This is a genomic window from Micromonospora sp. NPDC005220 (assembly GCF_040607895.1).
GTDB lineage: Bacteria > Actinomycetota > Actinomycetes > Mycobacteriales > Micromonosporaceae > Micromonospora.
The window spans coordinates 1-52139 of sequence record NZ_JBEXHP010000036.1 but is presented as its reverse complement, the minus strand read 5'-3'; the positions used below and the strand labels follow the sequence as shown (position 1 = coordinate 52139).

The 52139-nt window shown below is 72.1% G+C and carries 46 protein-coding genes and 1 riboswitch; of the genes, 22 read left to right on the top strand and 24 right to left on the bottom strand.

Annotation, left to right across the window (positions count from 1 at the left end):
• Positions 1-207: HNH endonuclease signature motif containing protein (locus ABZU52_RS16200; protein WP_354971835.1), on the top strand; the 207-nt coding region annotated here is incomplete at its 5' end.
• Between the two features lie 570 nt (positions 208-777).
• Here ABZU52_RS16200 and ABZU52_RS16195 read toward each other — a convergent pair.
• Complete coding sequence (locus ABZU52_RS16195; RefSeq protein ID WP_354971834.1) at positions 778-1548, bottom strand: serine/threonine protein kinase; 771 nt, start codon at positions 1546-1548, stop codon at positions 778-780.
• A 323-nt stretch (positions 1549-1871) separates the two neighbouring features.
• On the opposite strand from ABZU52_RS16195, the gene ABZU52_RS16190 reads away from it, so the two are divergent.
• A complete protein-coding gene (locus ABZU52_RS16190; protein WP_354971833.1) occupies positions 1872-2753 on the top strand; it encodes an SMP-30/gluconolactonase/LRE family protein in 882 nt (293 codons plus the stop codon).
• A gap of 178 nt (positions 2754-2931) precedes the next feature.
• On the top strand, positions 2932-4035 hold the full coding sequence (locus ABZU52_RS16185) for an L-dopachrome tautomerase-related protein (RefSeq protein WP_354971832.1): 1104 nt from the start codon (positions 2932-2934) through the stop codon (positions 4033-4035).
• A gap of 27 nt (positions 4036-4062) precedes the next feature.
• On the opposite strand, the gene ABZU52_RS16180 is transcribed toward ABZU52_RS16185, so the two are convergent.
• From ABZU52_RS16180 to ABZU52_RS16145, 8 genes are all read right to left on the bottom strand, one after another.
• Entirely contained in the window at positions 4063-4815 is a 753-nt protein-coding gene (locus tag ABZU52_RS16180; protein ID WP_354971831.1) for a dienelactone hydrolase family protein, read from the bottom strand.
• A 107-nt stretch (positions 4816-4922) separates the two neighbouring features.
• Entirely contained in the window at positions 4923-5603 is a 681-nt protein-coding gene (locus ABZU52_RS16175) for a response regulator (RefSeq protein WP_210859434.1), read from the bottom strand.
• Positions 5600-8152, bottom strand: coding sequence for a DUF4118 domain-containing protein (locus tag ABZU52_RS16170; RefSeq protein ID WP_354971830.1), 2553 nt, complete (start codon positions 8150-8152; stop codon positions 5600-5602). The genes ABZU52_RS16175 and ABZU52_RS16170 overlap by 4 nt, the downstream gene beginning before the upstream one ends.
• Positions 8153-8215: 63 nt before the next feature.
• Complete coding sequence (locus ABZU52_RS16165) at positions 8216-9097, bottom strand: potassium-transporting ATPase subunit C (RefSeq protein WP_354971829.1); 882 nt, start codon at positions 9095-9097, stop codon at positions 8216-8218.
• On the bottom strand, positions 9097-11271 hold the full coding sequence (gene kdpB, locus ABZU52_RS16160; protein WP_354971828.1) for a potassium-transporting ATPase subunit KdpB: 2175 nt from the start codon (positions 11269-11271) through the stop codon (positions 9097-9099). The genes ABZU52_RS16165 and kdpB overlap by 1 nt, the downstream gene beginning before the upstream one ends.
• Positions 11272-11291: 20 nt before the next feature.
• Complete coding sequence (gene kdpA, locus ABZU52_RS16155; protein ID WP_354971827.1) at positions 11292-12947, bottom strand: potassium-transporting ATPase subunit KdpA; 1656 nt, start codon at positions 12945-12947, stop codon at positions 11292-11294.
• Complete coding sequence (gene kdpF, locus ABZU52_RS16150; protein WP_036390805.1) at positions 12947-13036, bottom strand: K(+)-transporting ATPase subunit F; 90 nt, start codon at positions 13034-13036, stop codon at positions 12947-12949. Before kdpF ends, kdpA begins: the two co-directional genes overlap by 1 nt.
• Before the next feature lie 433 nt (positions 13037-13469).
• The gene (locus tag ABZU52_RS16145; RefSeq protein ID WP_354971826.1) at positions 13470-14510 is read right to left on the bottom strand and encodes an SAM-dependent methyltransferase; all 1041 of its coding nucleotides are present in this window, start codon (positions 14508-14510) and stop codon (positions 13470-13472) included.
• A gap of 72 nt (positions 14511-14582) precedes the next feature.
• Here ABZU52_RS16145 and ABZU52_RS16140 point away from each other — a divergent pair, with 72 nt between their 5' ends.
• Entirely contained in the window at positions 14583-15416 is an 834-nt protein-coding gene (locus tag ABZU52_RS16140) for a zf-HC2 domain-containing protein (RefSeq protein ID WP_354971825.1), read from the top strand.
• Here ABZU52_RS16140 and ABZU52_RS16135 read toward each other — a convergent pair.
• Entirely contained in the window at positions 15413-16042 is a 630-nt protein-coding gene (locus ABZU52_RS16135) for a helix-turn-helix domain-containing protein (RefSeq protein ID WP_354971824.1), read from the bottom strand. The two genes, ABZU52_RS16140 and ABZU52_RS16135, sit on opposite strands and share 4 nt — an antisense overlap.
• 51 nt (positions 16043-16093) lie before the next feature.
• The gene (locus ABZU52_RS16130) at positions 16094-16351 is read right to left on the bottom strand and encodes a hypothetical protein (protein ID WP_354971823.1); all 258 of its coding nucleotides are present in this window, start codon (positions 16349-16351) and stop codon (positions 16094-16096) included.
• Between the two features lie 156 nt (positions 16352-16507).
• Between ABZU52_RS16130 and ABZU52_RS16125 the strand changes: the two genes are divergently transcribed.
• From ABZU52_RS16125 to ABZU52_RS16085, 9 genes are all read left to right on the top strand, one after another.
• Positions 16508-16726 (top strand): hypothetical protein, encoded by a 219-nt coding sequence (locus tag ABZU52_RS16125; protein ID WP_347404248.1) that lies wholly within the window; start codon positions 16508-16510, stop codon positions 16724-16726.
• A 365-nt stretch (positions 16727-17091) separates the two neighbouring features.
• Positions 17092-18258, top strand: a complete 1167-nt coding sequence (locus ABZU52_RS16120; RefSeq protein WP_354971822.1) for an acyl-CoA dehydrogenase family protein — start codon at positions 17092-17094, stop codon at positions 18256-18258.
• Positions 18248-19462, top strand: coding sequence for an acetyl-CoA C-acetyltransferase (locus ABZU52_RS16115; RefSeq protein WP_354971821.1), 1215 nt, complete (start codon positions 18248-18250; stop codon positions 19460-19462). The genes ABZU52_RS16120 and ABZU52_RS16115 overlap by 11 nt, the downstream gene beginning before the upstream one ends.
• A gap of 18 nt (positions 19463-19480) precedes the next feature.
• A complete protein-coding gene (locus ABZU52_RS16110) occupies positions 19481-21643 on the top strand; it encodes a 3-hydroxyacyl-CoA dehydrogenase NAD-binding domain-containing protein (protein WP_354971820.1) in 2163 nt (720 codons plus the stop codon).
• The gene (locus ABZU52_RS16105) at positions 21640-22800 is read left to right on the top strand and encodes a CaiB/BaiF CoA-transferase family protein (RefSeq protein WP_354971819.1); all 1161 of its coding nucleotides are present in this window, start codon (positions 21640-21642) and stop codon (positions 22798-22800) included. The genes ABZU52_RS16110 and ABZU52_RS16105 overlap by 4 nt, the downstream gene beginning before the upstream one ends.
• Positions 22801-22877: 77 nt before the next feature.
• A complete protein-coding gene (locus ABZU52_RS16100; protein WP_354971818.1) occupies positions 22878-23603 on the top strand; it encodes a DUF3800 domain-containing protein in 726 nt (241 codons plus the stop codon).
• A gap of 419 nt (positions 23604-24022) precedes the next feature.
• On the top strand, positions 24023-25285 hold the full coding sequence (locus tag ABZU52_RS16095) for a DUF2786 domain-containing protein (protein ID WP_354971817.1): 1263 nt from the start codon (positions 24023-24025) through the stop codon (positions 25283-25285).
• Between the two features lie 147 nt (positions 25286-25432).
• Positions 25433-25789: a YciI family protein gene (locus ABZU52_RS16090; protein WP_354971837.1), complete on the top strand. Its 357-nt coding sequence runs from the start codon at positions 25433-25435 to the stop codon at positions 25787-25789.
• Positions 25786-27039: a DUF6596 domain-containing protein gene (locus ABZU52_RS16085; RefSeq protein ID WP_354971816.1), complete on the top strand. Its 1254-nt coding sequence runs from the start codon at positions 25786-25788 to the stop codon at positions 27037-27039. Before ABZU52_RS16090 ends, ABZU52_RS16085 begins: the two co-directional genes overlap by 4 nt.
• A gap of 59 nt (positions 27040-27098) precedes the next feature.
• On the opposite strand, the gene ABZU52_RS16080 is transcribed toward ABZU52_RS16085, so the two are convergent.
• The 7 genes from ABZU52_RS16080 to ABZU52_RS16050 all read right to left on the bottom strand — a co-directional run bounded on the left by ABZU52_RS16080 (position 27099) and on the right by ABZU52_RS16050 (position 33137).
• Positions 27099-28559, bottom strand: coding sequence for an alpha/beta hydrolase (locus ABZU52_RS16080; protein ID WP_354971815.1), 1461 nt, complete (start codon positions 28557-28559; stop codon positions 27099-27101).
• A gap of 126 nt (positions 28560-28685) precedes the next feature.
• A complete protein-coding gene (locus tag ABZU52_RS16075) occupies positions 28686-28955 on the bottom strand; it encodes a hypothetical protein (protein WP_354971814.1) in 270 nt (89 codons plus the stop codon).
• Entirely contained in the window at positions 28952-29299 is a 348-nt protein-coding gene (locus ABZU52_RS16070; RefSeq protein WP_354971813.1) for a helix-turn-helix domain-containing protein, read from the bottom strand. The genes ABZU52_RS16075 and ABZU52_RS16070 overlap by 4 nt, the downstream gene beginning before the upstream one ends.
• Positions 29300-29462: 163 nt before the next feature.
• Complete coding sequence (locus ABZU52_RS16065) at positions 29463-29636, bottom strand: CsbD family protein (protein ID WP_036410891.1); 174 nt, start codon at positions 29634-29636, stop codon at positions 29463-29465.
• Positions 29637-29710: 74 nt separating this feature from the next.
• Positions 29711-31957 (bottom strand): heavy metal translocating P-type ATPase, encoded by a 2247-nt coding sequence (locus ABZU52_RS16060; protein ID WP_354971812.1) that lies wholly within the window; start codon positions 31955-31957, stop codon positions 29711-29713.
• A 12-nt stretch (positions 31958-31969) separates the two neighbouring features.
• Positions 31970-32914: a hypothetical protein gene (locus ABZU52_RS16055; protein WP_354971811.1), complete on the bottom strand. Its 945-nt coding sequence runs from the start codon at positions 32912-32914 to the stop codon at positions 31970-31972.
• A gap of 13 nt (positions 32915-32927) precedes the next feature.
• Complete coding sequence (locus ABZU52_RS16050; RefSeq protein ID WP_091395144.1) at positions 32928-33137, bottom strand: copper ion binding protein; 210 nt, start codon at positions 33135-33137, stop codon at positions 32928-32930.
• A 95-nt stretch (positions 33138-33232) separates the two neighbouring features.
• Between ABZU52_RS16050 and ABZU52_RS16045 the strand changes: the two genes are divergently transcribed.
• Positions 33233-33529, top strand: coding sequence for a metal-sensitive transcriptional regulator (locus ABZU52_RS16045; protein WP_354971810.1), 297 nt, complete (start codon positions 33233-33235; stop codon positions 33527-33529).
• Between the two features lie 6 nt (positions 33530-33535).
• On the opposite strand, the gene ABZU52_RS16040 is transcribed toward ABZU52_RS16045, so the two are convergent.
• Entirely contained in the window at positions 33536-35533 is a 1998-nt protein-coding gene (locus ABZU52_RS16040) for a copper-translocating P-type ATPase (protein WP_354971836.1), read from the bottom strand.
• Positions 35534-35892: 359 nt separating this feature from the next.
• On the opposite strand from ABZU52_RS16040, the gene ABZU52_RS16035 reads away from it, so the two are divergent.
• Positions 35893-37263 carry a YibE/F family protein gene (locus tag ABZU52_RS16035; protein WP_354971809.1) on the top strand — a complete coding sequence of 457 codons (1371 nt, stop codon included), beginning with the start codon at positions 35893-35895 and terminating at the stop codon, positions 37261-37263.
• A gap of 166 nt (positions 37264-37429) precedes the next feature.
• Positions 37430-37561: riboswitch (cyclic di-AMP (ydaO/yuaA leader) on the top strand.
• A gap of 3 nt (positions 37562-37564) precedes the next feature.
• Complete coding sequence (locus ABZU52_RS16030; protein ID WP_354971808.1) at positions 37565-38584, top strand: hypothetical protein; 1020 nt, start codon at positions 37565-37567, stop codon at positions 38582-38584.
• 57 nt (positions 38585-38641) lie between these two features.
• Here ABZU52_RS16030 and ABZU52_RS16025 read toward each other — a convergent pair whose 3' ends face one another.
• On the bottom strand, positions 38642-39379 hold the full coding sequence (locus tag ABZU52_RS16025) for a carbonic anhydrase (protein ID WP_354971807.1): 738 nt from the start codon (positions 39377-39379) through the stop codon (positions 38642-38644).
• 228 nt (positions 39380-39607) lie between these two features.
• Here ABZU52_RS16025 and ABZU52_RS16020 point away from each other — a divergent pair, with 228 nt between their 5' ends.
• On the top strand, positions 39608-39943 hold the full coding sequence (locus ABZU52_RS16020) for a MarR family winged helix-turn-helix transcriptional regulator (RefSeq protein WP_354971806.1): 336 nt from the start codon (positions 39608-39610) through the stop codon (positions 39941-39943).
• A 51-nt stretch (positions 39944-39994) separates the two neighbouring features.
• Complete coding sequence (gene mycP / locus ABZU52_RS16015; protein ID WP_354971805.1) at positions 39995-41224, top strand: type VII secretion-associated serine protease mycosin; 1230 nt, start codon at positions 39995-39997, stop codon at positions 41222-41224.
• A 94-nt stretch (positions 41225-41318) separates the two neighbouring features.
• On the opposite strand, the gene ABZU52_RS16010 is transcribed toward mycP, so the two are convergent.
• From ABZU52_RS16010 to eccCa, 3 genes are all read right to left on the bottom strand, one after another.
• A complete protein-coding gene (locus ABZU52_RS16010) occupies positions 41319-41597 on the bottom strand; it encodes a WXG100 family type VII secretion target (protein ID WP_030329555.1) in 279 nt (92 codons plus the stop codon).
• A 25-nt stretch (positions 41598-41622) separates the two neighbouring features.
• Positions 41623-41931, bottom strand: a complete 309-nt coding sequence (locus tag ABZU52_RS16005) for a WXG100 family type VII secretion target (RefSeq protein ID WP_354971804.1) — start codon at positions 41929-41931, stop codon at positions 41623-41625.
• Positions 41932-42136: 205 nt separating this feature from the next.
• On the bottom strand, positions 42137-46102 hold the full coding sequence (eccCa, locus tag ABZU52_RS16000) for a type VII secretion protein EccCa (protein WP_354971803.1): 3966 nt from the start codon (positions 46100-46102) through the stop codon (positions 42137-42139).
• 166 nt (positions 46103-46268) lie between these two features.
• Between eccCa and eccD the strand changes: the two genes are divergently transcribed.
• Positions 46269-47666 (top strand): type VII secretion integral membrane protein EccD, encoded by a 1398-nt coding sequence (eccD, locus tag ABZU52_RS15995; RefSeq protein WP_354971802.1) that lies wholly within the window; start codon positions 46269-46271, stop codon positions 47664-47666.
• A 22-nt stretch (positions 47667-47688) separates the two neighbouring features.
• Here eccD and ABZU52_RS15990 read toward each other — a convergent pair whose 3' ends face one another.
• Complete coding sequence (locus ABZU52_RS15990; protein WP_354971801.1) at positions 47689-48876, bottom strand: type VII secretion protein EccE; 1188 nt, start codon at positions 48874-48876, stop codon at positions 47689-47691.
• A gap of 162 nt (positions 48877-49038) precedes the next feature.
• Here ABZU52_RS15990 and eccB point away from each other — a divergent pair, with 162 nt between their 5' ends.
• From eccB to ABZU52_RS15975, 3 genes are all read left to right on the top strand, one after another.
• Positions 49039-50634, top strand: a complete 1596-nt coding sequence (gene eccB / locus ABZU52_RS15985; protein WP_354971800.1) for a type VII secretion protein EccB — start codon at positions 49039-49041, stop codon at positions 50632-50634.
• Positions 50635-50680: 46 nt separating this feature from the next.
• Complete coding sequence (locus ABZU52_RS15980; RefSeq protein ID WP_354971799.1) at positions 50681-51091, top strand: hypothetical protein; 411 nt, start codon at positions 50681-50683, stop codon at positions 51089-51091.
• Positions 51084-52139 (top strand): WXG100 family type VII secretion target (locus tag ABZU52_RS15975; protein ID WP_354971798.1); only part of this gene is annotated, 1056 nt, incomplete at its 3' end. The genes ABZU52_RS15980 and ABZU52_RS15975, both read left to right, overlap by 8 nt.

The following is a 52139-nucleotide window of genomic DNA, read 5'->3' as shown; positions in this document are numbered from 1 at the left end:
CACGCCCACCACATCCACCACTGGGCAGACGGGGGCCCGACCAGCCTCCACAACGCCGTCCTACTCTGCGGCCACCACCACCGACACATCCACCAAACCGACTGGGCCGTCCGACTCGGCGACGACGGCCACCCGGAATTCATTCCACCCACCTGGCTCGACCCCGAACAACTCCCCCGCCGCAACCACTACCACCGACGAACGTAAGAGCAGCCAGCCAACCGGCCGGCCATGCCGGGCAACCGGTCGGCGCGTGGTCCCGTACGTGGTTCCAGGCAGGGGACTTACTCCCCGGTGGCCGGGCCCTGGGCTCTGGTGCTGCACTTCTTCCGCCCGACGGCATTCAGGCGCTGTTCCGTGATCTGCTCGACGACGCGAACGCACGCCTTCGCCCGCTCATCGAGGGACACCGCTCTGCTTGCTCGACGACGCACGCACGACCCCCGGGCGCTAGACAACGCACGCGACTCTTGCGGCGCTAGACGACGAACGCGCCGCCCTCCGCGCGCTAGACAACGCAGGCGCGACCCACCGGGCGCTGGACCACAGGCGCCGCCCTCCGCGCGCTAGACAACGCAGGCGCCACCCTCCGGGCGCTGGACCACCCGCGCGACCCACCGGGCACTCGACGACACCACGCGACGCTCCGGGTACTGAAAAGACGCACGAGACGCTCCGGGTGCTCCGCGATGCGGGTGGGTGCCCGGCCGGACGCCCGCACGACTCCGACGTAACTGCCACCTGACCCACGTCTGCGAGGACGCGCCACTGCCCGGTTCAGGGTGTCGCCAGCCGCCAGGCGCGGACCAGTGTTGGCACGTCGGGGTACCGGGCAGCCGGCGGCTGCCTCGTTGCGCGTTCCACGACCCGGCGCTGGTCGCCGTTGCCCCGCCAAGCCTGTGGTGAGTTCTGAGGACCCCGCCGGTCGGCTGGCGAGTCGAGTAGGTGATGCAGGGCGCGGCCGAGATTGTGCACGGTGGTCCGCTCGTCGATGATCGCGCCTCGGGTGAACTCCTCCGGGGCCATGTAGCGACGTGAACCTGGCAGCCGATCCGCCGCGAGCACGAACGGGCCGCGTCGGTACTCGTCGAGGTCGATCAGTCGCATCCGGGTGGCGGCGAAGTCGTACAGGAAGCAGCCGTCGTAGAGGTCGACCGCGACCAGGCCGACGGCGCTGACGGCGAGGTGGGCGTCGAGGATCGCGTCGAGCGCCACCTCGACCTGCGGGACCGGCAGGCGCTGGAATCGGGTCAGCGCGCTGCGGTCCGCGCCGTGCACGGTGGCGTGGTTCAGGACGTTGCCGTCGTACCAGGGGTAAATGAGGGTTGGACCAGCCGTGCCGTGGATCGTCCAGGTGGGACGGACGATCGCCGGATGGCGGACTGCGGCGTGCACCGCGCAGGCCCGGTCGAGGGATGTTCGGCCCTCAACCGTGGTGGCCGTCTTGACGAGCCAGCGGCGGCCCGCCTCCTCGACCCCGTAGGAGAGGCATCCGGAGTCCTGGGCGTCAAAGACCGCGAAGGCCGACTCGACCGGCGGCACGGTCATCCGACCAAACGCCATGGATCCCCCATGTCGGCGTCGCCAAATGATGCGCGCAAAGTACCCGCTGTGTTACGAGCTTGTTCAAGATGACAGCCAGGTTACGGACTGCTCGACGTCAACCACCGCAACCGGCTCTGGTCGGTCGCGGAAGCCGGTGCCGCGCTGCGCCCGCTGCTGCCGGGCCGACTGGACCGGGAGGTCACCACCGGCGCGTTCCGGTCGACAGCCGGGGCGACTGAGAGGGTCTGCCCGACCGGGCCGAGCTTGCGCTGCTCGACCACGGCCCCGGCGGTACGGTCCGCTGACGATCTCTTTGGAGGAGCACCATGGAGCTGACCGAGCCGACCGTCTGGAGCACCGACCGGCTGGAGTTGGGTGAGGGCCTGCGCTGGGTCGACGACCGGTTGGTCCTCGTCGACCTGCTGGCCGGGCGACTGTTGGAGACCGACGGCGACGCCCCGACCCCGCTGCGGGAGCTGCGTCGCCTCGACGCGCCGCTCGGCGCGGTCGCCCCGCTGCTCGACCGACCCGGCGACTGGCTGGCCGCCGCCGGGACCGGCGTCACAGTGCTGCCCGCCACCGGCGATCCCCGACCGGTCGCCGAGCTGGTCGCCGACGCGCCCGAGCCGACCCGGATGAACGACGCGGTCGCCGACCCGCACGGCCGTTTCTGGGCCGGCAGCATGGCGTACGCGATGGTGCCCGGCGGGGGCACGCTCTTCCGCCTCACCCCGGGCGCCGAGCCGGTCCCCGCGGTGACCGGGCTGACCATCCCGAACGGGCCGGCGTTCGACGCGACCGGCACCACCATGTACCTGGCCGACACGCCACGCGGCGAGATCGACCGGTTCACCGTCGACCCCGCCACCGGGGCCCTGCGCGGGCGGGAGCCGTTCCTGCGGCTGTCGCCCGCCGACGGCGGCCCGGACGGCATGACGCTCGACGCCGCCGACCACCTCTGGATCGCGCTGTGGGGCGGCTCCGCGGTACGCCGCTACCGGCCCGACGGCACCCTCGACCGGGAGATCCGGCTGCCCGCCAAGCAGCCGGCCGGAATCTGCCTCGGCGGTCCTGACCTGCGCCGGCTCTTCATCGGCACCGCCCGGGTGGGGCTCGAAGCGGCGGGCCCGCAGGACGGCGCGCTGCTCGCGGTGGACGTCCCGGTGCCCGGCCTGCCCGCCGCGCGCGCCGCCGCACCGGTGGGCTGACCGCTGCCGGGCGACCCGCTTCCGGACGGACTGCTTCCGGGCCGACCAGCGACGAACGACGCTCGCGAGGCATACCGGACGACCGGCCGGGAATAGCGGCAGGAGGGGGTCACCCACGGCCAGCGTGGGTCGGACCACCGGCAGGGGGCGGAACGATGAGCAGCACGGGGTGGGTGGCATGAACGGGCCGGTCGGCGACGAACCGGTGGGGGAACTGGAGCTGGTGCACACCTTCACCGGCCCGATGCCGACCGGGGTGAGCGTCTCGCACCGGGGCCGGATCTTCGTCAACTTCCCGAAGTGGGGCGACGACGTGCCGGCCACCGTCGTCGAGCTGCGTGACGGCCAGGAGATGCCCTACCCCGACCAGGCGTGGAACGACCCGTCCGGCGACGACGACGCGGGCGCGTTCGTCTCGGTGCAGAGCATCGTGGTGGACCCGGCCGACCGGCTCTGGGTACTGGACACCGGCAGCCCCATGTTCCAGCCCACCAAGCCGGGCGGCCCGAAGCTGGTCCGGATCGACCTGGACACCGACACGGTCGCCCAGGTGATCACCTTTCCGGCGGACGTGGCGCTGCCGACCACCTATCTCAACGACGCCCGTTTCGACCTGCGGCGGGGCGAGTCGGGAGTCGCGTACATCACCGACTCCGCGTTCGCCGGGCCGAACGGGATCATCGTGGTGGACCTGGCCAGCGGGGCCTCCTGGCGGCGGCTGCACGACCACCCGTCCACCAAGGCGGAGCCGCTGACGTCGTACCGGCCGGTGGTCGAGGGCCGCCCCTTCCTCGAACGGTCGGCGGACGGCCCCCCGAAGCCGGTGAGCATGGGCTCCGACGGCATCGCCATCTCCGCCGACGGCGAGCGGTTGTACTACTGCCCGCTGATGTCCCGGCACCTGCACAGCGTCTCCACCGAGGCGCTGGCCGACCCGTCGGCTACCCAGGAGGCGGTCGCCGCCACGGTGGTCGACGAGGGCGACAAGGGCACCGCGTCGGACGGGTTGGAGAGCGACGACGCGGGGCGGCTCTACCTCACCTCGTACGAGCACAACGCGGTGCTGCGTCGACTGCCCGACGGCGAGTACGAGACGCTGGTGCACGACCCGCGACTGCTCTGGCCGGACACCATGTCGGTGGCCGCCGACGGGTACCTCTACGTCACCGCCAACCAACTGCACCGGCAGCCGCGGTACCAGCGCGGCAAGGACCTGCGACGCAAGCCGTACGCGCTGTTCCGCACCCGCATCGACGCCGGCCCGGTGCTGCTGCGCCGCTGACCCCCCAACCCGGCGCTCCCACCGCGCTCAGACGGGCAGGGTGCGGTCCAGGAGGTCGAACAGGGCGGCCCAGTGCCGCTCGGTGGCCTGCTCGTCGTACGCCGGGGTGTCGGCCATGGTGTAGCCGTGGTGGGCGCCCGCGTACACCTCGGAGCGGTAGCGCACCCCGGCGGCGTCGAGCGCCTTCTCCAGCGTGGCGATCTGCTCGGGGGTCATCGACTGGTCGTTGTCGGCGTGCCCGAAGTACAGCTCGCCGGTGATCGAGCCGACGCCCAGGTGCGGGCTGTCCGGCGCGTCGGTGACGATCCGCCCGCCGTGGAAGCTCGCCACCGCGGCGATGCGGTCCGGGTGCGCCTCGATGGCCCGCAGCGCGTTCGTGCCGCCCATGCAGTAGCCGGTGATCACCACCGGGCCCGGCCGCACGTCGTCCCGGCCGGCCAGGAAGTCGAGGAAGGCGGCGGTGTCCCGGCTGATCACCTCGGGGGTCAACGCGCCGACCAGCGGCATGATCTTCTCGAAGATCGCGCCGCGCTGGTCCGCGTCGCCGAGTCGGGACAGGTCGAACAGCGGTGCCCGGCCGGCCCGGTAGAACAGGTGGGGCGTCAGCACCAGGTAGCCCCGGGCGGCGATCCGCTCGGCCATCTCGACCAGGCGCGGGCGCGGCCCGAACGCGTCCATGAAGAGCAGCACCGCCGGGAACGGGCCGTCGCCGTCCGGTCGGGTCAGACTCGCGTCCGCCACTCCGTCGCTGGTCGGGATGTCCACCGTCGTTGTCAGCACCGTGCCTCCTCGTACGCCGATCTTGGTCCGTTCCGAACGTTACTCGCCGTGTCAGCGCCACCCACTGGCCACCGGACTGCCGCTGGCCGCCGGCGGGTGTCAACGGTTCACGGCCGGTAGCGGTAGCCCATTCCCGGCTCGGTGATGAGGTGCCGGGGTCGGGCCGGGTCGTCCTCCAGCTTGCGCCGCAGCTGGGCCAGGTACTGCCGCAGGTAGTTGGTCTCGTTCTGGTATTCCGGCCCCCACACGTCCTGGAGGAGCTGACGCTGGCTGACCAGCTTGCCGGGGTGGCGCAGCAGCTTCTCCAGCACGCTCCACTGCGTGGGAGTCAGCTTCACCTCGGTGCCGTCGTCGCGCCGCACGCTGTGGTCGGCCAGGTCGACTGTGTGCTGACCGATCCGCAGTGCCGGCACCGCTTCGCTGGGCGCGCCGAGGCGGCGGGTCACCGCGCGGATGCGGGCCAGCAGTTCCTCCACCCCGAACGGCTTGGTGACGTAGTCGTCCGCGCCCGCGTCGAGCGCGGCGACCTTGTCCTCGCTGCCGGCCCGTCCGGAGAGCACGATGATCGGCACGGTGGTCCAGCCGCGCAGGCCCCGGATCACCTCGACGCCGTCGATGTCGGGCAGGCCGAGGTCCAGCACCACCAGGTCGGGTGGGTGGCTGGCGGCGGCCTTCAACGCGGCAGCCCCGGTGCCGGCGACGTCCACGTCGTACCGGCGGGCGCGCAGGTTGATCCGCAGGGCGCGCAGGATCTGCGGTTCGTCGTCGACGACCAGGATGCGGGTCATTCCTGCGGCCCCTCCGAGCTGGTCTGCGCGGCGGCTGGCAGCCGCAGCACCATGGTGAGCCCACCGCCGGGGGTGGTCTCCGGGGTGATGCTGCCACCCATCGCCTCGGCCAACCCCCGGGACAGGGCGAGCCCCAGGCCGACGCCGGTCTGGTTGTCCCGGTCGCCGAGGCGTTGGAACGGCAGGAAGACGTGCTCCCACTGGTCCTCCGGGATGCCCGGCCCCCGGTCGATGACCCGCAGCTCCACCTGGCCGGCGTGCGCGCTCGCGGTGATGGTGGGCGGCTGATCGGGCGGGCTGTAACGCAGCGCGTTGGCGACGATGTTGACGAGCACCCGTTCCAGCAGGCCCGGGTCGGCGGTGGCCGCGGGCAGATCGGCCGGGATGTCCGTGCCGACGGTCGCGGCCGCCGGACCAAGCTCGTCAAGGGCCAGGGGTACGGCGTCCTCCAGGCCGATAGCGGTGGCGGAGATGCCCAGCACGCCGGCCTGGAGGCGGCTCATGTCCAGCAGGTTGCCGACCAGCCGGGCCAGGCGGTCCAGTGACTCCTCGGCGGTCTCCAGCAGCTCCTCGCGGTCAGCCTCGTCGAACTCGATGTCGTGGCTGCGCAGGCTGGTCACGGCCGCCTTCGCCGAGGCCAGCGGCGTACGCAGGTCGTGGCTGACCGCGGCGAGCAGCGCCGTGCGCATCCGGTCCGCCGCGGCGAGGGGTCGCGCGGTGGCGGCCTCCTCGGCGAGCCGTTCCTGGCGTAGCGCGACGGCGGCCTGGGCGGCGAACGCCTCGACGATGCGCCGGTCGGCGGCCTCCAGGCGCCGGCCGCTGAGCACGACGGTGATCCGGTCGTCGACGGGTACCGCCGTCTCGCCGCTGTCGGGTGTGCAGGCCGGCTGTTCGCCGACGCTGGCGACGACGCACCAGGCGTGCTCCTCGCGGGCCCGGTCGGGGCGGCCGCTGGCCTCCTCGGCCAGCTCCAGCACGCTCACCGCGCGCAGCCCGAAGGTCTCCCGGAGCTGGTCCAGCAGGGCGGGCAGCGGGCGTTCGCCGCGCAGCACCCCGCCGGCGACGGCGGCGAGGGTCTGCGCGTCGGCGGCGGCCCGCGCGGCTTCCCGGGTACGCCGAGCGGCCACGTCGACGATCCAGCTCACCGCGAGGGCCACACCGACGAAGACGGCCAGGGCGAGCAGGTTGTCGGCCTCGGCGATGGTCAGCGTGCGGTACGGCGGGGTGAAGAACCAGTTGAGCAGCAGCGACCCGCCGAGCGCGGCGATCAGCGCCGGCCACACCCCGCCGACCAGCGCGACCCCGACCACCCCGGCGAGGAACAGCAGGATGTCGTTGGTAAGCGTCAGGTCGGGCAGGGCGTCAAGCAGCAGTGTGAGCAGCGGCATGCCGAGCACGGCCAGGCCGAAGCCGAGCAGCCGGCGGCGGCGGGACAGCGCCGCCGGCACGGCCGCCGCCCTGCGGCCCTTGCCGGCCTGCTTGTGGGTGACCAGGTGCACGTCGATCGAGCCGGAGAGCGCGGTGGTGGTCACCCCGACACCCCGGGCGAAGATCTGCGCGAGGCGACCCCGCCGGCTGGCCCCCAGCACCAGTTGGGTGGCGTTCACGCCCTGGGCGAAGTCGAGCAGCGCGGCCGGCACGTCGGTGCCGAGCACCTGGTGGTACGTGCCGCCCAGGCTCTCGACGAGCACCCGCTGGCGGGCCAGCTGGGCGGGATCGGCGCCGGCCAGGCCGTCGCTGCGGGCCACGTGCACGGCGAGCAGGTCGGCGCCCTTGCTGCGGGCCGCGACCCGGGCCGCCCGGCGGATCAGCGTCTCGCCCTCCGGCCCACCGGTCAGCGCGACCACGACCCGTTCCCGGGCCTCCCAGGTGGCGGCGATCCCCTGCTGGCTGCGGTAGCGGTCGAGTTGCTCATCGACCTTGTCGGCCAGCCAGAGCAGCGCCAGCTCGCGCAGCGCGGTGAGGTTGCCGACCCGGAAGTAGTTGCCCAGCGCGGCGTCGATCTTGTCGGGGCGGTAGATGTTGCCGTGCGCCATCCGGCGGCGCAGCGCCTCCGGGGTCATGTCGACCAGTTCGACCTGCTCGGCGGCGCGGACGATCTCGTCGGGCACGGTCTCCCGCTGGGTGGTGCCGGTGATCTGCGCGACGACGTCGTTCACCGATTCCAGGTGCTGCACGTTGACCGTGGACAGCACGTCGATCCCCGCGTCGAGCAGCTCCTGGACGTCCTGCCAGCGCTTGTCGTGCCGGGAGCCGGGCACGTTGGTGTGCGCCAGCTCGTCAACCACAGCGATCTCCGGCCGGCGGGCCAGCACGGCGTCCACGTCCATCTCGGTGAACTCGACGGCCCGGTAGGTCATCGTGCGGCGGGGCACCTGCTCCAGGTCGCCGAGCATCGCGGCGGTGTGCTGCCGGCCGTGGGTCTCCACGAAACCGATCACCACGTCGGTGCCGCGCGCGGCCCGCCGCTGGGCCTCCTCCAACATGGCGTACGTCTTGCCGACGCCGGGAGCCGCCCCGAGATAGATGCGTAGTTCTCCGCGTGGCACGGGAACCATCCTCCCTGGTCAAAGTGGCGGGCGGGGCCGTGCACGGCCCCGCCCGCGAGGTGCTCAGCGCGCGGCGAACTGCTTGTCGAGGGCGAGGTTGAGTTGCAGCACGTTGACGCCGGGCGCACCCATGAAGCCGAGCCCACGCCCGTCGGTGTGCTCCTGGACCAGCTTGCGGACCGCCGCCGGGTCCGCGCCGCGCTCGCGCGCGACCCGGTTCACCTGCACCTCGGCGTACGCCAGGCTGATCTGCGGGTCGAGGCCGCTGGCGCTGGCGGTGACCGCGTCGGCGGGCACGGCCGGGTCGGCGGGCGCGTCGCCCCGGATCGGGGTGACGACCCCACCGGCCGCGACGTAGTCCTCGCCGGGCTTGGCCAGCTCCACCGGCACCCCCTGGTACGAGGTGACGAACGGCGTGGCCGGGGCGGCCTGGTTGACGCTTACCACCCGGGTGACCGGGCCGGTCAGACCGTCGGCGCGGAAGACCGCGAGCACGGCCCCCACCCCGTCGGCGGTGCAGTAGGGCCGGCTGCCGTCGACGCCGTTCAGCTCCCCGACGGCCTTGCTGCGCGCGCACACCTGGGTGAGCAGGCTCTCGCTGGACTCCTCCGGGTCGGTGGCGATGGTGTCGACGACGCTCTCCGGGCCGAGGTTGCTGGCCGAGGTGGAGGTCGGGTCGTAGCCGTCGCCGGCGGCGGAGGGTCGGGACTGGAAGTAGCGGGCGACCGGGTTGCCGTCCGCGTCGGTGAAGGACTGGCCGATCAGCGAGCTGCCGACAGTCGTTCCGCCCACGGTGATCAGCGAGCCGTCGGCCTTGTGATGCAGGCCGGGTAGCTGACCAACCGCGACCAGGGCCAGCGGGTAGACCAGGCCGAGCAGCACCGTGAAGACCAGCAGAGCGCGCAGGGCGGCGAGGTGTTGGGCGAGCCAGGTGGGTAGACGCATCACGAAATCCCCGGGATGAACTGGATGAGCAGGTCGATGAGCTTGATCCCGATGAACGGCACGATGATGCCGCCCAGCCCGTACACCAGCAGGTTGCGGCTGAGCAGCTTCGACGCGGCGGCCGGCCGGTACCGCACGCCGCGCAGGGCGAGCGGGATCAGCGCGATGATCACCAGGGCGTTGAAGATGACGGCGGACAGGATCGCCGACTCCGGGCTGGTCAGCCGCATGATGTTCAGGGCGTCCAGGCTCGGGTAGAGGCCGGCGAACATGGCCGGGATGATCGCGAAGTACTTCGCGATGTCGTTGGAGATGCTGAACGTGGTCAGCGCCCCACGGGTGATCAGCAACTGCTTGCCGATCTCCACGATCTCGATCAGCTTGGTCGGGTCGGAGTCGAGGTCGACCATGTTGCCGGCCTCCTTCGCGGCCGACGTGCCGGTGTTCATGGCCACCCCGACGTCGGCCTGGGCCAGCGCCGGCGCGTCGTTGGTGCCGTCACCGGTCATCGCGACCAGCCGGCCACCCTCCTGCTCCCGCTTGATCAGCGCGAGCTTGTCCTCCGGCGTCGCCTCGGCCAGGAAATCGTCAACGCCGGCCTCGTCGGCGATGGCCTTCGCGGTACGCGGGTTGTCGCCGGTGATCATCACGGTGCGGATGCCCATCCGGCGCATCTCGTCGAACCGCTCCCGCATGCCGGACTTGACGACGTCCTTGAGGTGGATGACGCCCAGTGCGCGGGCCGGCTCGCCGTCGACGTGCTCGGCGACGACGAGCGGGGTGCCGCCGGTGCCGCTGATCGCGTCCACGATCTCGCCGACCTGCTCGGTCGGGTGGCCGCCGTTCTCCCGTACCCACTTCATGACGGCAGCGGCGGCGCCCTTGCGGACCCGGCGGGCCGTGCCCACCGCGCCGCCGTCCACGCTGGCGTCCGGGGTGAGGTCGACGCCGCTCATCCGGGTCTGCGCGGTGAACGGCACGAACGTGGCGTGCGGCATCACGCCGGGCTCGCGCTCGCGCAGCCCGAACTCGTTCTTCGCCAGGACGACGACTGAGCGCCCCTCCGGGGTCTCGTCGGCCAGGCTGGACAGTTGCGCGGCGTCGGCCACTGTCGCGGCGTCGACCCCCTCGACCGGGACGAACTCGGCGGCCTGCCGGTTGCCCAGCGTGATGGTGCCGGTCTTGTCCAGCAGCAGGGTGTTGACGTCGCCGGCCGCCTCGACGGCCCGGCCGCTCATGGCCAGGACGTTGCGCTGGACGAGGCGGTCCATGCCGGCGATGCCGATGGCGGAGAGCAGCGCGCCGATGGTGGTGGGGATGAGGCAGACCAGCAGCGAGACCAGCACGACGCCTGTCACACCGGAGCCGGTGATCGCGCCGCTGTCCGGCGCGGCGGCCTGGTACGCCTTGGAGAAGATGGCTAGGGGCTGGAGGGTGACCACGGCCAGCAGGAAGATGATCGTGAGCGCGGCGAGCAGGATGTTCAGCGCGATCTCGTTCGGCGTCTTCTGCCGGTTGGCGCCCTCGACCAGGGCGATCATGCGGTCGATGAAGCTCTCCCCCGGCTTCTGGGTGATCTTCACGATGATCTGGTCGGAGAGCACCTTGGTGCCACCGGTGACCGCGCTGCGGTCGCCGCCGGACTCCCGGATGACCGGGGCCGACTCGCCGGTGATGGCCGACTCGTCGACGCTGGCGATACCCTCCACGATGTCGCCGTCGCCGGGGATGATGCCGCCCGCCCCGACCAGCACGATGTCGCCCTGACGCAGGTCCGGCGCGGGCACCGCCTCGTCGCGGTAGGTGTTGGCTCGCGCGCCCGGCTTCCAGTCGATCAACCGGGTGGCGATGGTGTCCTTCTTCGCCTGCCGCAGGGTCGCGGCCTGGGCCTTGCCCCGACCCTCAGCGACCGCCTCGGCCAGGTTGGCGAAGACCACTGTCAGCCAGAGCCAGATGGTGATCGCCCAGGCGAACACCGACGGGTCGGTCACCGCCAGGACTGTGGTGAAGGCCGCGCCGACCTCCACGATCAGCATCACCGGGTTGCGCCACAGGGTGGCCGGGTTGAGCTTGCGTACGGCGTCCGGCAGGGACCGGATGAGCTGCTGGGGGTCGAGCAGGCCCCCGCCGATCCGGTTGCCGCCGGCGGCGAGTTGCCCGGATGTCACGGACATGTCCTCGTTCCTCATGATGGTCAGAGCCCCTCTGCCAGCGGGCCGAGCGCGAGCGCGGGCAGGAAGGTCAGCGCGACGAGGACCACAGTGACGCCGACGACCATGCCGATGAACAGCGGTCGGTGGGTCGGCAGGGTGCCCTCGGACGCGGGGGTGGGTGCCTGGCGGGCCAGCGAGCCGGCCAACGCGAGCACGAAGATGAGCGGCAGGAACCGGCCCAGCAGCATGCACAACCCGAGCGCGGTGTCCCACCAGGTGGTGTTGACCGTGATGCCGCCGAAGGCGGAGCCGTTGTTGTTGCTGGCCGAGGTGAACGCGTACAGCACCTCGGAGAGGCGGTGCGGGCCGACGTTGAGCGCGGTGGAGTTGTTGCCGGTGGCGAACGCCGCCGCCGTGCCGACGAGCACCAGGATCGGCGTGATCAGGAAGTACAGCGAGGCGAACTTGATCTCCCGCGACCCGATCTTCTTGCCCAGGTACTCCGGGGTGCGGCCGACCATCAGGCCGGCGATGAACACCGTGATCACCGCGAGGATGAGCAGGCCGTAGAGGCCCGAACCGACACCACCGGGCGCGACCTCGCCGAGCATCATGTTGACCATCGTCATCATGCCGCCGAGCGAGGTGAACGAGTCGTGAAACGAGTTCACCGCACCGGTGGAGGTGAGCGTGGTGGCGGCGGCGAAGGTGGCCGAGTTCGACACGTCGAACCGCACCTCCTTGCCCTCCATCGCCGCACCGACCGCCTGCGGGACCGTGCCGTGGCCGGCCAGCTCGAAGATGTTGGTGATGGCGACGCTGAGGAACGCGAGGATGCCCATCACCGCGGCGATGGCGTAGCCCTGCCGGTTCTGCCCGACCATCCGGCCGAACACCCGGGGCAGGCTGAACGGGATCAGCAGGAGCAGGAAGATCTGCAACCAGTTCGTCCAGGTCGTGGGGTTCTCGAACGGGTGGGCGCTGTTGACGTTGTAGAAGCCGCCACCGTTGGTGCCCAGCTCCTTGATCACTTCCTGGCTCGCGACCGGGCCGCCGGTAATGGTCTGGGTGCCGCCGGTCAGGGTGCTCACGTCGGTGCCGCCGGACAGGTTCTGCACCACCCCGCCGATCATCAGCGCGATGGCCCCGAGGACCGCGATCGGCACCAGGATGCGCACCACGATCCGGGTCAGGTCGACCCAGAAGTTGCCGAGCTGCCCGGTGCGGCTGCGGGCGAAGCCGCGTACCAACGCGACCGCCACCGCGATGCCGACCGCCGCCGAGACGAAGTTCTGCACGGCCAGGCCGGCCATCTGCACCAGGTGGCCCATCGTCGACTCACCCGAGTACGACTGCCAGTTGGTGTTGGTCACGAACGACACGGCGGTGTTCCACGCGCCGTGCGGCATCACCGGGTCGAAGCCCAGCGACAGCCAAAGGTGGTTCTGCACCCGCTGGAACAGGTACAAAAACAGGATCGAGACCGCGGAGAACGCGAGCACGCTGCGGGCGTACACGCCCCAGGTCTGCTCGGCGGCCGGGTTGACCCCGACCAGGCGGTAGATCCCCCGCTCGACGCGCGACTGCTTCGTCCCGGAGACTGCCCGGAACATGTAGTCGCCGAACGGCTTGTAGACGGCGACGAGGGCCGCCACCAGCGTCAGCACGAAGATGACGCCCGCTGTTGTCGTGGTCATCAGAAGCGCTCCGGGAACAACAGGGCGAACACCAGGAACGCGCCCAGGACGATCGCGAGCACCAGACCGACGGCGTTGACCGCGTTCACAGCTTCTCCACCGCCCGGACCACCAGGGCGAGCACTGCGAACAGCGCCACCGTCAGGATCACGAACACCACGTCAGACACGCTGACTCCTCTTACCGGAAAGGTTCGTCGCGACCGCCTTCCGGTCGCGCGGGGCAAGCAAAGCCCTAGTGCGTGCCGAATGGCAGGGGTCATAACGCGACCGTGACGGCGGCGAACCTTTTCTTGACGTGGTTTTCACACCCGCCCGATGAACAGGTGAAATGCGGCACAGCCGCGTGGTGGTCCGCGAGGTCAAGACCAGTTGTCCGCCCTTTGCTCTGCACCCGCGGGGGCACCGGCTACCGACCGTGAGCGTCGCCTCGGGGGGTGCAGAGCAAAGGACCTAAGAAACCATGCGCGGCCCGAACGGGGTGGCGCATGGCGCGGCGAAGGGGTGGAGGTGCGGTGCCCGTTCAGGCCGGGCGGCGGGCCACCAGCACGTCCCGCATGATCGACTGGTCGACGCGGTGCCGCAGCGCGCGGTAGGGCTCGGTGTCGACCACGGTCAGGCCGGCGTCGGTCAACGCCGCCGCCGCGTCGTCCCGGCTGGCGACATGGGTGTTCCAGGAGATCCCGAGCGCACCGCCGGGGCGCAACAACCGCGCCCAGACCGGCGCGGCGTCCGCGAGCAGCGCCAGCGGGTCGCGGGTCAACCCCTGCCCGGCGGTACGACTACCGTGCTGCACGCCGTACGGGGCATCCGCGACGACCAGGTCCACCGTCTCCGGGCGGAAGAACTCCGCCGAGCGGGCGGTGTCCGCGTTGACCACGTCCAGCAACTGGGTCTGGCCGGCCTTGTGCTCCTCGCGGGTCGGTGCCAGCTCGATCCGCACCCGCCGGCCGACCACCTTGCGCTCCCGGCGCACCGGCCCCGACTCCAGCACCCGGTGCTTGACCCGCTTCTGCTTCAGCCAGGTGGTGATGAACGCCCGGTACGCCTCGACGTCCTTCTGGTCGCGCTCGATTCCAGCGGCGTCGAAGCCGTACATCAGCGCCTGGTTGAGAGTGGTGCCGCGACCGCAGAGCGGGTCGAGCACCCGGAACCGGCGGCTGGTCATCTCGGTGGCCCAGTCGGAGGCGAGCAGGGTGACGTTGAGCAGCAGCTTGGTGAACTGCTCATTGGTCTTGCCCGGGTACTTCTGGATGGTGAGCAGGTCGTCGTCGTAGCGGTCCAGTCGGCTCCACTCGATCGGCCGCAGCAGCTCACCCACGATCTCGAAGAGCGCGTACCCGGCGGAGAGGTTGCCCAGGACGGCCAGGTCCCGCTCGGTCAGCCCGTCGCCACTGAAGGTGACGTAGGACGCCCCTCCGACGACCTCGGTGTCCAGCTCGCCGATCCGGCCGTCCAGCGCCGAGCGGCCGAAGATCTCCAGCTCGGCCCGGGTGAGGTCGACGGCGGAGCGGGCGTACACCCGGTTGGTGGCGGGCAGGATCAGCAGGCCGTAACGCGTCATGATCCGGCGAGTATTCCACAACCAGTCACGGTTGCCGGGAACCGGAGCGGCTGCCGGAGCGACTACCGATACATGGGGTGTGAGCAGTGGCGGGAGGTCCTGTCCGCGCAGCTGGACGGGGAGGAGACCGCCGCCGAACTGACGGCGGTGCAGGGGCACCTCGACGGGTGTGCCGAGTGCCGGGCCTGGTTCACGGCGGCGGCGGCGGTGACCCGTCGGGTTCGTACCCGATTGGTGGTTGATGTTCCCGACCGGTCGGCGGCGATCCTGGCCGCCGCCAGCGCGGCCCCGGCCCGCCCGGCGTGGTGGCGGCGCCGGCCCGAACGGGGCCCGCTGGTCGCCGGCCTGCGGTCGGTGCTCGGACGTGGCCCGCTGGTCGCCGGCCTGCGGTCGGCGCTCGGACTGCTCGGCGCGGTGCAACTGGTGCTCGGCCTGGCCCAGGTGGGCCGGGGCGCGGCCGCCGACCACCTGCACCCCACCGGCCAACACCTGTGGCACGAGTCGGCGGCGTGGAACGTGGCGGTCGGCGCGGGCTTCCTGTTCGTGGCGCTGCGCCGCAGCCCACCCGCCGGGCTGCTGCCGATGCTCAGCGCGTTCGTCGGCACGTTGCTGTTGCTGTCGGTCAACGACCTGGCCACCGGGTCGGTGGGCGGGGAACGGCTGATCAGCCACGGCTTCCTGGTGGTTGGCTACCTGATCACGGTGCTGCTGTCCCGGCCCGGTCTGCGCCCCGGTGGGCCCGCACCACAGCGGCAGCCGACCCCGTCCCGTTGGCGGTTCGGGGCCGACGAGGTGGACCGGCCGCTGCGGGTCGTACGCCCCGAGTCGTATCCGGCGCAGGCCGCCGACCGGTACGCCGCCCCGGCGGCGCGTACCGGCCAGGCCGACGAACGCCGCGCCGCCTAGCGGCCGCCGTCGGCGATGACCTGCGGGATGACCTGTTCGACGATGGTCAACAGTGTCGAGGTGAGCAGCAGGTGCACCTGGGCGCGAGTCAGCGCGCCGCGCTGGAGCCATTCGCGGGCGGTCGACGTGGCCAACCCCCCGTACGCGCGCACCATCCCGCGCAACTCCTCGCGGTGCCGCGCCTCGTCGGCCAGCCCGACGGCGACCAGCATCCGGTCCGCGGCGACCTCCTCGGCCTCGGCGAGCACCCGCTCCACGTCGGCGTCGCCGCCCATCCCCCGGGCGGTGACCGCCGCCAGCCACGAGGTGCTGTGCCGAGACACCACGTCGAGGAACCAGGTGACGCTGGCGTCAACCCGCGTTCGCAGATCACCCTTGGGCAGCCGTTCCAGGGCAACCTCCGGGATGGTCACCATGACCCGGACGACCTCCAGGTAGAGGTCCTTCTTCGCCCCGAAGTAGTGGTTGACCAGCCCCCGGGCGACACCCGCCTCGCGGGCGATGTCGGTGGTCGACACGTCCGCGTACGGGCGCTCGCCGAACAGCCGGACCGCGCAGGCCAGGATCTGCCCACGCCGGGCGTCCGGCTCCAACCGGCGGCGGCGCGGAGCGGTCTCGACACTCATCTGCCCGACCCTATCGGCAGCCCACCGGCCAGCCACCGTTCCTCGCCTTGATCACCGCGGGCCCCGCCGACGCCGAACCACGTGTCGTGCCAGGTGGCGCAGATTGGACGCCTCGGAGTAGAGCGCCGCGTTGATCGCGCCGAGGGCGACCCCGGGCGCCCGCTGTACCCGGTCGACGTCCTGCACCACCCGGCCGATCAACGTCAGCCGGCAACGAAGATCGAACAGCTCCCTCCGCGCACAGTGCAGCGCCGTCTCCAATCCCCCGACCCGCTCCCGCAACCACGCCAACTCCGCCGCCTGATCCACCGAGCTCACCCCTCTTCGACTACGCCTCGCCACCGACCGACACGCAGCGGCATTCAATGACCACCCTCGGCTACGTCCAGCGGAGTGTCAACCTTTCGGGGACCCCCAATCGGGGACCCCTGATCGGTGATTGCTGAACGTGCCTAGGTTCCAGGTGTGGCAGACAAGGGGCCGGGCGAGTTGATGGGGCCGTATGAAATCGGCCAGCGCCTCAACGTCTCCCGGAGCCGCTTCCAGCAGATCGCCATGCGGCCGAGCTTTCCGAAGCCATACCAGGAACTACGCGGCATGAAGGTCTGGTTGCGCGCTGACGTGGAGGCGTGGATCGCCGAGCACCGCCCGCCGCGTCCCACCGATGGCGACGAGGCCGAGTAGCCGACCCTCAGCGCACCGACCGTCAACTGATCATCGAACCCGGCCGGGCCACACGCACAACGCCTCGATCAAGTGATGAGAAGTAGCTCTGAGAGACCGTTCTGAGCTACTTCTCATCACTTGATCTTCGGAGCATCAGTCGGCCGCGGAGATCTTGGACAGTTTCCGTTACGAGCTAACGGAAACTGTCCAAGATCTCGGGAGCGCAGGCGCGGCGCGACGGCCCGGGCTTGGGGGCCGCGTGATTTCAGGGCTGGCGTGGCCAACTGCGACCAGGCGCGCGGCGCGGGGACCTCGGCGAGCGGGGTTCGGCGGGTGATCACGACTTATTGACATGCCGCCAACAGCGCGCGAGGGTGGTGCACATGCCGACTCCCCCGCCCGACGGCTCCCCATCACCCTGGCGCGAGCCGGAGCATGACGACCTGGCCGAGCTGGCCCGTACCTTCTTCACCAAGGAGGTGCTGCCGCACGCCGAGCGACTGCTGGCACAGGGCCATCCGGACCGCGAGCACTACCGGCGCGCGGGTGAGCTGGGGTTGCTGGGCCTGTCGGTCCCGGAGGAGTACGGCGGCGGAGGCGGAGGGTTCACCCACGAGGCGGTGCTGCTGCACGAGCAGGCGCACACCGGGGAGAGCAGCCTCGGGCTGGCCGTCCACAGTGGCATCGTCACCGGTTACCTGGTGGCGTACGGCAGCGAGGAGCAGAAGCGACGCTGGCTGCCCGGCCTGTGCAGCGGTGAGCTGGTCGGCGCCATCGCGATGACCGAGCCGGACGGCGGCTCCGACCTCCAGGCGATGCGCACCCGGGCGGTCCGCGACGGGGACGACTACCTGGTCACCGGCGCGAAGACGTTCATCACCAACGGCGGCCTCGCCGACCTGATCATCGTGGCGGTGAAGACCGACCCCGAGCAGCGGGCAGCCGGTGTCTCACTGCTGGTCTGCGAGGTGGGCGGCGACCCGGAGGGCTTCCGCCGAGGTCGACTACTCTCCAAGATCGGGTTGCATGCCAACGACACCGCCGAGCTGTTCTTCGACGAACTCCGGGTGCCGGCGGCCAACCTGCTCGGCGACGCCGAGGGGCTGGGCTTCATCCAGCTGATGCAGCAACTGCCGCAGGAACGGCTGGTCATCGGCGTCGGCGCGGTGGCGGCCATGGAACGGGCGGTCGCGCTGACCGTGGCGTACGCCAAGGAGCGCACCGCCTTCGGCAAGACCCTGATGGGCCACCAGAACACCCGGATGGTGCTCGCCGAGTGCGCCACCCGCGCCCGGGTCAGTCGGGTCTTCCTGGACGACTGCATCGTCCGACACGCGCGTGGCGACCTGGACGTGGCCACCGCGGCGATGGCGAAGTCCTGGCTCACCGACGGGCAGTGCGAGGTGGTCGACAGGTGCCTCCAGCTCTTCGGTGGCTACGGCTACACCACGGAGTACCCGATCGCCCGGATGTACGTCGACGCCCGCGTCCAGAAGATCTACGGCGGCACCAACGAGATCATGAAGGAGTTGATCGCCCGTGCCCTCTGAGGCGTACGTCTATGACGCGGTCCGCACCCCGCGCGGACGCGGCCGGGACACCGGGGCTCTGCACGGGGTCAAGCCGATCTCGCTGGTGGTCGGCCTGATCGACGCGTTGCGCGAGCGCAACCCCGGCCTGGACGTCGGCCGGCTGGAGGATCTGCTGCTCGGCATCGTGACCCCGGTCGGCGAGCAGGGTGGCGACCTGGCGCGGGCCGCCGCGCTGCTGGCCGGGCTGCCCGACCAGGTGGGCGGGGTGCAGCTCAACCGGTTCTGCGCCTCCGGGCTGGAGGCGGTCAACTCCGCCGCCGCGCGGATCCGCTCCGGGTGGGAGCACCTGCTGCTCGCCGGCGGGGTCGAGTCGATGTCCCGGGTGCCGATGGGCTCCGACGGCGCGGCCTGGGCCACCGATCCGCAGACCGCGCTGGCCACGTCGTTCGTGCCGCAGGGTGTCAGCGCCGATCTGATCGCCACCCTGGAGGGCTTCACCCGCGACGATGTGGACGGCTACGCGCTGCGGTCGCAGGAGCGGGCCGCCAAGGCCTGGGCCGGCGGGTACTTTGCCCGCTCGGTGGTGCCGGTCCGCGACGGCAACGGGCTGGACATCCTCACGGTGGACGAGCACCTACGGCCGGACACCACCCGGGAGGCGCTGGCCAAGCTCACCCCGTCCTTCGCCGTGATGGGTGCGGCGGCCGGCTTCGACGCTGTCGCGTTGCAGAAGTTCCACTGGTTGGAGGCGATCGAACACGTCCACCACGCCGGCAACTCGTCCGGCATCGTGGACGGCGCCGCGCTGGTGCTGATCGGTTCGGAGCAGGTCGGGCAGGACCTCGGCCTCACCCCGCGCGCCCGGATCGTCGGCGCGGCGGTCAGCGGCGCCGACCCGACGCTGATGTTGACCGGCCCGATCCCGGCCACCCAGAAGGCGCTCGCCGTCGCCGGCCTGACAGTCGACGACATCGACCTGTTCGAGATCAACGAGGCGTTCGCGGCCGTGGTGCTCAAGTACGTCCGTGACCTGGGCCTCGACCCGGACCGGGTGAATGTCAACGGCGGCGCGATCGCCCTCGGCCACCCGCTCGGCGCGACCGGAGCGATGCTGCTCGGTACGGCGTTGGACGAGTTGGAGCGCCGCGACCTGCGCCGCGCCGTGGTGACCCTCTGCATCGGCGGCGGCATGGGCGTCGCCACCGTTCTCGAACGCTGCTGACCCGGGGGAAAAAGACAAATGACCACCACCATCCGGTACGACCGCGGCGCCGACGGCATCGTCACGCTCACCCTGGACGACCCCACCCAGTCCGCCAACACCATGAACCGGGCGTACGCCGCGTCGATGAGCGCGGTGCTGGACCGGTTGGAGGCCGAGCCCGATCTCGCCGGGGTCATCGTGACCAGCGCGAAGTCGACGTTCTTCGCCGGCGGTGACCTGCCCGAGATGATTCGGGCCACCCGCGAGGACGCGCCGGCGCTCGCCGACCTGCTCGGCACCATCAAGCGGGACCTGCGCCGACTGGAGACGCTGAGTCGCCCGGTGGTCGCCGCGGTCAACGGCTCGGCGCTCGGCGGTGGCCTGGAGATCGCGCTCGCCTGCCACCACCGGATCGCGTTGGACGCGCCCGGCAGCCGGCTCGGGCTGCCCGAGGTGACCCTGGGCCTGCTGCCCGGGGCCGGCGGCGTCACCCGGACCGTACGGATGCTCGGCCTGGCCGGCGCGCTGACCACCGTGCTGCTCACCGGCCGGCGGATGCGCCCGGCCGACGCCCTGTCCGCCGGCCTGGTCGACGAGGTGGTCGCCACCGAGGCGGAGCTGCTGGACCGGGCCCGCGCGTGGATCGCCGCCAACCCGCAGGCGAAGCAGCCGTGGGACCGGCCGGACTACCGGATGCCCGGCGGCACCCCGGCCAGCCGTTCCCTCGCCGCGCAGCTGCCCGCGTTCCCAGCGACGCTGCGCAAGCAGCTCAAGGGTGCTCGGCTGCCCGCACCCGAGGCGATCCTGGCCGCCGCCGTCGAGGGTGCGCAGGTCGACCTGGAGACCGCCCTGACCGTGGAGACCCGGCACCTGATCGGCCTGCTCACCGGGCAGGTCGCCAAGAACATGATCGGCGCGTTCTTCTTCGACCTGAAGGCCGTCAACGGGGGCGCGGCCCGACCGTCCGTCGACGTTCCGCCGGTACGCCGGGTGGCGGTGCTCGGGGCCGGCATGATGGGGGCGGGCATCGCGTACGCCTGTGCCAACGCCGGGCTGGACGTGGTGGTCAGGGACGTCACGGCGGAGGCCGCCGGCCGGGCCCGGGAGCACGCCGAGCGGTTGCTGGCCCGCAAGGTCCGCAAGGGCCGCGCCACGGAGGCCGACGCCCGCGCGGTGCTGGACCGGATCACCACCACCGACCAGGTGGACGCCCTCGCCGGTTGCGACGCGGTCATCGAGGCGGTCTTCGAGGACCCGGCCCTGAAGAAGGCCGTGTTCGCCGAGGTGCTGCCGGTGCTGGCACCGGACGCGCTGATCGCCTCCAACACCTCGACCCTGCCGATCACCGGGCTGGCCGAGGGCGTGGACCGGCCGGCGGACTTCATCGGCATGCACTTCTTCTCCCCGGTGGACCGGATGCCGCTGCTGGAGATCGTGGTGGGCGAGCGGACCGGGGACGTGGCGCTTGCTCGGGCGTTCGACCTGGGCCGGCGGATCGGCAAGACCCCGATCGTGGTCAACGACGGCCGGGGCTTCTTCACCAGCCGGGTGATCGGCCAGTTCATCGACGAGGCGGTCGGCATGGTCGCCGAGGGTGTCCCCGCCGCGTCGGTGGAGCAGGCCGCCCTTCAGGCCGGCTACCCGACCGGGCCGCTGGCGCTGGCCGACGAGGTCAGTCTCACGCTGATCCAGCGGATCCGCCGCCAGTTCGAGGCGGCCAGCGAGGAGTACCTGCCGCTGCCGGCGCACCGGCTCGTCGACGAGCTGGTCGACGCGTACGACCGGCCGGGGCGCGCCGCCGGACGCGGCTTCTACTCCTACGACGACGGCACCCGAGGCCGGCTGTGGACCGGCCTCGCCGACCTGACCACCGAGGCGGGCCGGGCGGTGCCGTTCACCGACCTTCAGGAACGGATGCTCTTCGCCGAGGCGCTGGACGCCCTGCGCTGCCTCGACGAGGGGGTGCTGCGTACCGAGACCGACGCCAACATCGGCTCGATCTTCGGCATCGGCTTCCCCGCCTGGACGGGAGGGGTGATCCGCTACGTCCGGCAGTACGCGGGCGGCCCGGCCGGCTTCGCGGCCCGCGCCGCCGAGCTGGCCGAGCGCTACGGCGACCGGTTCACCCCACCGGCCGACCTGGTCGACCGGCTCGCCGCCTCGGCCGACCGCCGCGCCGAGCCGGTAGGCGCCGCGTGACGGCGCCCCGGGCCGCCCCCGGTGGGACGGGCGAGGCGCGTGGTGGACCGCTCGCCGGGGTGCGGGTGGTCGAGTTGGCCAGCCTCGCCCCGGCGCCGTTCGGCTGCATGGTGCTCGCCGACCTCGGCGCGGACGTGGTGCGGGTGGACCGGCCGGGCGCCCCGGGTGCGGGCCGGCTGGCCGCACCGACCAGCGGGCCGTTGCAGCGAGGACGGCGGGTCACCGCACTGGACCTGAAGTCCCGGGCCGGGTTGGCGGACCTGCTGCGCCTCGTCGAGCGCGCGGACGTGCTGGTCGAGGCGTACCGGCCCGGGGTGGCCGAGCGGCTCGGCTTCGGGCCCGAGGTGTGCCAGGCCCACAACCCCCGACTGGTGTACGCGCGGATGACCGGCTGGGGTCAGGATGGTCCGCTGGCAGCCCGAGCCGGGCACGACATTGACTACATCGCGGTGGCCGGGGCGTTGGAGCCGCTGGGGCGGGCCGGTGAACGCCCGTACGCGCCGATGAACCTGCTCGGCGACTTTGGCGGCGGCGGCATGCTGCTCGCCGTCGGTGTGCTGGCCGCGCTGCTGGAGCGGGAGCGCTCCGGCTTCGGCCAGGTGGTCGACGCGGCGATGGTGGACGGCTCGGCGCTGCTCACCTCGTTCCTGCACGGGCTCATCGGCACCGGCCTGTGGGCCGCGCCGCGTGGGGGCAACATGTTCGACGGCGGGGCACCGTTCTACGACACGTACGCCACCGCCGACGGTGGATTCATGGCCGTCGGCGCGATGGAACCGGCGTTCTACGCCGTACTCCTCACCGGCCTCGACCTCGCCGACGACCCGGACCTACCCGCCCAGTACGACCCGAGCGGCTGGGACGAACTGCGCCGCCGGTTCACCGAACGGTTCGCCGAGCGCACCCGGGACGAGTGGACGGCGGTCTTCGCCGACCTGGACGCCTGCGTCGCGCCGGTGCTCGCTCCCGGCGAGGCTCATCGGCACCCGCACAACGCCGCCCGGGGCACGTTCGTCGAGGTGGACGGCGAGATCCAGCCGGCCCCCGCGCCCCGCTTCGACCGCACCCCGACCGACCGCCCGGCACCGGCACCGGACCCGGAGCGCGACGCCGTGCCGGTCGAGGAGATCCTGAACGGCTGGTCACAGCGCGCCTGACCGGCCAGGTGGTTGGTGCTGCATTCGGGGGCGCGTCGAACCGGCCACCGTGTGTAGCGACGCCCTATCCTTTGCGGGTGCTGCTCACCTATCTGGACGAGTCGTACACCGACCGGTGGTACTGGGTCGGCGCACTAATGGTCCCCGACAACGTGGCCATGCCGTTGAGCACCGCCCTCGACGAGGTCGTCTTGAATGCGGCGAAGGCGTACGGCGTCGACGCGGAGTCCGAGTTGCACGGGTACGACCTGTTCCAAGGGCGAGCGCACTGGAGTGGCCTGCCGCCCCGTGCCCGCGTCGCGGTCTACAACGTCGCCATGAAGACCATCGGCGCGCACGACGTGACGATCATTCTGCGCGGGGTCGACCGCCACGGCCTCGCTCGCCGTTATGCCTCCCCGAAACCTGCCCACGAGGTGGTGCTGTCGCATCTGCTGGAGCGTGTTGATGGGTATGCCGCAATGCGCGAAGAACTCGCTCTGGTCATCGCCGACGAGGTGGACAACCCGGCAACCCACCGCTCTGACCTGAGTCGCTACCGCGTCGACGGCACCGGGGGCTACCGCTCACGACGGTTGACGCGGATTGTGGACACATTGCATTTCGCCCCGTCGCACGCCTCGCGGCTGGTGCAGGCCGTGGATCTAGTGACCTTCCTGTATCGCCGGATGGCCAACGACACGGGTCACGATCCACGCGAGGCGGCGGCGAACGAAAGGTTGTGGTCCTGGGTCGAGCAGCGGCGGTACCACTCATGGTGCTGGTCGCCTACAGCCCGCCAGATGCACGAAGGGCCCGCCTAAGCGGGCCCTAAGGCGGCTGCGGGAACCCTGAATAGAGGGCCTCCTGCGTCACCTAGATTAGCAGCGGTTTGTATGCCACGCACAAACCATCACGGTGTTGATCAGGAGTTTCGCGTCAAGGATCCATCCTTTGGCGACGCGACCCTTCTGGTCAACGCGGAGCCGCACGAGGGCTGATCAACACGAGTTTGGCGAAACTGGGGTGTCCGGGAGAGTGGGATACCGCGACTTTCGGGAAACCGAGTCGATCAACGCGGACGGCGCGGCGTTGCGCAAGGCGGGGCGGGAGGTCGAATGGGCCGGCGACCTCCCCGTTTCGCGACTTCCGGGCCACGAACGGCATGATCATGGAGCCTGAAGGGGCAGTGACGGTCGGAGCCGGACAAAAGCGACAGCGAGATCCCGAGAAGGAGGTGCCCGTGCCGGACGCGGACGAACTCGTCGCCAACGCGCTCGCGGCGGTGCGCGGCACTGACGTACGGCAGGCCGAACGGCAGCTGGACCAACTGATGGTCGGCACCGGCGCCGCGGACGGCACCACGGCGGTGGACGACGCGCTGCTGCGTCGCCTGGTCCGTGGCCTGGGCCGGCTCTGGCCGCGTGGATGGCAGCCGGTCGACGTGCACCGGATCACCGGTCGACGACTCGACGCCCGCGCGGCACGGTTGGTCCGTGACGCGATGGCCGCCCAGCGGCGCGACCAGGCCGAGCCGGTCCCGGCCTGGTGGGACGACCAGCTACGCGAGTTGGCGGCCAGCACAGCTGGTGACGACCGGAGCGTGCTGACCGGCTGGGCGACCCGGGAGGGCTTGGACCGGGCCGACGCGCTCCGCGCGGCTGTGGACACTCTCGCGCTGGTGGAGAGCCTGCCGCCGATCGCGGTGCTGCGCCCACCACCGGGCGCGAGCGGTGCGGCGCTGCCCCGCACGTCCGGCCCGGCCCGCAGCGGGTCGCCGATGCTGGATCGGGTACGCGCGCTGCTGGCCAAGGCCGAGTCGACCACCTTCCCGGCGGAGGCGGAGGCGTTGACCGGGAAGGCCCAGGAGCTGATCGCCCGGCACAGCATCGACGAGGCGCTGCTGGCCGCCGGGTCGGAGCGCGGCGACGTGCCCGGCGGCGTACGGCTGAGCACCGACCCTCCGTACGCGGGCGCGAAGGCGCTGCTGGTGCAGGAGGTGGCGGCGGCGAACCGGAGTGAGGCGGTCTGGTCCGATGATCTCGGCTTCGCCACCGTGCTGGGCTGGCCGGCCGATCTGGTGGCGGTGGAGTTGCTCTACACGTCGCTGCTGGTGCAGGCCACGGCGGCGATGCTGCGTGGGCGTGCCGAGCGGCGGCCAGGGTCGGGGCGGCGGACGAAGGTCTGGGACGAATCGTTCCTCAACGCGTTCGCGCTGCGGATCGGCGAACGGCTGCGGACGGCCACCGAAGCGGCCACCGAGGCGGCGGACCAGGCGGCGGCCGAGACGGCCGGTGCGGAGCGGCTGTTGCCGGTGCTCGCGGCGCGGAGCGAGGCGGTCCGGGAGCGGCTGGACACGCTCTTCCCCGGCGTCACCCGGCACCGGCTCAGCGTGCGCGACGCCGAGGGCTGGTCGTCCGGCACCTCGGCCGCCGACCGGGCGTCGCTGGACATCGGCGGCGGTCGGAAACCCCGACAGGTGCCCGGTCGACCCGATCCGCGCTGAACCGTCCGGCGTGGGACCACCCCCGCCGGAGGTTTCTGCGTTCTTCTTCGGTACGCGGTAGGGATCGGGGGAACGGCTCCGACCCTCCGGTGAGCCACGCCCCGATCGGGGTGCGACCAGAGCCTGAGGAGCATCGCCGTGAAGTACATGCTGCTGATCTGGAACCGGCCCGGCTTCACCGAGGAGCTGAGCGAGCAGGATCGCACCGCCCTCTTCGGTGAGGTCGACGAGATCATGAAGGAGCTGACCGAGAGCGGCGAGCTGATCGGTGGCCAGGCGTTGGCCAACCCGTCGCAGACGTTGACGGTCCGGCTGGTGGACGGCAACCCGGAGGTTCTCGACGGCCCGTTCATGGAGAGCAAGGAGCAGTTCGCCGGTTACCTGGCCGTCGACTGTGACAGCCCGCAGCGGGCTGCCGAGATCGCCGCCCGCTGGCCGGACGTCCGGTACGGCGGCGCGATGGAGGTCCGCCCGATCATGGACGAGGCCGGGACGGAGATGTGACCGGGGACCGGACGGTCGAGGACCTGCTGCGTACGTTCGCGCCGCAGGTCCTCGGCCTGCTGGTCCGGCGGTACGGACAGTTCGACAGGTGTGAGGACGCGGTCCAGGAGGCGTTGCTCGCCGCCGCGACGCAGTGGCCCGGGCAGGGCGTACCGGACAATCCGCGCGCCTGGTTGCTCACCGTGGCCACCCGCCGGCTCACCGACGAGTGGCGTAGCGAGAGCGCGCGCCGGGACCGCGAGGTGGCGGTGGCGCGGCGCGAGCCGGCGTACGCCGGGGTGGCTCCGGCGGCGGACGCGGAGCCCTTCGTTCCGGCCGCCGACGACACTCTCACGCTGTTGTTCCTCTGCTGCCACCCGGCGCTGCCGGGGTCGGCGCAGGTGGCGCTCACCCTGCGCGCGGTAGGTGGTCTCAGCACCGCGCAGATCGCCCGGGCGCACCTGGTGCCGGAGGCGACGATGAGTCAACGGATCCGGCGGGCCAAGCAGCGGATCGAGGCCGCCGGGGCCCGGTTCACCCTGCCCGGGCCGGCTGAGCGGGACGAGCGGCTCGGGACGGTGCTCCGGGTGCTCTACCTGATCTTCAACGAGGGCTACACCGCGTCCAGTGGGACGGATCTGCGCCGGTCCGAGCTGACCGGCGAGGCGATCCGGCTGGCTCGCATCCTGCGCGGGCTGCTGCCCGACGACGGTGAGGTGGCCGGGCTGCTGGCGCTGATGCTGCTGACCGACGCGCACCGGGCGGCCCGGGTGGGGCCGGACGGGGAACTGGTGCCGCTGGCCGAGCAGGACCGCTCCCGGTGGGACGCCGCCGCCATCGCGGAGGGGATCGCGCTGATCACCGAGGCGTTGACCTGGTCGCCGCCCGGCCCGTACCAGCTCCAGGCGGCGATCGCCGCGGTGCACGCCGAGGCGTCGACGGCGGCGGAGACGGACTGGCGGCAGATAGTCGCGCTCTACCGACTGCTGGCCCGGGTCGCGCCGAACCCGATGGTCACCCTGAACCAGGCGGTGGCGGTGGCCATGGTCGACGGGCCCCGGGCCGGGCTCGCCCTGCTCACCCCGTTGGACGCCGACGAACGCACGGCCGGGCACCACCGGCTGGCCGCCGTCCGGGCTCATCTGTTGGAGCTGGCCGGGGACGTTGGTGCGGCACGGGAGGCGTACCTGGCCGCGGCGCGGGGCACCACGAGCCGGCCCGAGCAGCGCTACCTGGAGGTCCGGGCCGCCCGGCTGGCCGGGCAGGGGTGAGCACACCGCCGCCGGTCGCCGGGCGGCGCGGGCCACCCGACGGCCGGCAACGGCGGCGGTCATCCCTCGGGTTCGATGGCCGGGCAGCTGGCACCCGGGGCGGGCACCGCCTGATCGATCAGGTAGGCGTCGACGGCGCGTGCCACGCACGGGCTGCTGCTGTAGCTGCCGTGCCCCCACCCCTGGTAGGTGAGCATCGCGCCGTGCCGGCCCAGCTGCCGCGCCACGTTGCGCGCCCAGCCGTAGCCGCTGGCCGGGTCGTGCACGGTAGCGGCGAGCAGCAGCGGCACCTCGGTGTGGACCCGGAGCCGATGCTGCGGGTTGGCGACCGGCGTCGGGGTGCCCAGGCAGGTGACCGGGGCGAACAGCGCCGGCGGGTAGCGCAGGTCCGGAGCGAGCCGGGCCGCCCGGCGCAGGTGTCCGACGTACTCCCGGTAGTCCCGGACCGGCAGGCTCCAGTCCTGACAGAAAACCGCAAAGGGGTACCGAGCCACGGCCTCGTCCGCCAGCGGTCGGACGCTCGGCGTGGTGGCGGCACCCTCCAGTCGGACGATCCACTCGGCCAGCCCCGGCCACCGCCAGGTGTCGTAGAGCTTCTTGTGGGCGAGGCGGCTCAGCTCGAACGGCGCGAGCGCGGCGCTGGCCTGGTCCGGGTCGGTCAGCGAGCCACGCTCGGCCCGAGCGTGCAGCCCGGCCCAGATCGCCCGGAAGTCCCGACCGTGCAGGGCACATGACGTGGACCGCGCACACCAGGCAACGAACTCGTCGAACCCGTCCTCCGCGGTGCTGGCCTGGGTGTCCAGGAAGGCGCGGGTGCCGAGGCTGTGGTCCATCGTGGCCTCCAGCACCATGGCCCGGACCCGGTCGGGGTACAGCTCGGCGTACCGCTGCCCGAGCACTGTGCCGTACGAGCTGCCGTGGAAGGTCAGCTGCCGTTCGCCGAGCGCGGCGCGGACCGCGTCCAGGTCACGGGCGGCGCTGGTGGTGTCGACGTGGTCGTAGAGCGCCCCGGTGCGGGCCCGGCAGTCGGCGCGCAGCAGCGCGTTGTCGGCCAGGACGGCGTCGAACTGGGCCTGGTCGGCGATCAGCTGCGGTTGCCGGGCGAGCAGGTCCCGGGAACAGACCACCGGGTGGCTGCCACCGGTGCCGCGCGGGTCGAAGCTGACGATGTCGAACCGGGCGCGCAGGTCGGCACTGAACCGGGAGCTGCCCTTCACCACCCGGTCGACCCCGCTGTCGCCCGGCCCGCCGGGGCCGAAGACCAGCGCGCCCTGCCGGGTTGCCGGGTTGGCGACCCGGCGGGCCAACGACAGGTCGAAGCGCTCACCCCGGGGTCGGTTCCAGTCCACCGGCAGCGACAGGGTGCCGCACTCGGCGCTGGCGTCCTTGGCGCAGGGCCGCCAGTCGATCGTCGGAGCGGGCTGGGGTCGGGCGGCGGCCGGGCTCGCCGGGGTCAGGCCGGCGGCGGTGAGGGCCAGGGCGACCGCCCAGCCCACGGCGGATTTGCGTACGCGCAGCATGAGGTGTTGTCCTCTCCTTGAAGGAGCGTTGCCGGTGAAACTCGCCCACTGGGCGAGGTGATGCTGCTTCCACCCGGGCCGTCGAGTAGCCGCTCGACGGCCCGGGGCCTCTTTCGTCCGCCGAGGTCAGTCGACCTCGCGCAGGACGCGTTCCAGCGTGGTCATCCGGGTCTCCATCCCGCCCAGCCGGCCATCCATCGCCGCGAGCAGTCGGGCGTTCTCCGCCTGGGCCTGCGCGGCGGTCTCGGCGAGCAGGCGGTAGTCGTCCGCACGGGCCGCCTCGTACCGGGCCCGCCGGGTCTTGGCGAGCTGCACCACGCTCACCGTGAACACGCTGATCAGCAGGGCGAAGATGCCGATCGCGCCGACCACCTCGGTCCAGTCGTGGTCGCTCATCGCTGCGCTCCGGGCTGCTCGGACGAGTCGGGCACGGTCAACGTCTGGACCGCCGCAGCGATCACCTCGGGGGTGAGTGTGAGCACGAACGGCTCCACCTCGTAGTAGTTCATGGCCTTCCCGTCCTCCGACAACTCCAGGCGGGCGGTGACCAGCCCGGCCGCCGCCAGCTTCCGTAGGTGGACCTGCAACAGCGCCCGGCTGATGCCCAGTTGCCGGGCCAGCCCGCTGACGTACGCACGCTCGCGGGCCAGCGCGGCGACGACCCGCAGCCGGTGCGGGTTGGCCAGGGTGGCCAGCACCCGGACCAGATCGTCGCCGGTCGGCGGTGGAGCGGTGCTCATAACCAGCCCTTGCACATGCCAAGGAAAGTTAGCAGGTGTTGCCCCGCGGCGCTACGGGACGGAGACGGAATCAGGGGGATCTCAGGGTCGCGGGAAAGGCCCGGACACACAGCACGCCGGGCCGGTGATGATCACCGGCCCGGCGTGCGGGTTACGTCGTACGTCAGCTCTTGAAGGCGTCCTTGATCTTCTCACCGGCCTGCTTGAGCTTGGCGGTGGACTGGTCAGCGCGACCCTCCGCCTCCAGCTGCTCGTTGTCGGTGGCCCGACCGGCGCCTTCCTTCAGCTTGCCGGTCGCGTCCTCGGTGGCGTTGTTGATCTTGTCGTCGAATCCCATTGCCAACCTCCATTGCAAGCGTCGCTACAACCACAGAGGTACCCCCGCCGTCGCCGGCTCAACCATTACCGTCGTCACAGATCGGCGGCGGCCGGACGAAAGCGACGCAACCGCAGGCTGTTGGCCACCACGAAGACCGAGGACAGCGCCATCGTGGCACCGGCGATCATCGGGTTGAGCAGCCCGGCGGCGGCCAACGGCAGGGCCGCCACGTTGTAGCCGAACGCCCAGAACAGGTTGCCCCGGATGGTGCCGAGCGTGCGTCGGGACAACCGGATGGCGTCCACCGCGGCGGCCAGATCGCCCCGGACGAGGGTGAGGTCGGCCGCCTCGATCGCCACGTCGGTGCCGGTGCCCATGGCCAGCCCCAGATCGGCCTGGGCCAGCGCCGGGGCATCGTTGACCCCGTCACCGACCATCGCCACCGACCGCCCCTCGGCCTGGAGCCGCTTGATCACGTCGACCTTCCCGGCCGGCAGCACCTCGGCGATCACCTCGTCCACACCCACCTCGGCGGCGACCGCGCGAGCCACTGTGGTGTTGTCCCCGGTGAGCAGGACCGGGGTAAGCCCAAGCCCGCGCAGCCGGGCCACCGCCGCCCGGCTGGTCGGCCGGACCACGTCGGCGACCGCGAGCACCCCGCGGGCCCGTCCGTCCCACCCGGCGACGATCGCCGTACGGCCGACGGTCTCCGCGTCGCGGACGGCCCACTCGACCTCCGGCGGCACCTCGATCTCGCGCTCGCGCAGCAGCCGGACCCGGCCGACCAGCACGGCCCGACCCTCGACCGTGCCGCTCACCCCCAGCCCGTCGAGGTTGCCGAAGGCGGTCACCGGAGGCAGCGCGCCCGCGTCGCTGGCCGCCCCGGCGACCGCACGGGCGATCGGGTGCTCGGAGGCGGCCTCCACCGCCCCGGCGAGCCGGAGCAGCTCGGCCCGGTCCACACCGCTCGCCGGCACCACGTCCACCAGTGTCATCCGGCCGGTCGTCACGGTGCCGGTCTTGTCGAGCACGACGGTGTCCACCCGGCGGGTCGACTCCAGCACCTCCGGTCCCTTGATCAGCACACCGAGCTGCGCGCCTCGGCCGGTGCCGACCAGCAGCGCGGTCGGGGTGGCCAGGCCGAGCGCGCAGGGACAGGCGATGATCAGCACGGCCACGGCGGCGGTGAACGCGGCGGTCGGACCGGCCCCGGTGCCGAGCCACCAGCCGAGCGTGCCGACAGCGAGGGTGATGACGATCGGCACGAAGACCCCGGAGATCCGGTCCGCCAGCCGCTGCACGGCCGCCTTGCCGCTCTGCGCCTGCTCGACCAGATCGGCCATCCGGGCGAGCTGGGTGTCCGCGCCGACCCGGGTGGCGGTGACGATCAACCGCCCGCCCGCGTTGATCGTCGCGCCGACCACCGCATCGCCCGGGGCGACCTCGACCGGCACCGACTCACCGGTGAGCATGCTGGCGTCGACCGCCGAGGTGCCCTCGTCGACCACCCCGTCGGTGGCGATCTTCTCCCCGGGTCGGACCACGAACCGGTCACCGACGACGAGCCGGTCCACCGGGATCAGCGTCTCCACGCCGTCGCGCAGCACCGCCACGTCCTTGGCGCCGAGGTCGAGCAGGGCGCGCAGGGCGGCGCCGGCGGTGCGCTTGGACCGGGCCTCGAAGTAGCGACCGGCCAGGATGAACACGGTGACCCCGGCGGCGGCCTCCAGGTAGATGTTGCCGGCGCCGTCGGTCCGGGTGATGTCGAAGCGGAACGGGTGCGTCATCCCCGGCATCCCCGCGTCACCGAGGAAGAGCGCCCAGAGCGACCAGCCGAACGCGGCCAGGGTGCCGAGCGACACCAGCGTGTCCATGGTGGCCGCACCGTGCCGCAGGTTCGTCCAGGCGGCCCGGTGGAACGGCAGCCCACCCCAGACCACCACCGGGGCGGCCAGGGTCAGCGACAGCCACTGCCAGTAGTCGAACTGCCAGGCCGGGACCATGGCCAGCAGGACCACCGGCACGCTCAGGGCCACCGACACCCAGAGCCGGGTACGCGGACCCCGCAACGGGTCCACCGGGGGTTCCGCGCTGGGCGGGGCCGGCAGCGCCGCCGTGTAGCCGGTCTTCTGCACGGTCCCGATCAGGTCGTCCGGCGTGACGCCGTCGGCGTACCGGACGGTCGCCTTCTCGGTGGCGTAGTTGACGGTGGCGCTCACCCCGTCCATCCGGTTGAGCTTCTTCTCGATCCGGGCGGCGCACGCGGCGCAGGTCATCCCGCCGATCGCGAGTTCGATCCGGTTCGGCGCCTCGGGCAGCGGTCTGCTGGTGGTGGTCATCGTCTGGTCCCGTCAGTTGTGTCCGTGCCCGGGGGTGCCGTGGTCGGCCCCGCCGGTCGGCGCGGGTCCGCTCGGGGTGGGGGCGGCTCCGGTCGGGGTAGCGCCAGCGACCACTGTGAACTCGGCGGTGTGCACCCGCCCGCCGTGCTGAAAGTCGAGGTAAAGCCGGTAGCTGCCGGCCGAGGGCACCTCGGCGAGGAAGGTGACGGCCGGACCGGGCCGGGTGCGCCCATCGCCCGGCGTCCCGTCCGGGTGCACGTGCAGGTACGCCAGATCGCCCCGGCGCAGTGCCACCAGGTGCCCGTACGCGCCCAGGTAGGGCTCCAGGTCGGTGACCGGCTGCCCGTCCCGGCTGACGGTCAGTGTCAGCGATGACGTGCGGCCGGGCTGCGGCGTGCCGGTCACTGTGACCGTGTAGCCGTCGACGGTGGTGCTGGTCGCCGGGGCGGGCAACGGCCGTTCGGTCAGCTCGCCGGGGACGGTCACGTCCACGCCGAGGGTCAGCGGTTCACCCCCGGTCGGGGTGAAGTCGGCGAACGCCCGCCACTGCCCGGGGCCGGTCAGCGGGGTGTCGACCCGCCAGGTGCCGTCCGGGGCCAGGTCGGGGTGGACGTGGCGGAAGCCGGAGAGGTCCCGGCGGGCGACGATCAGGTGCATCGTCTTGTCGTGTGCCACCTCGTACCGGGTGACCGGGCGGCCGTCCGGGCCGGCGATCCGGAAGGCGAACTCGTCGGCCGGGGCGTCGACCGGTTCGAGGGTGTAGCCGCGTTCGGAGACGAGCAGGCCGCCGGGGAACCGGTCGGCCGTCCCGCCGTGCTCGTCCGTCGCCGGGGAGGCGTCGTCGTGCCGGCTCTCGGCGACCGGTGCGCTGTCGACGACCCGGCCGACCCCGTACGTCGCGCTGAAGACCGCCGCCAGGCCGACGGCGAACCCAGCCAGTTTCGTCACGGTGCGCATGCCGGCCCGCCGATCACGCGTCGACGAGGTCGTAACCGGCCTCGTCGACGGCGGCCCGGACAACCGCGGTGTCCAGTGGCTGATCGCTGCTGACGGTGACCCGGCCGGCGGCGAGGTCGACCTGGACGTCACGCACGCCCGCGATGGCGCCGACCTCGGCGCTCACCGCGCTGACGCAGTGCCCACAGGTCATGCCCTGCACCTGGTACGTCGTGTTGACCATCGGTTCGTCTCCTTTTCCGTACCGGTACCCCGTGGGGGTATCCGAGCAGGATAGGACCGTACCATACCCCCTGGGGGTACGCTATCCTGGTCGACATGACCGCTCCCACCCCGATCCGCGGATACACCGCCAGCAAGGACCAGCTGCTCGCGCGGCTCCGCCGCGTCGAGGGGCAGGTCCGGGGCATCGAGAAGATGGTCGACGACGACCGCTACTGCATCGACGTGCTCACCCAGATCTCCGCCATCCAGGCCGCCCTCGACAAGGTGGCCCTCGGGCTGCTCGACGGGCACGCCCGGCACTGCATGCACGAGGGCGCCGCCGAAGGCCGGGCCGACGAGATGGCCAACGAGATGATGGCGGCTGTCGGCCGGCTCATGAAGCGCGGCTGACCGCCCTCAGTCCGGCGCGGGGTCGAGACGAACCCTGCGCAGCAACTGCGCGTTGAGCGCCACCACGATGGTGGACGCCGACATCAGCACCGCGGCCACCGCCGGGCTCAACGCCACACCGGCCCGGGCCAGCACCCCGGCGGCCAGCGGCAGCGCCACCACGTTGTAGCCGGCCGCCCAGGCCAGGTTCTGTCGCATCTTCCGGTACGACGCCCGGGACAACCGGACCACGGCACCCACCCCACGCGGGTCCGAGGACGCCAGCACCACCCCGGCGGACTCGATCGCCACATCGGTGCCCGCGCCGATCGCGATGCCCACGTCCGCCCGGGCCAGCGCCGGCGCGTCGTTCACCCCGTCGCCGACCATCGCCACCACCAGCCCCCGCCGCTGGAGCTCAGCGACCCGATCGTCCTTCTCCGCTGGCAGCACCTCGGCGAAGACCTCGTCGACTCCGGGCCGGAAGCCGAGTTCGGCGGCGACCGCATCGGCCACCGGCCGCGCGTCACCGGTGATCATGGCGATGGTCCGCACGCCCTCGGCGCGCAGTTCGTCGACGGCGCGCCGGGCCTCCGGACGCACCTCGTCGGCCAACGCGAACGCACCGAGCACGGCCTCCGGCAGCCGCACCAGGTACAGCACCGCGGCACCCCGCGCCGACCACCGCCCGGTCACCTCCTCCAGCTCCGCCGGCAGCGACAAGCCCAGCTCCCGCAGCAGCGCCGGCCCGCCCACCGCGTACTCCGTACCGTCGATGGTCGCCTGCACACCGCGGCCCGGCAGCGACCGGAACCCGGCGGCCCGGGCCGGGCCGACCCGCCCGGCGGCCGCCACGATCGCCCGGGCCAACGGATGTTCGCTCTCCGACTCGACGCCGGCCGCGATCCGCAGCACCTCGTCCGGCTCGACGCCGGGCGCCGTCACCAGGTCGGTCACCCCGTGCTCACCCCGGGTCAGCGTGCCGGTCTTGTCGAAGAGCACCGCGCCGACGGTCCGCATCCGCTCCAACGCCAACCGGTCCTTGACCAGGATCCCGGACCGCGCGGCGAGGGCGGTGGAGAGCGCGACGACCAGCGGGATGGCGAGGCCCAGCGCGTGCGGGCAGGCAATCACCAGAACGGTGACCGCACGGACCACCGCCTCGTCCGGCCGACCGAGCGCGGTCCACACCAGCACGGTCAGCACAGCGGTGCCGGTGGCCACGTAGAACAGCGCGGCGGCGAACCGGTCGGCCAACAGTTGGGCCCGGCCGCCGGACCCCTGTGCCTGCGCGACCATCCGCTGGATGCCGGCCAGGGCGGTCTGCTCACCCAACGCCTCGACCCGCACCCGGATCGCCGAGTCGGTGGCGACGGTGCCGGCCACCACCCGGTCACCGGTCGATCGGGCGACCGGTCGCGACTCGCCAGTGATCATTGATTCGTCCAGCTCGGCGGCCCCGTCGACGACCCGGCCGTCCGCCGGCACCCGACCCCCCGGCCGGACCAGCACCACGTCCCCGATCCGCAGACCGGTCACCGGCACCGCCTCGACGCGCCCGTCCGCCACCACCCGTTCGGCCTCGTCCGGCAGCAGCGCGGCCAGCGCCGCCAGCGCTCCCCGGGCCTGCCCGATGGCCTTCATCTCCTGCCAGTGCCCGAGCAGCATGATGGTGACCAGCGCGGCCAACTCCCACCAGAAATCCAGGTCGAAGGCGCCGACGCTGGTCGCCAGGGACGCGGTGTAGGCGACGGTGATCGCCATCGCGACCAGCAGCATCATCCCGGGCGCCCGGTCCCGCACCTCCCGGACCGCACCGACCAGGAACGGCCAACCGCCCCACCAGAACACCACCGAGCCGAGCACCGGACCCACCCAGGACCGACCGGGAACGTTTCCGGCCAGGCCCAGCTGATCCGACACGAGATGGCTGGTCAGCACCACCGGGATGGTCAACACCAGGCAGACCCAGAACCGGCGGCGGAACATCGCCGGATCGTGCCCGGCGTGCTTGTCGTGCGGCATGGGTCCGGCGCGGCGCTGGTGGTCGGGGTCGGACGGTGACGAAGCGGGCATGGCTCCAACATGCCGCCCCGGGGACCGCCGCGCGGGCGGTTCGGCCGCGACACTCCGCCACGACCTGCAGCCCCCGGACGGGCTGGCTAGCATCTCCACGATGGCCCTCCGTATGCCGCTGCACAGTCGGGCACTGGCGCCGCCACCACGTGGCGTCGTCGCCGGCCGACCGGGCCGAGCACTGACCGTCCGTGATCAAGCGGTCGTCAGGCAGCGATCCGCCCCGCCATCCGCCGCGTTTCCACCGCAACGGTGAACCGCCCGGCCCGCTGACCCGTACCCCGCACCGGATCGTTGGGAGTCTCGCCTTGGGTTCCGACCACACCCGCCCGGCTCCGTCCGCCCCGCCGAGGGTGCGACGGATCCTCGTCGTGACGGTGGTACCCCTCTTCGTCGCCACCGTGCTCGCCGCGGTGCTGCTCTGGCCGCGCGGCGGGTCACCGCAGACCGATGGCGGCGCGGACGTGCCGCGCTACCCCGGCACCGTCACCCGGGTGGTGAGCGAGCCGTGCCCGCCGGCGCCGTCGGCCCCCGAGGGCACCCCGAGCATCGGCGACGGACGGTGCGGCACTGTCGACGTCCGGGTGGACGACGGGCCGACCGCCGGCCAGCAGGTGCAGACGCCGGTGCCGGACGGACCCGGCGCACCCCGGGTCGAGGTCGGCGACGAGGTCATCCTGGTCGAGCTGGCCGATCCGGTCGATCCCACCACCAGCAACTGGAACATCGCCGAGCACCAGCGCGGCACCCCGATGCTGTGGCTGGCGGTGGTCTTCGCGGCCGCGATCGTGGCGTTCGGTCGGTGGCGGGGTCTGGCCGCGCTCGCCGGGCTGGCCGCCAGCTTCGCCATCCTGCTCACCTTCGTGCTGCCGGGCATCGGCGCCGGCAGGTCACCACTGTTGGTGGCGGTGGTCGGCGCGGCCCTGATCATGTTCGTGGTGCTCTATCTGACGCACGGGGTCACCGCACAGACCTCGGTAGCGGTGCTCGGCACCCTGGGCAGCCTGGTGCTGACCGGCGTGCTGGCCACCATCGCCACGGCCGCGACCCACCTCACCGGCTTCGGCAGCGAGGACGCCACCACCCTGTCGATGTTCCAGGGCGACGTGGACCTGCGCGGTCTGCTGCTCGCCGGGATCATCATCGGCTCGCTCGGGGTGCTCGACGACGTGACGGTCACCCAGGCGGCCACCGTCACCGAGCTGGCGAACGCCAACCCCGGGCTGACCCGCTTGCAGCTCTACCGGGCGGCCACCCGGGTCGGCCGTGCGCACATCGCCTCCACTGTCAACACCATCGTGCTGGCGTACGCGGGCGCGTCACTACCCCTGCTGCTCCTGCTCACCGCCGACTCGCGACCGATCGGGCAGATCCTCACCAGTGAGTTCCTCGCCCAGGAGATCGTCCGCAGCGCGGTCGCCACCCTCGGTCTGATCGCCGCCGTGCCGCTGACCACCGGGCTGGCCGCGGTGGTGACCGCCGCCGGGCGCACCGACGCCACGTCGTCCGTCGACGCTCCCGCCGCGCGCCCCCAGCCGGACCGCACCGAGGCGCTGGCCGCACTCATCGCACCGCGAACGGCCGGCTCCGGCGAGCCGGACCAGCCGCGGGCCGCACCCCCACCCGAGGCCACCGACCGGTGGCCGGAGTCGAACAGGAGCACGGATACGGCATGGTGACACTCCTCAGCGTGACCAGATCGGGCATCCACCCTGAGAACCACGTCACTGGTCACTCAACGTTATGGCGAAATGACGCTTTTGGTCGGCATCCAGGCGTAGCTCAGCCGGTCGACTCTCGGGTAACCTCGCTGCCGGTCACCGATGAAGGCGCGAAGCGGCGCCTGCGGTGCCACCGCCCAATCGCCAACCGGCGAGCCGGGGACCCAGGTACGTGGGGTGAATCCGCGTCAGCGGTAGGGGCCACTTCCGCCCCGAACCCGTCAGCTAACCCGGTCGGCGGTCGACGGAAGGAAACATTGTGACGGCACCCCTACGCCGCTGGTTGACACCCGTGGTGGCCGTGATCGCCGCACTGACCGTGCTCGCCGGGCCCCTCCCGGCACATGCCGCCCCGACGAACCCCACACCGTCCGGGCACGAGGAGGACGGCGAGCCCAAGCTGCTCAACGACGTCATCGAGCAGGCCAACCGCGACTACTCCGCCGCCAAGTCCAAGCTGGACAAATCCAAGAAGCGGCAGAGCGAGTTGGCGGCCGAGGTCGACCGGGCCAACGCCGACCTGGCCGCGCTGGCCCCGCAGGTCGGGCAGATCGCCGCCCAGGCATACCGGACCGGCCGGATCGGCGCGATCGCGATGCTGCTGGAGAGCGACGCCCCCGACTCGTTCGTCCAGCGCGCCGCGGTGCTCGACGAGATGAACATGGTCAACGAGAAGAAGCTCTCCGAGGTCAACGTGGTGAAGGCCCGCGCCGAGCAGGCCAAGCTGGCCCTCGACACGGAGGTTCGGGAGCAGCAGAAGCAGACCGCCCTGATGGCGAAGCGGAAGAGCGAGGCCGACAAGGCCCTCTCCCTCGTCGGCGGTAAGGGCTTCACCGGCGGCCTGGTGGACGCCACCTCCCCGGTCGCGAAGATCGGCCCGGGTCGCACGGCCGACGGCGACTGGAAGCCCCAGTCGTGCAGCGAGAACGACCCCACCACGTCCGGCTGCATCACCCCCCGCACGCTGCACGCGTACAAGGAGGTCAAGCGGGCCGGCTTCAACCGGTTCGTCGGCTGCTACCGCCCCGGCGGGCCGTGGGAGCACCCGAAGGGCCGCGCCTGCGACTGGTCGCTACAGAAGAGCGGCTTCTCTCCGTGGCACAACGAGGACACCCGCACGTACGGCAACAACGTCGCCGCGTTCCTCATCCGTAACGCCGACCGGCTCGGCATCTACTACGTGATCTGGAACCGGCAGATCTGGTTCCCGGCCACCGGCTGGAGTTCGTACAGCGGGCCGTCGAACCACACCGACCACGTCCACATGTCGCTGCTCTGACCCCGCACGATCCCCGTCGAGGGCCGTTCCGCGTGTCGCGGAGCGGCCCTCGTCGCGTCAGACGGTGGCGGCCGCGGCCGAGTCGCTCGACTCGGGCGATCCGGTCCGGGTGTCCGGCGTCGCGAAGCCAGCCGGCACGGCGGCCACCTGGCGCACCGCTCCGGCGGCCAGCCGGTAGGACACCCCCACCACCGCGCACCGACCCTGCGCCACCTCTTCGGCCAGCACCGGGGACTGCCCGAGCAACGTCTCGACGGTCTGTGCGATGTGGATGTCGATGATGCCGTCGATGTCGTCCACACCCTCGGCGTCGGCCCGGCGCAGGCTGGGCAGCACCGCGTCGACCACCGCGCGCAGGTGGCCACCCGGTGCGGTACCGGTCGCGGCGGACTCCCGGGCGGCCTGCACGGCACCGCACGAGTCGTGACCGAGCACCACCACCAGCGGAGTGCCGAGCACGGTCACCGCGTACTCGACGCTGCCGAGCACCTCGGGGCCGGCGGTGTGCCCGGCCGTACGAACCACGAACAGGTCGCCCAGCCCCCGGTCGAAGATGATCTCGGCGGCCAGCCGGGAGTCGGAGCAGCCGACGATCACCGCGAACGGGTGTTGCCCGTCGGCCACGGCGGCCCGGCGCCCGGCATCCTGGTTGGGGTGCCGCGGGGCGCCACCGACGAAGCGTCGGTTGCCGGCGATCAGCTCGGCGTACGCCAGGGCGGGCTCGCTGAGCGCGGACTCCCGGTCGGTGGTCCGCTGCGAACCCGGCTGGCCGCCGGAGCGCCCGGTCTGACTCATCCCGCACCTCGTCTCGACGCATTTGACCTGGTCAAACCGGCTTTCCGCCGGCCGGGCGGCGGGGCCGCCGGCCCGTGCTCCACGGTCACACGCACCGTAAGATGCGTCAAGGGATGCGTGATTTAGATTTCATACGTTGACGTTGGTCGCCCCCTGGGCAACCTTTCCGGGGCAGGGCGGGCAAGACTCTCGCGAGGGCAGGCGGACATCGGGAAAGGCGGTCAAACGATGACGAGCACGGTGACGGGCGACACCAGCGGCGGGCGGAACTGGACGTTCCTCACCAACCACGGGCACGTACTGCTGGCCATCGCCCGCGATCCGACCGCCCGGCTGCGCGACGTCGCGGCCGAGGTCGGCGTGACCGAACGGGCCGCGCAGGCGATCGTCGCCGACCTGGAGGCGGGCGGTTACCTGCACCGCACCCGGGTCGGGCGACGCAACGAGTACACCCTCAACCCGGCCGGCCGGTTCCGGCACCCCGCCGAGGCCGACCGGCAGGTCGGCGACCTGCTCGCGCTCTTCGCCGACACTCCCGCCGCAAAGGCACACCCCCGGGCCTGACCCCCGTCACCAGGGGCCGCTGCCCAACGGTCACGGCGGTAACCTTTGCGGGTGCGCGAATGCCCGCCGTTGAGCGCGACCCCGTCCCGACGTGCCCTTCGCGGCATCCTCAGTGGAGCGCTGGCGGCCCTGCTCGGCGCCGGCCTGGTGGCACCCTCCCCGGCAACCGCCGCACCGCCCCTCTGCGGCCCCCCCGGTGCCGAGAGCCTGACCCAGATGCCGTGGGCGCTACGCCGGCTGGAGCCGTCCTCGGCGTGGCCGCTGTCCCGGGGCGCCGGGATCACGGTGGCCGTGATCGACTCCGGTGTCTCCGCCGCCCACCCGCTCCTCAAGGGCCAGGTGCTCGAGGGTCGCGACTTCAACGGCCTGCCGGCCCGGCAGGGCCAGTGCGACGAGGCCGGGCACGGCACGCTGATCGCCGGCATCATCGCGGGCCGGGAAGGCACCGTGGTCCCGTTCAGCGGCATCGCCCCGGCTGCCCGCATCCTGCCGATCCGGGTCCTACCGGAGCTCGGGGAGGTCACCAACCCGCAACTCCCCGCACAGATCGCGGCGGCCATCGACTGGGCGGTCGGCCAGGGCGCCGACGTGATCAACCTGTCCCTGACCACGATTCCCCGCCCCGAACTGACCGCGGCCGTCGAGCGCGCGCTGGCCAAAGGGGTGGTGCTGGTCGCCGCCGCGGGCAACCGGAAGGAAGACTCCCAGAACCGGCCGGGCTACCCGGCCGCGTACCCGGGAGTGATCGCGGTCGGTGGGGTGGACGAGCAGGGCGGCCACGTCGGCACCTCGATCAGCGGCGACTACGTCGACATCGCCGCACCGGGGATGAACATCGTCGGGCCGGCGCCCGGAAACACCGGCTACCGCACCGTGCCGGAGGGCGGCACCAGCTACGCGGCCGCGTACGTCTCGGGAGTGGCCGCGCTGGTCCGGGCGGCCTACCCGAATCTCAGCCCGCAGCAGGTCGCGGACCGGCTGCAACGCACCGCCGACAACCCACCCGAGGGCCACAACGCCGACATCGGCTACGGGATGGTCAACCCGTACCGGGCGGTGTCGAGCCTGCTCGGCACCCGGGCGAACCCGCCCGCCAGCGCGCTCCCGGCGCCCGCCGTGCCGGACGACCCGCTGAGCTGGCAGCGCCCCGTCGCGATCTGGGCGGCGGTCATCGGCGCTCTGCTCGCCGGGCTGCTGCTGGTCGCGCGACCGATCATGGCCCGGGGCCGCCGACGCGACTGGCGCCCCGGCCGACGCACCGACGCACCAACTGCCGGCTGAGCGGAGCCCCGCCGCAGGGCGGTGCCGACACCTGCGGCAATGCAGAGCGGCTCCGGGCCGGACGAACCGGACCGGAGCCGCTCGAGCGAATGCCTCAGCTCCACACCTTGGAGTTGCTCATCTCCGTGGTGAGGTAGTTCTCGCGGGCGATGCCCACGGCACCGCCGATCTCGTTCAGGATCCGGTTGATGTCCCGGACCGCCGCGTCCCACTTCGCCTGGTGCTGCTCGTAGGCAACCCGGTCCTCGCCGTCCCAGTGCAGCTTGGTCAGCATCGACCGCAGCGTGTCAAGCTTTTCCTCGAGGGTCTTCGAGATGGCCTGCATCTGCTGGTTGCTGCTCTCGAGGACCGCATAGTCAACTTTGATCGTCACGATTTCCTCCTCTGCCGGCTACGGATCACGGGTTGAGAGCAGAGTGGAACTTGTCCAGCATCTGCTGCTGCTCTTCGTCGTTGACCTGGTGCGTCGTACCCGACTTGTCGAGCAGGTCAGCGATGCTGTCCATCGCCGTCAGCAGTTTGCTGGTGTCCTCCTGCCAGCGCGTCATCAGCGACTGGAAGCCCGTGGACGCCTGACCTTTCCACGCGATGGCCAGGTCGTCGACCACGTTCCACAGCTTCTTCAGCTCGCCGTCGACCTCGCTGCGCGTGGACCGCACGTCACTCGCGGCGGTATGCAGAGTCGCAGCTTCGACCTCGAACGCCATGCTTCACACCCTTCCGTCTGTTGTGGTGGCGGCTTCGCCGCACCCCTCCCCCGCGGCAAGGCAGCATCACCCCACCGACGGACACTCCTGTGAAGACCGTAGCGGAACCTGTCCAACCCCCGCAGCCCTGACCGGTGACGTTCGATGGATGGTGGTGAATCGGGCCGAGACGGCCCACCACCTCCTACCGAACGACGGATCTCACTCAGGCCGGATCAGACCAGGCGGTCTGAATCAGCTGCTGACCATCGCGGCGGCGAACCAGGGTGCCCCGGCCGGGCGGTTGCGGACTCGGTCGCAACGTGCCGAAGACCGCACCCTCCTCCCGGTTGCCGGACATCAGCAGGCCCGGCGAGTCCAACTCGCGCAGCCGTTGCAGCACCGGCTCGTAGAGCGCCCTGGACACCCCGCCGACCCGACGCGTGATGATCAGGTGCAGACCGATGTCGCGGGCCTGCGGCAACAGCTCCTGCAGGGCGCTGAGCGGGTTGCTGCCACCGGAGGCCACCAGGTCGTAGTCGTCCACCAGGATGTACAGATCCGGACCCTTCCACCAGCTCCGATCGCGCAGCTGGGCGGTGGTCACGTCCGGGCCGGGCAGTCGGTTGGAGAGTGCGCTGCGGATCGACCCGAGCCCCTGGGCGAACGCCTGGTTCGACGGGGCGTAGTCGAGCAGGTGGTCACCCTCCACCGCTCCCAGCAGGCCACGCCGGTAGTCGGCGATCACCAGCCGGGCCTGCGCCGGCGTGTACCGCTCGGTGATCCCCCGGGCGATCAGGCGCAGCAGGTTGGTCTTGCCGCACTCCGCGTCGCCGAAGACCGTCAGGTGCGGCTCGTTGGCCAGGTCCAGGTAGACCGGCGCGAGCGCCGACTCGTTGACACCGATCGGGAGCCCGGGCGCCGACCGGTCGATGACCCGGGCCAGCTCCGCCACCGGCAGCCGGCGCGGCAGCAACCGCACCTTCGGCGCCGGGCGACCCGGCCAGTTCGCCGCCACGTGCCCGGCCAGCGACAGCGATGCCTCGCTCAGATCCTCGATGTCACGTCGACCGTCGATTCGCGAGATGGCGGTGAGGAAGTGCAGCTTGTCCCGGGTCAGGCCCCGACCGGGCGACTTCTCCGGCACGTTGTTCGCCGCGCGGCGGTCGATCTCGGACTCCGACGCGTCGCCGAGGCGCAACTCCAACTTGGTGCCGAGCAGATCCCGCATGTTGATCCGGATCTCCGCCCACCGCACGGCGGTGAGCACCACGTGCACACCGAAGCCGAGGCCCCGGTTGGCCAACGTGGTGATGGTCTGCTCCAACTCCTCGTACTCCTGGCGCAGCGTGTTCCACCCGTCCACCACCAGGAACACGTCACCGAACGGGTCGTCCGCGAACTCACCGGCGGCCCGGCGACGGCGGTAGCTCGCCACCGAGTCGATGCCGTGCTGGGCGAAACGACTCTCCCGGTCGTCCAGCACGGCGACCACCTCGGCCACCGTGCGGCGAACCGCCTCGACGTCGCGCCGACCGGCCACCCCGGCCAGGTGCGGCAACCGCTCCATGCTGCGCAGCGCGCCCCCACCGAAGTCCAGGCAGAAGAACTGCACCTCGCGCGGCGTGTGGGTGAGGGCCAGTGAGGCGAGCAGCGTACGCAGCATCGTGCTCTTGCCACTCAGCGACCGACCGACGATGACCACGTTGCCGCCGGCCCCGGCCAGCTCGACCATCATCGGGTCCCGACGCTGCTCGTAGGGGCGGTCCACGACGCCGACCGGCACGGTCAGCCGACCACGGCCGGGCCAGGACGCGGTGCACAACCCGTAGGTCGGGTCGACCGCCAGCGGGCCGAGCAGCTCACCCAGGCCCGGCGGGTCGGCCAACGGCGGCAGCCACACCTGGTGGGCCGGGCGGCCCCGACCCTTGAGCTGGTCGATCAGCACGTCGAGCATCGCCACGGCCTTGCCGTCGGCCGGCTGTTCCGGCTCCGGGGCGGTGTCCACCGGCACCTGCGGGACCTGCACCGGAACGAAGTCGAGGCCGTACGGCACGATCCGCCGCTGCACCAACGCCTGCGAGGCGGAGGCCTGCTGCCCCGGCGCCCGGTACGCCCCCGACACGTACGCGGCCCGGAAGCGCAGCATGGTGCTGGTGTCCGTCTTCAGGTAGCCGTGGCCCGGCGCGTTCGGCAGCTCGTACGCGTCCGGCACGCCGAGCACGATCCGGCTCTCCACCGCGGAGAACGTCCGCAGACCGATCCGGTACGACAGGTGCGTGTCGAGGCCCCGCAGCTTGCCCTCTTCCAGGCGCTGGCTGGCCAGCAGCAGGTGCACGCCGAGGGACCGACCCAACCGGCCGATCATCACGAACAGGTCGATGAAGTCCGGTTTGGCGGCGAGCAGTTCACTGAACTCGTCACAAATGATCAGCAGGCTGGGCATCGGAGCCAGCGGCTCGCCGGCCGAACGCGCCTTCTCGTACTCGAAGCGGGAGACGTAGTTGCCGGCCGCCCGCAGCAACTCCTGCCGGCGCACCATCTCGCCGGCGAGCGCATCGCGCATCCGGTCGACCAGCGGCAGCTCGTCGGCCAGGTTGGTGATCACCGCGCTGGTGTGCGGCAGCGCCTCCAGCGAGGCGAAGGTGGCACCACCCTTGAAGTCCACCAGGACGAAGTTCAACTCCTCCGACGAGTGGGTCACCGCCAACGCGGCCACCACCGTCCGCAGCAGTTCGCTCTTGCCGGACCCGGTCGCGCCGATCACCAGACCGTGCGGGCCCATGCCCTCGTGCGCCGACTCCTTGAAGTCGAGCTCGACCACGTTGCCGTCCGGGCCGACGCCGAGCGGGATGCGCAGTCGGTCGCGGTGGCCACGCGGGCGCCAGGTGTTCTGCACGTCCACCGCCGCGGCGTCGCCGACGCCGAGCAGGTCCGGCAGTTCGGTGCTGCGGGCCAACGGCTCGTCGCCGCCGGTCTGCTGCTGCGAGAGCCGGAACGGGGCGATCTGTCGGGCCAGCCCCTCGGCGGCCTCGGCGCTGAGCCGGTCGGGCCGACCCAGCGTCGACGACGAGCTGCCCCGGACCAGGTCGAGTGAGCTGCCGTCGCCCACGTCGAGGCAGAGCAGCCAGCGGCCGGCGTCGCGCGGCACCGTCCCGGAGAGGTCGATAACGGTGGCGCCGAGCAGCCCCGGACCCACCAGCTGGCAGGTCGGTGAGATCTCCCCGCCGTCGATCACCACGACCAGGTGCGGGGCGGTGGTCAGCGGCTTGGCCTCCGGCGCGAACCGGGGCCGCCCGCCCAACTCGGCGGCGAGCGACGCCTCGGCCTCGGCGAGGCTGGCGAAGACCAGCCGGCGCGCGCCGGCCGCGTCCGTACGACCGCTGTGGTGGGCGTGTGGCAGCCACTTCACCCAACCCCAGGACGATTGCCGGTCGGGTGCGGCGACCACCGCGATCACCAGGTCGTCAGGTGCGTGGAAGGTGGCCAGCTGCCCCAGTGCCGCCCGGGTCAGGTCGAGTACGGGCTCGCGGTCGCCGCGCAGCACCACCCGACTGAACGCGCGCACCGACAGCGCCGTGGGCAGATCGGGCACCGTGGAGTGGGCACGGACGAACCGGCGCAGCGCGATGGCGCTCATCGGCTCCAGGTCCTCCACCGGCTTCGTCTCCGGTGGGACGATCTCCACGGCGAGCCGCTGCGGGCCGAGGGCGATCCGGGTCTCGCCGAAGTCGTCCTCGGTGATCCGCCGTTCCCAGAGTCGCCGGGACGCGGCGATCGACCAGAGCGCGTCGGGCTCCGGGTGCCGCCAGGCCATCGCCGCCCGCTGCTGCTCGGCGGCGCGGCGGGTGCGCTTGCGCATCTGCGCCAGGTACCGCATGTAGTCGCGGCGATCGGCGTTCAGCTCGGCCTTGTCCTTGCCACCGCTGTTGGCCAGTGAGCCGATCGCCATGCCGAGCATCGAGACACCGAACAACCCACCGGCGACGTAGGTCATCATGCCGCCGCCCTTGCCGGCGTAGAGGAACGCCATGGCACCGACCCCGCAGAACATCGGCAGGATCATCAGCAACTGCCCCATCCCGCGGGGCGTCGGCTCGGGCAGCTCGGGAGGCGACTCCAGCAGCACCTCGCCGCGCGGTAAGGCCGGCCCCGGCTGACGCGGGAGCCGGCGGAACACCACCGTGCTCACGGCTGTCTCCTCCCCAGAAGCGGCCCCGATGACGTACGGCCGCGGCACACCGCCCGCGGGTGGGCATCGTACGTGCCCGTCATCGTAGGTAATCTGCCGTGTGCGCGGTGGACCCGGACCGCAGCATCACAGCCAGCCGATCACAGACGCACACCTGGAGGCCACTGTGGCGACGAAGACGGCGACCGGTGGTCTGAGCCGGATCACCATCGTGGCTCCGCGTACCCGGATGGATCTGGCGCTGCCGTCGGACGTGCCGATGGCCGACCTGCTTCCCACGCTGCTGCGTTACGCCGGCGAGGACATGGCCGACGAGGGTGCGCGGCACGGCGGCTGGGCACTGTCCCGGTTGGGCGGTGCGCCGCTCGACGGTGGTCGTACCGCTGCGCAGCTCAGCGTCCGGGACGGTGAGGTGCTCTACTTCAACCCCCGCTCGGACGCCGCGCCGGAGATCGTCTTCGACGACGTGGTGGACGCGGTCGCCACCGCGACCAACCAGCGCCCCGGCGCCTGGCAGGTCGGTGCGACCCGCTCCTTCGCGGTGGTCTTCGCGGCGGCGGCGCTCGGCGCCGGCGCGCTGGCAGCGCTCTTCGCCGGCCCTCCGCACCTGCCCGGCGCGCTGGCCGCGCTGCTGGTCGCGGTGGCGCTGCTGGTGGGCGCCGCAGTGCTGTCCCGGGCCGCCGGTGACAGCGGCGTCGGCGCGGTGCTGGCCCTGGTCGGCCTGGTGCACGCGGCCACCGGCGGCCTGCTGCTGCTCGGCGGCGATCGGTCGCTGACCGAGCTGGCCAGTCCACATGTCCTGCTCGCGGCGACCGCCGCGGTGGTGGCCGGCGCGGTGGCCGTGCTGGCGGTCGGCGACCGGTACCCTCTCTTCTTCGCCGCGATCGGGGTGGCGGCCGCGACCGGTCTGGGCGCGGTGCTCTGCCTGGTCCTCGGCCTCGACCCGGCGGCCTCCGCCGCGGTGGTCGCGGCGGTCGCGTTCGGCGTGGTGCCGGCGCTGCCGATGATGGCCTACCGGCTTGCCCGGCTGCCGGTGCCGTCGATCCCGACCGGTCCGGAGGACCTGAAGACCGACAGCGAGTCGGTGGACGGTCGGCAGGTGCTCCAGCGGAGCGAGCGCGCCGACCAGTTCCTGACCGGTCTGCTGTGGACGGTGTCGCTGCTGGTGCTGGGCGCGCAGTTCGTGCTGGCCCTGGACGGGCGCCTGCCGGCGGTGTTGCTCTGCCTGGTGCTGGCCCTGCTGGCGCTGCTGCGGGCCCGCCCCCTGCTGGGCCGGGCCCAGCGCACCCCGGTGCTGCTGGCCGGCACCGTGGGTCTGGGCCTGGCCGCCGCGACCACCTTCGCCGGTGGGTCGCTGCCGGTCCGGCTCGGCCTGATCCTGGGCGGGCTGGTGCTCGCCGCCGTGATCAGCCTGATCTACGGCCTGACCGTCGCCGGCAAGCGGATCTCGCCCGTCTGGGGTCGGCTGCTCGACATCGCCGAGATCCTGCTGATCATCTCCCTGGTGCCGCTCGCCTTCTGGGTCTGCGGCCTGTACGGCTGGATCGTCAACCTCCGACCCTGACCGCGCCGCGCCCCCGCAGCGGTCAGCGCGACCGCAGACCGGTGGAGACGCCCAGCGCCGACGCGACCGGAGCGGTGGCGTAGACGCCCGGAGCATGCTGACCGTCCATTGGCCGGGTCGTCGAGCCCACCCGCTCCGCGACCTCGCGGACCACCTTGACCAGGGCCTCGACGTGGTTGTCCATGGCCGCGACCCGCAGCAGCGGTGCCGCCACCCGACCGTCCGCCGAGACGGTCACGGCCACCGTGTGCGACGGCGCCGAGGTCGCGGTGATCGCGTCCACGAGCGGCGCGAGCGGGGCGTCCGAGCGGCCCCGCAGAGCCATGCAACGGTGCGTCCAGCCGCCGCCGCGCAACCCACGCCAGCTCTCCGTCGGCGCCTCAGGCACCAGGTCCAGGCCGGCGGCCGAGACGATGGCCGCGCGCAGCTCCTCGCGGCCCAACGGGCGATGGGCCAGCCCCGCCGAGGTCAGCGCCTTGCCGAGTCGGCCGATCCCGGCGGCCACCGTGCGGTGCACGCCGGTCAGCCCGCCGCCCCGACTCACCGCCTCGACCCGGGCGTCCCGGACGGTGAGCCGCACCGCCACCCAGACGGTCCGGTGAGCCGCCGGCGGCGCCCCGGGTGCCGGGTACCAGACCAGCGTGTGCGCGACCACCTGGGCCCGGGAGACCGGGGCACTGAAGTCCGCGAGCACCCGTAGCGCGCGGTCCACCGCGGCGGCGTCGACGGAGCCGACCGCCGCACCGGTGGCGGACTGCAACGCGACGGCGGCGAACCAGCCCTGGTCGTCCCGCCCGATGCCGAGCCGGGTGCCGCGGTCGGTCAGCTCGATGACGCTCAGCTCGGGGGCGAGTGCGGCCAACCGCGGGTCGGTCGACGTGCCGCTGGCCAACGCGGCCGACGCGCGCTCGCCGCGTCGCCGCAGCCGGCGGCGCAGCAGCAGGTCCTCGAACCACCAGCGGCCCCCTCGGCGGGCGAAGGCCGCCAGGACGACCAGCAGCGCCGCCGGGCCCACCGCGGCGAGCACCCAGCTGGGTCCGGCCGTGGCGGCCCAGACGGCGACCACACACAACTCCAGCACGACGAGCTGCCCGACCAGCACGGGACCGACCCGCCCACGGCCGGGCCGTTCGGCCGGGGACGTCGGGCGGGCGGGAACGTCGACCGGGTCCGTGACCGCTCGGGCGGGTGGCGCCTGAACCTGCGTCATCGCTGACTGTCCCTCCTGCACGGTACGGCTCTGCGCCGGGTCGGTCCGGCGCCGGCCACGAGCGGTGGTCCCAAGGAACCACCGTCGGCCCCTTATCGTAGGGAAACCCGCGGCGGCACTCAGACCCTGATCGTCGCGGAAACACCCCGCCGGAGGTAAGTCATGCGGACCCGCCGCGACCAGGTGCAGGCGTACCGCTTCGTCACCCGCCGCATCGTCTCCGCCTTGCTGTCGGGCGATCCGGAGACCACCAACCTGCCGATGCGACGGCTCGGCATGGCCGTCTTCGGCAGTGTCCTCACTGCGGCCATCGTGCTCGGTGGGGTGGGTGCCTACGGCCAGTTGACCGGCGGCGCGGCGCCGCTGGACGACAAGACGCTGGTCATCGAACGGGAGACCGGCGCGACGTACGTGTTCATCGACGGCAAGCTGCACCCGACGCTGAACTACACGTCGGCGCGCCTCATCGTGAACGACGCGAGTGCCGAGGTGCGGACGATGTCCCAGGCGTCGCTGCGGGACCGGCCCCGCGGCGTCACCGTCGGCATCGTCGGCGCACCGGACGCCCTGCCGGACCGCAAGTCGCTGACCGGGCTGCCCTGGTCGGTCTGCGACGTGCCCGACCCGGTCGACCGGCAGCGGTCCAGCACCCGGCTGGTGATCGACCGTGCGCTGCCCGGCGGCACACCCCTGGGCGACCGCGGGGTGCTGGTCTCGGTCGACGACCAGCGGTACCTGGTCACCAACAACAGCCGGCTCCAGCTGCTCGACCCGTCCCGCACGATAACGGCGCTGCGGATGGCCGGCACCGAGCGGCTCCAGGTCGGGCAGCAACTGCTCAACGCCGTGCCGGCCGGTCCGCCGCTGCGCAGGCCGTCGCTGAGCGGCGAGGGTGAGCCCAGCAGCCGCAGGGTGGCCGGGCAGTCGTACAACGTCGGTTCGGTGTTCAAGGCCGCCGGACGGCACTACGTGCTGACTCGGGACGCTCTCGTGCCGATCAGTGAGATCACCGCTCTGTTGCTCATCAGCAACGGCGGTCGGATCACCGACATCACCCCGAACCAGGCCAGCGAGGCGTTCGAGGAACGGCGGATCGAGGAGGAGGGGGTACCGTCGACGATGCCCGCCCTCTACCCGGTGCAGCCCGGTCAGACCACGCTCTGCGCGACGTACCGGAAGGGCAGCGCGGGCGGCCCGCCGACCACCACCCTGGAGGTCTTCGACCGGGTGCCGGCCGAGCTGACCGACAACGATCCGGGCCTGATGCCGGTGCGCCAGACCAGGCGCGACGCGGTACGCACCGCCGAGGCGGTGCTGCTGCCCGGCGGCAAGGGTGTCATCGCGCAGGCCTCGCCCGGCGCCGGGACCAGCGGGTCCGGTGCCGCCGGGTCGACCATCTACCTGATCAGCCCGCAGGGCATCAGGTATCCGCTCGGCTCGGCGGAGACACTGGACGTGCTCGGCTACGGCGGGATCACCCCGCTGGCGGTGCCCGGCTCCCTGCTCGCCCTGATCCCGACCGGGCCGACCCTGGACCGCGAGGACGCGTTCGCCGTCTTCTCCACCGACGGACCGGCACCGGCCGTGCCGCCGTCGGCCACGCCGGGGTCAGGGTCACCATCCGCGACGCCGCCCTCGGGCTCGCCGTCCGCCACGCCACCGTCGGGCTCGACACCGTCGGCGCCGGCCAGTGGCGCCCCGTCGAGCGGTGGGGCCGGCGGCGGGGGGTCCACGGAATCGACTGACGCCGACGGCTGAGCAGCGTCGGCGGGTCGCCCGGAGTCGCACTGGTGGACTAATCTGGATGTCGCTGACGGTTGTCAACCAGAACAACGGGGATGTTGCCATGGCCAGGCGTACGGAAGTCGACCTGTTGTCCCTTGAGGACTTCCACGAGCACCTGGCGACGCGGTTGAGCCAGGCCGAGTCGGTGCTGCGCAAACTCAACACCGAGATGCAGTGCCGTCCGCCGGCGCTGGGCTCGTTCTTCGACGCCACCGACAAGGCGCGTCGCTACAGCGAGGTCCATCAGTCCTATGTCGAGCAGGCCGAACGGATCCGGCAGGCGGTGCTGGCGGCACAGCAGGCGACCAGCACGATCCTGAGCAACTACCGCACCGCCGAGGCGCGTAACGCGGCAAACGCCGACGATGTCACCGCCGCGCTGACCCCGGTTGACCGGGCGTTGCAGCCGAAGGGGGACGGGCGTGTCTGAATACACCCAGCGCTACCAGGGCAGCAGCCACCAGCAGCTGTACGACGGCCTGATGGCGGGCAAGCCGGAGCAGATCGAGGGCGTGGCCACCCAGTGGGCCGAGCTCAAGGGCATCCTCGACGGCCTCGGCCGGGAGTTGAGCGGAGACCTCGAGAAGCTCGGCAACACCTGGACGGGTTCGGCGGGTCAGGAATTCCATCGGCGACTCAGCCTGATCGTCGCGCACACCGACGCGTTGGGCGAAGGGATGGCCGGCATCAAGCAGGGGTTGACCATGATGGCCGACCATCTGCGCGCCGCCCACAAGCAGGCGGAGAGCCCGGAGGAGACCGACGACAACGACAAGGCGATCGGCGGTGCGATCAAGGGCGGCGCGGTCTTCGGTCTGACCGGTGCGATCGTCGGGGGCATCGCGGGTCACCAGCAGGACAAGGCCGAGCAGGAGAAGGCCCACCAGCGGATGGTGAACCTGGTGGCCGGGCTGGCCAACAGCTACGAGATCTCCGCCTACGACCGGGTGGTCGACCCGCCGCCACCGGATCCGGACACTCCGAATACCGCCAGCAAGGATCCGACGACGCCGCAGAGTGTCTCGGCCATCGCCAGGGTGAGCCGGGGCCCCAACACCGGCACCGACATCGGCCGCACCGGTGACGCGACCATCTCGACGCCCGACCGCGCCGCTCAACTGCCCGACCACGGTTCGACGACGACGGACGAGGTCGGCTCGGGTACGGGTGGCAGCCCGGCTGTCGTCACCGGCCCGGTCGGCGCTGGCAGCGGCCCCGCCAACCAGGGCACCTCCCTCGCCGGGGCGGACCCGCTGGTCGGCGGCGCGCTGCTCGCCGGAGGTGCCGCCGGGCTGGTCGGCCTGTCCGGGCCGGCCGGCGCGCCCGCCGCGGCGAGCACCGGCCCCGGCCTGCTCTACGGAGCACAGGGCGGGGCACCGGCCGGCGGCGTGTTGCGCAGCGGCGCGCTCGCTGGCTCGGGCGGCGCGCCCCCCACCTCGGCCCGACCGACCGGCGGTGGCACGGCCCCGGCGGAGAAC

Coding starts and splice junctions, on each gene's coding strand:
- ABZU52_RS15990 (WP_354971801.1), bottom strand. CDS start 48,876: ATGACGCAGGTTCAGGCGCCACCCGCCCGAGCGGTCACGGACCCGGTC.
- ABZU52_RS16090 (WP_354971837.1), top strand. CDS start 25,433: ATGCTGCTGATCTGGAACCGGCCCGGCTTCACCGAGGAGCTGAGCGAG.
- ABZU52_RS16025 (WP_354971807.1), bottom strand. CDS start 39,379: ATGAGTCAGACCGGGCGCTCCGGCGGCCAGCCGGGTTCGCAGCGGACC.
- ABZU52_RS16175 (WP_210859434.1), bottom strand. CDS start 5,603: ATGACCCGCATCCTGGTCGTCGACGACGAACCGCAGATCCTGCGCGCC.
- kdpA (WP_354971827.1), bottom strand. CDS start 12,947: ATGACCACGACAACAGCGGGCGTCATCTTCGTGCTGACGCTGGTGGCG.
- ABZU52_RS16055 (WP_354971811.1), bottom strand. CDS start 32,914: ATGCGCACCGTGACGAAACTGGCTGGGTTCGCCGTCGGCCTGGCGGCG.
- kdpB (WP_354971828.1), bottom strand. CDS start 11,271: ATGTCCGTGACATCCGGGCAACTCGCCGCCGGCGGCAACCGGATCGGC.
- ABZU52_RS16165 (WP_354971829.1), bottom strand. CDS start 9,097: ATGCGTCTACCCACCTGGCTCGCCCAACACCTCGCCGCCCTGCGCGCT.
- ABZU52_RS16005 (WP_354971804.1), bottom strand. CDS start 41,931: ATGGCGTTCGAGGTCGAAGCTGCGACTCTGCATACCGCCGCGAGTGAC.
- ABZU52_RS16135 (WP_354971824.1), bottom strand. CDS start 16,042: ATGAGTGTCGAGACCGCTCCGCGCCGCCGCCGGTTGGAGCCGGACGCC.
- ABZU52_RS16110 (WP_354971820.1), top strand. CDS start 19,481: ATGACCACCACCATCCGGTACGACCGCGGCGCCGACGGCATCGTCACG.
- ABZU52_RS16040 (WP_354971836.1), bottom strand. CDS start 35,533: ATGCCGCACGACAAGCACGCCGGGCACGATCCGGCGATGTTCCGCCGC.
- ABZU52_RS16140 (WP_354971825.1), top strand. CDS start 14,583: ATGGGGTGTGAGCAGTGGCGGGAGGTCCTGTCCGCGCAGCTGGACGGG.
- ABZU52_RS16190 (WP_354971833.1), top strand. CDS start 1,872: ATGGAGCTGACCGAGCCGACCGTCTGGAGCACCGACCGGCTGGAGTTG.
- ABZU52_RS16195 (WP_354971834.1), bottom strand. CDS start 1,548: ATGACCGTGCCGCCGGTCGAGTCGGCCTTCGCGGTCTTTGACGCCCAG.
- ABZU52_RS16120 (WP_354971822.1), top strand. CDS start 17,092: ATGCCGACTCCCCCGCCCGACGGCTCCCCATCACCCTGGCGCGAGCCG.
- eccB (WP_354971800.1), top strand. CDS start 49,039: ATGCGGACCCGCCGCGACCAGGTGCAGGCGTACCGCTTCGTCACCCGC.
- ABZU52_RS16185 (WP_354971832.1), top strand. CDS start 2,932: ATGAACGGGCCGGTCGGCGACGAACCGGTGGGGGAACTGGAGCTGGTG.
- ABZU52_RS16045 (WP_354971810.1), top strand. CDS start 33,233: ATGACCGCTCCCACCCCGATCCGCGGATACACCGCCAGCAAGGACCAG.
- ABZU52_RS16075 (WP_354971814.1), bottom strand. CDS start 28,955: ATGAGCGACCACGACTGGACCGAGGTGGTCGGCGCGATCGGCATCTTC.
- ABZU52_RS16080 (WP_354971815.1), bottom strand. CDS start 28,559: ATGCTGCGCGTACGCAAATCCGCCGTGGGCTGGGCGGTCGCCCTGGCC.
- ABZU52_RS16070 (WP_354971813.1), bottom strand. CDS start 29,299: ATGAGCACCGCTCCACCGCCGACCGGCGACGATCTGGTCCGGGTGCTG.
- ABZU52_RS16020 (WP_354971806.1), top strand. CDS start 39,608: ATGACGAGCACGGTGACGGGCGACACCAGCGGCGGGCGGAACTGGACG.
- ABZU52_RS16065 (WP_036410891.1), bottom strand. CDS start 29,636: ATGGGATTCGACGACAAGATCAACAACGCCACCGAGGACGCGACCGGC.
- ABZU52_RS16145 (WP_354971826.1), bottom strand. CDS start 14,510: ATGACGCGTTACGGCCTGCTGATCCTGCCCGCCACCAACCGGGTGTAC.
- ABZU52_RS16060 (WP_354971812.1), bottom strand. CDS start 31,957: ATGACCACCACCAGCAGACCGCTGCCCGAGGCGCCGAACCGGATCGAA.
- ABZU52_RS15980 (WP_354971799.1), top strand. CDS start 50,681: ATGTCGCTGACGGTTGTCAACCAGAACAACGGGGATGTTGCCATGGCC.
- ABZU52_RS16050 (WP_091395144.1), bottom strand. CDS start 33,137: ATGGTCAACACGACGTACCAGGTGCAGGGCATGACCTGTGGGCACTGC.